General features: G+C 70.3%; 52 protein-coding genes and 1 pseudogene (2 of these 53 running past the window's edge). 16 read left to right on the forward strand and 37 right to left on the reverse strand.

What is annotated here, in order from left to right:
• The 3 genes from AB0C75_RS11000 to AB0C75_RS11010 all read right to left on the reverse strand — a co-directional run.
• Positions 1–815 carry the 5' portion of a cyclopropane-fatty-acyl-phospholipid synthase family protein gene (locus AB0C75_RS11000; RefSeq protein WP_362889616.1) on the reverse strand. It extends 382 nt beyond the left edge of the window, so 815 of the gene's 1,197 nt are visible here — the first part of the coding sequence; the start codon lies at positions 813–815; the stop codon falls past the left edge of the window.
• Between the two features lie 134 nt (positions 816–949).
• Positions 950–1,675: a DUF1365 domain-containing protein gene (locus AB0C75_RS11005; protein WP_362889618.1), complete on the reverse strand. Its 726-nt coding sequence runs from the start codon at positions 1,673–1,675 to the stop codon at positions 950–952.
• Positions 1,669–2,940, reverse strand: a complete 1,272-nt coding sequence (locus AB0C75_RS11010) for an FAD-dependent oxidoreductase (protein ID WP_362889263.1) — start codon at positions 2,938–2,940, stop codon at positions 1,669–1,671. Before AB0C75_RS11010 ends, AB0C75_RS11005 begins: the two co-directional genes overlap by 7 nt.
• A 252-nt stretch (positions 2,941–3,192) precedes the next feature.
• On the opposite strand from AB0C75_RS11010, the gene AB0C75_RS11015 reads away from it, so the two are divergent.
• The 3 genes from AB0C75_RS11015 to AB0C75_RS11025 all read left to right on the forward strand — a co-directional run bounded on the left by AB0C75_RS11015 (position 3,193) and on the right by AB0C75_RS11025 (position 6,116).
• On the forward strand, positions 3,193–4,758 hold the full coding sequence (locus AB0C75_RS11015; protein ID WP_362889620.1) for a molybdopterin-dependent oxidoreductase: 1,566 nt from the start codon (positions 3,193–3,195) through the stop codon (positions 4,756–4,758).
• Between the two features lie 72 nt (positions 4,759–4,830).
• Complete coding sequence (locus tag AB0C75_RS11020; RefSeq protein ID WP_362889265.1) at positions 4,831–5,475, forward strand: fasciclin domain-containing protein; 645 nt, start codon at positions 4,831–4,833, stop codon at positions 5,473–5,475.
• A gap of 167 nt (positions 5,476–5,642) precedes the next feature.
• Positions 5,643–6,116, forward strand: a complete 474-nt coding sequence (locus AB0C75_RS11025) for an SPW repeat protein (RefSeq protein ID WP_362889267.1) — start codon at positions 5,643–5,645, stop codon at positions 6,114–6,116.
• 98 nt (positions 6,117–6,214) lie between these two features.
• Here the strand turns inward: AB0C75_RS11025 and AB0C75_RS11030 are convergent, their stop codons facing one another.
• The 12 genes from AB0C75_RS11030 to AB0C75_RS11085 all read right to left on the reverse strand — a co-directional run bounded on the left by AB0C75_RS11030 (position 6,215) and on the right by AB0C75_RS11085 (position 18,223).
• Positions 6,215–9,043: a DEAD/DEAH box helicase gene (locus AB0C75_RS11030; RefSeq protein WP_362889269.1), complete on the reverse strand. Its 2,829-nt coding sequence runs from the start codon at positions 9,041–9,043 to the stop codon at positions 6,215–6,217.
• A gap of 50 nt (positions 9,044–9,093) precedes the next feature.
• Positions 9,094–9,984 (reverse strand): diacylglycerol kinase, encoded by an 891-nt coding sequence (locus AB0C75_RS11035; protein WP_362889271.1) that lies wholly within the window; start codon positions 9,982–9,984, stop codon positions 9,094–9,096.
• A gap of 37 nt (positions 9,985–10,021) precedes the next feature.
• Positions 10,022–10,981, reverse strand: a complete 960-nt coding sequence (gene tatC, locus AB0C75_RS11040) for a twin-arginine translocase subunit TatC (RefSeq protein WP_362889273.1) — start codon at positions 10,979–10,981, stop codon at positions 10,022–10,024.
• Positions 10,982–11,030: 49 nt separating this feature from the next.
• The gene (gene tatA / locus AB0C75_RS11045) at positions 11,031–11,324 is read right to left on the reverse strand and encodes a Sec-independent protein translocase subunit TatA (RefSeq protein WP_362889275.1); all 294 of its coding nucleotides are present in this window, start codon (positions 11,322–11,324) and stop codon (positions 11,031–11,033) included.
• A gap of 213 nt (positions 11,325–11,537) precedes the next feature.
• On the reverse strand, positions 11,538–11,735 hold the full coding sequence (locus AB0C75_RS11050) for a hypothetical protein (protein WP_362889277.1): 198 nt from the start codon (positions 11,733–11,735) through the stop codon (positions 11,538–11,540).
• 21 nt (positions 11,736–11,756) lie between these two features.
• Positions 11,757–12,032, reverse strand: a complete 276-nt coding sequence (locus AB0C75_RS11055) for a hypothetical protein (protein ID WP_362889279.1) — start codon at positions 12,030–12,032, stop codon at positions 11,757–11,759.
• Positions 12,033–12,067: 35 nt separating this feature from the next.
• Positions 12,068–13,024: a WYL domain-containing protein gene (locus tag AB0C75_RS11060; RefSeq protein ID WP_362889281.1), complete on the reverse strand. Its 957-nt coding sequence runs from the start codon at positions 13,022–13,024 to the stop codon at positions 12,068–12,070.
• A gap of 14 nt (positions 13,025–13,038) precedes the next feature.
• Entirely contained in the window at positions 13,039–13,992 is a 954-nt protein-coding gene (locus AB0C75_RS11065; RefSeq protein ID WP_362889283.1) for a WYL domain-containing protein, read from the reverse strand.
• A gap of 115 nt (positions 13,993–14,107) precedes the next feature.
• Complete coding sequence (locus AB0C75_RS11070) at positions 14,108–14,482, reverse strand: FKBP-type peptidyl-prolyl cis-trans isomerase (RefSeq protein WP_362889285.1); 375 nt, start codon at positions 14,480–14,482, stop codon at positions 14,108–14,110.
• Between the two features lie 44 nt (positions 14,483–14,526).
• Positions 14,527–15,462 carry an FKBP-type peptidyl-prolyl cis-trans isomerase gene (locus AB0C75_RS11075; protein ID WP_362889287.1) on the reverse strand — a complete coding sequence of 312 codons (936 nt, stop codon included), beginning with the start codon at positions 15,460–15,462 and terminating at the stop codon, positions 14,527–14,529.
• 130 nt (positions 15,463–15,592) lie between these two features.
• A complete protein-coding gene (gene pafA / locus AB0C75_RS11080) occupies positions 15,593–16,954 on the reverse strand; it encodes a Pup--protein ligase (protein ID WP_362889289.1) in 1,362 nt (453 codons plus the stop codon).
• A gap of 9 nt (positions 16,955–16,963) precedes the next feature.
• Positions 16,964–18,223, reverse strand: a complete 1,260-nt coding sequence (locus AB0C75_RS11085) for an MFS transporter (protein WP_362889290.1) — start codon at positions 18,221–18,223, stop codon at positions 16,964–16,966.
• A 142-nt stretch (positions 18,224–18,365) separates the two neighbouring features.
• Here AB0C75_RS11085 and AB0C75_RS11090 point away from each other — a divergent pair, with 142 nt between their 5' ends.
• Entirely contained in the window at positions 18,366–19,400 is a 1,035-nt protein-coding gene (locus AB0C75_RS11090; RefSeq protein ID WP_362889291.1) for a LacI family DNA-binding transcriptional regulator, read from the forward strand.
• Between the two features lie 67 nt (positions 19,401–19,467).
• Here AB0C75_RS11090 and prcA read toward each other — a convergent pair whose 3' ends face one another.
• The 6 genes from prcA to arc all read right to left on the reverse strand — a co-directional run bounded on the left by prcA (position 19,468) and on the right by arc (position 25,547).
• Positions 19,468–20,304 (reverse strand): proteasome subunit alpha, encoded by an 837-nt coding sequence (gene prcA, locus AB0C75_RS11095; protein ID WP_362889293.1) that lies wholly within the window; start codon positions 20,302–20,304, stop codon positions 19,468–19,470.
• Between the two features lie 55 nt (positions 20,305–20,359).
• Complete coding sequence (gene prcB / locus AB0C75_RS11100) at positions 20,360–21,205, reverse strand: proteasome subunit beta (RefSeq protein ID WP_362889295.1); 846 nt, start codon at positions 21,203–21,205, stop codon at positions 20,360–20,362.
• Positions 21,157–21,696, reverse strand: coding sequence for an endonuclease VII domain-containing protein (locus tag AB0C75_RS11105; RefSeq protein WP_362889297.1), 540 nt, complete (start codon positions 21,694–21,696; stop codon positions 21,157–21,159). The genes prcB and AB0C75_RS11105 overlap by 49 nt, the downstream gene beginning before the upstream one ends.
• 6 nt (positions 21,697–21,702) lie before the next feature.
• Positions 21,703–21,921, reverse strand: a complete 219-nt coding sequence (locus AB0C75_RS11110; protein ID WP_362889299.1) for a ubiquitin-like protein Pup — start codon at positions 21,919–21,921, stop codon at positions 21,703–21,705.
• Between the two features lie 120 nt (positions 21,922–22,041).
• The gene (gene dop, locus AB0C75_RS11115; protein ID WP_362889300.1) at positions 22,042–23,553 is read right to left on the reverse strand and encodes a depupylase/deamidase Dop; all 1,512 of its coding nucleotides are present in this window, start codon (positions 23,551–23,553) and stop codon (positions 22,042–22,044) included.
• Positions 23,554–23,780: 227 nt separating this feature from the next.
• Positions 23,781–25,547 (reverse strand): proteasome ATPase, encoded by a 1,767-nt coding sequence (arc, locus tag AB0C75_RS11120; protein ID WP_362889302.1) that lies wholly within the window; start codon positions 25,545–25,547, stop codon positions 23,781–23,783.
• 241 nt (positions 25,548–25,788) lie between these two features.
• On the opposite strand from arc, the gene AB0C75_RS11125 reads away from it, so the two are divergent.
• The gene (locus AB0C75_RS11125; protein WP_362889304.1) at positions 25,789–26,100 is read left to right on the forward strand and encodes a ferredoxin; all 312 of its coding nucleotides are present in this window, start codon (positions 25,789–25,791) and stop codon (positions 26,098–26,100) included.
• A 16-nt stretch (positions 26,101–26,116) separates the two neighbouring features.
• On the opposite strand, the gene AB0C75_RS11130 is transcribed toward AB0C75_RS11125, so the two are convergent.
• From AB0C75_RS11130 to AB0C75_RS11140, 3 genes are all read right to left on the reverse strand, one after another.
• On the reverse strand, positions 26,117–26,713 hold the full coding sequence (locus tag AB0C75_RS11130; RefSeq protein WP_362889622.1) for a hypothetical protein: 597 nt from the start codon (positions 26,711–26,713) through the stop codon (positions 26,117–26,119).
• Positions 26,714–26,911: 198 nt separating this feature from the next.
• Positions 26,912–27,817 (reverse strand): tRNA (adenine-N1)-methyltransferase, encoded by a 906-nt coding sequence (locus AB0C75_RS11135; RefSeq protein WP_362889306.1) that lies wholly within the window; start codon positions 27,815–27,817, stop codon positions 26,912–26,914.
• A gap of 41 nt (positions 27,818–27,858) precedes the next feature.
• Positions 27,859–29,109, reverse strand: coding sequence for a site-2 protease family protein (locus AB0C75_RS11140; RefSeq protein WP_362889308.1), 1,251 nt, complete (start codon positions 29,107–29,109; stop codon positions 27,859–27,861).
• A 172-nt stretch (positions 29,110–29,281) separates the two neighbouring features.
• Here AB0C75_RS11140 and AB0C75_RS11145 point away from each other — a divergent pair, with 172 nt between their 5' ends.
• A complete protein-coding gene (locus tag AB0C75_RS11145) occupies positions 29,282–30,127 on the forward strand; it encodes a PD-(D/E)XK nuclease family protein (protein WP_362889624.1) in 846 nt (281 codons plus the stop codon).
• 9 nt (positions 30,128–30,136) lie between these two features.
• Positions 30,137–30,808 (forward strand): response regulator transcription factor, encoded by a 672-nt coding sequence (locus AB0C75_RS11150; RefSeq protein WP_329421941.1) that lies wholly within the window; start codon positions 30,137–30,139, stop codon positions 30,806–30,808.
• Positions 30,809–30,886: 78 nt separating this feature from the next.
• Here the strand turns inward: AB0C75_RS11150 and AB0C75_RS11155 are convergent, their stop codons facing one another.
• From AB0C75_RS11155 to metH, 3 genes are all read right to left on the reverse strand, one after another.
• Positions 30,887–32,476 carry an ABC transporter substrate-binding protein gene (locus AB0C75_RS11155; protein ID WP_362889311.1) on the reverse strand — a complete coding sequence of 530 codons (1,590 nt, stop codon included), beginning with the start codon at positions 32,474–32,476 and terminating at the stop codon, positions 30,887–30,889.
• A gap of 366 nt (positions 32,477–32,842) precedes the next feature.
• Positions 32,843–33,541, reverse strand: coding sequence for an HAD family phosphatase (locus AB0C75_RS11160; protein ID WP_362889313.1), 699 nt, complete (start codon positions 33,539–33,541; stop codon positions 32,843–32,845).
• A 140-nt stretch (positions 33,542–33,681) separates the two neighbouring features.
• Entirely contained in the window at positions 33,682–37,194 is a 3,513-nt protein-coding gene (metH, locus tag AB0C75_RS11165) for a methionine synthase (protein WP_362889315.1), read from the reverse strand.
• Positions 37,195–37,435: 241 nt separating this feature from the next.
• Between metH and AB0C75_RS11170 the strand changes: the two genes are divergently transcribed.
• The 6 genes from AB0C75_RS11170 (at position 37,436) to AB0C75_RS11195 (ending at position 44,698) form a co-directional block, all read left to right on the forward strand.
• Positions 37,436–38,200, forward strand: coding sequence for an IclR family transcriptional regulator (locus AB0C75_RS11170; protein ID WP_362889317.1), 765 nt, complete (start codon positions 37,436–37,438; stop codon positions 38,198–38,200).
• 298 nt (positions 38,201–38,498) lie between these two features.
• On the forward strand, positions 38,499–39,290 hold the full coding sequence (locus AB0C75_RS11175) for an MIP/aquaporin family protein (protein WP_362889319.1): 792 nt from the start codon (positions 38,499–38,501) through the stop codon (positions 39,288–39,290).
• 40 nt (positions 39,291–39,330) lie between these two features.
• Positions 39,331–40,860, forward strand: coding sequence for a glycerol kinase GlpK (glpK, locus tag AB0C75_RS11180; protein WP_362889321.1), 1,530 nt, complete (start codon positions 39,331–39,333; stop codon positions 40,858–40,860).
• 12 nt (positions 40,861–40,872) lie between these two features.
• Positions 40,873–42,483 carry a glycerol-3-phosphate dehydrogenase/oxidase gene (locus AB0C75_RS11185; RefSeq protein ID WP_362889323.1) on the forward strand — a complete coding sequence of 537 codons (1,611 nt, stop codon included), beginning with the start codon at positions 40,873–40,875 and terminating at the stop codon, positions 42,481–42,483.
• Positions 42,484–42,632: 149 nt separating this feature from the next.
• On the forward strand, positions 42,633–43,598 hold the full coding sequence (locus AB0C75_RS11190) for an LLM class flavin-dependent oxidoreductase (protein WP_362889325.1): 966 nt from the start codon (positions 42,633–42,635) through the stop codon (positions 43,596–43,598).
• Between the two features lie 41 nt (positions 43,599–43,639).
• Complete coding sequence (locus AB0C75_RS11195; protein WP_362889327.1) at positions 43,640–44,698, forward strand: LLM class flavin-dependent oxidoreductase; 1,059 nt, start codon at positions 43,640–43,642, stop codon at positions 44,696–44,698.
• A gap of 19 nt (positions 44,699–44,717) precedes the next feature.
• On the opposite strand, the gene AB0C75_RS11200 is transcribed toward AB0C75_RS11195, so the two are convergent.
• The 6 genes and pseudogenes from AB0C75_RS11200 to AB0C75_RS11225 all read right to left on the reverse strand — a co-directional run bounded on the left by AB0C75_RS11200 (position 44,718) and on the right by AB0C75_RS11225 (position 49,443).
• Positions 44,718–45,899, reverse strand: a complete 1,182-nt coding sequence (locus AB0C75_RS11200) for an LLM class flavin-dependent oxidoreductase (RefSeq protein WP_362889329.1) — start codon at positions 45,897–45,899, stop codon at positions 44,718–44,720.
• 22 nt (positions 45,900–45,921) lie between these two features.
• Positions 45,922–47,103, reverse strand: coding sequence for an SfnB family sulfur acquisition oxidoreductase (locus tag AB0C75_RS11205; RefSeq protein WP_362889331.1), 1,182 nt, complete (start codon positions 47,101–47,103; stop codon positions 45,922–45,924).
• Positions 47,096–47,650, reverse strand: coding sequence for an NADPH-dependent FMN reductase (ssuE, locus tag AB0C75_RS11210; protein WP_362889333.1), 555 nt, complete (start codon positions 47,648–47,650; stop codon positions 47,096–47,098). Before ssuE ends, AB0C75_RS11205 begins: the two co-directional genes overlap by 8 nt.
• Positions 47,651–47,729: 79 nt before the next feature.
• Positions 47,730–47,879 (reverse strand): annotated as a pseudogene (locus AB0C75_RS11215) (monooxygenase); the annotation flags it as partial.
• Between the two features lie 105 nt (positions 47,880–47,984).
• Positions 47,985–49,106, reverse strand: a complete 1,122-nt coding sequence (sfnG, locus tag AB0C75_RS11220) for a dimethylsulfone monooxygenase SfnG (RefSeq protein WP_362889336.1) — start codon at positions 49,104–49,106, stop codon at positions 47,985–47,987.
• 253 nt (positions 49,107–49,359) lie between these two features.
• Positions 49,360–49,443 (reverse strand): putative leader peptide, encoded by an 84-nt coding sequence (locus AB0C75_RS11225; protein WP_362889626.1) that lies wholly within the window; start codon positions 49,441–49,443, stop codon positions 49,360–49,362.
• Positions 49,444–49,565: 122 nt separating this feature from the next.
• Here AB0C75_RS11225 and AB0C75_RS11230 point away from each other — a divergent pair, with 122 nt between their 5' ends.
• Together AB0C75_RS11230 and AB0C75_RS11235 are read left to right on the forward strand one after the other, a co-directional pair.
• Entirely contained in the window at positions 49,566–50,462 is an 897-nt protein-coding gene (locus tag AB0C75_RS11230) for a LysR family transcriptional regulator (RefSeq protein WP_362889338.1), read from the forward strand.
• 80 nt (positions 50,463–50,542) lie between these two features.
• The gene (locus AB0C75_RS11235) at positions 50,543–51,214 is read left to right on the forward strand and encodes a FadR/GntR family transcriptional regulator (protein WP_362889340.1); all 672 of its coding nucleotides are present in this window, start codon (positions 50,543–50,545) and stop codon (positions 51,212–51,214) included.
• On the opposite strand, the gene AB0C75_RS11240 is transcribed toward AB0C75_RS11235, so the two are convergent.
• The gene (locus tag AB0C75_RS11240) at positions 51,203–51,991 is read right to left on the reverse strand and encodes an SDR family oxidoreductase (protein WP_362889342.1); all 789 of its coding nucleotides are present in this window, start codon (positions 51,989–51,991) and stop codon (positions 51,203–51,205) included. The genes AB0C75_RS11235 and AB0C75_RS11240 overlap by 12 nt on opposite strands.
• Positions 51,988–53,310, reverse strand: a complete 1,323-nt coding sequence (locus AB0C75_RS11245; protein WP_362889344.1) for an L-fuconate dehydratase — start codon at positions 53,308–53,310, stop codon at positions 51,988–51,990. The genes AB0C75_RS11240 and AB0C75_RS11245 overlap by 4 nt, the downstream gene beginning before the upstream one ends.
• Positions 53,311–53,539: 229 nt before the next feature.
• Here AB0C75_RS11245 and AB0C75_RS11250 point away from each other — a divergent pair, with 229 nt between their 5' ends.
• Positions 53,540–54,580 (forward strand): PAC2 family protein, encoded by a 1,041-nt coding sequence (locus tag AB0C75_RS11250; protein ID WP_362889346.1) that lies wholly within the window; start codon positions 53,540–53,542, stop codon positions 54,578–54,580.
• A gap of 92 nt (positions 54,581–54,672) precedes the next feature.
• Here the strand turns inward: AB0C75_RS11250 and mshC are convergent, their stop codons facing one another.
• Positions 54,673–55,902 carry a cysteine--1-D-myo-inosityl 2-amino-2-deoxy-alpha-D-glucopyranoside ligase gene (mshC, locus tag AB0C75_RS11255; RefSeq protein ID WP_362889348.1) on the reverse strand — a complete coding sequence of 410 codons (1,230 nt, stop codon included), beginning with the start codon at positions 55,900–55,902 and terminating at the stop codon, positions 54,673–54,675.
• Positions 55,903–56,006: 104 nt separating this feature from the next.
• Positions 56,007–56,697, reverse strand: the 3' portion of a protein-coding gene (locus tag AB0C75_RS11260) for an SCO1664 family protein (protein ID WP_362889350.1). It continues 173 nt past the right edge of the window; 691 of the gene's 864 nt are visible here — the last part of the coding sequence; its start codon lies off the right edge, out of view — the gene reads right to left on this strand; its stop codon occupies positions 56,007–56,009.

The following is a 56,697-nucleotide window of genomic DNA, read 5'->3' on the forward strand; positions in this document are numbered from 1 at the left end:
AGGCAGCGCTCCAGGGTACGGAAGTACTCCGGCCAGAACTCCTCCCCGACCGCCTCGATCATCTCGACGCTGACGACCGCGTCGTACTCGCCGGTGACGTCCCGGTAGTCGCTGAGCCGGACGTCGACCCGGTCCTCGTGGCCCGCTTCGCGGATCCGGCCCCGGGCCAGCTCCCGCTGTTCCCTGGAGAGGGTCAGGGTGGTGACCCGCGCACCTCGCGCCGCCGCGCGTACGGCGAGTTCGCCCCAGCCGGTGCCGATCTCCAGCAGCTCGGTGCCGTCGCCCACACCGGCCAGGTCGAGGAGCCGGTCGATCTTGCGGTGCTGCGCGGCGGCCAGCAGGTCGCGCTCGGCGGGGAATCCGCGGAAGACGGCGGCGGAGTACGTGAGTGTGTCGTCGAGGAAGAGCGCGAAGAGGTCGTTCGACAGGTCGTAGTGGTGGCTGATGTTGTCGCGTGCGCCCTCGGGGGTGTTGGCCTGCGCGGCGGGCTTGCGCGGGGCCCACAGGCTCCGCAGCCTCTGCAGCGGTGCGGGGACGAGGCCGGCCGCGTTGGCCGCGAGGACGGTGAGGACGCCGACGAGGTCGGGAGAGTCCCACTCGCCCGCCATGTACGACTCGCCGAAGCCGATGAGCCCGCCCGCACCGATCCGCCGGAAGAAGGCGTCGGGGTCGCGGATCTCCATGAGCGGCCCGCCGAGACCGGTGCTTCCGCGGCCGGCGAGGCTCACGCGCAGCGGGAGCCGGGCGAGCGCGTGCCGTACGAGCCGCTCGGCCACCGCGGTCCTCGCTCCGGAGGCCCGTGGCAGCGAGGCCACGTCGGGCCGGCGCCCGGGATCGGGGGTGGCGCCCGAGGCGGCTGCGGGTCCGGCCCGGCCGGGTACGCCGAAGCCGGCGCCGGCCTGGGCGGGGGGACGGTGGGAGACGGGGCGACGAGGGGAGGTGGGCACCTTCACTGCATGCCTTCCTGGGTGCGATGACGGGGACGTGGCTGTACGGGGAGCCGGCGCAGGAACAGCCGGACCCCGTGCAGCCGGATCGCGGCGGATACCACCGCGGTGGAGAAGGGGTGGCGCAGGAACAGCCGGACCAGTTGGGCGGGCGTACCGGGACGGCGGGTGCCGCGTACGGTCGCCGTGAACGGGCGGGCGTCCTCGCGCTCCAGGTGGACCGTCAGGTTCAGCCGGGGGCCCGGTTCGGGCAGCCGCATCCGGTAGGCGCCGTCCACCGGGAAGAACGGCGAGACGTAGAAGTCCTTGGCGGTGGCCGCGCGGCCCGCCTCGTCCGTCCGCAGCAGATACGCGTGCCGCTCCCCGTAGGTGTTGTGGACCTCGGCGACGACGCAGAGCGGGGCGCCGTCCTGGCGGTGGCACCAGTAGACGGTCAGCGGGTTGAACACATGGCCGAGTACGCGGGCCTGGGTGAGCATGGTGACGGCCCCGCCGGCGAGTTCGACGCCCTGGGCCAGGAGGAAACGTTCGAGCCCGGCCCGGACGGTGGGCGCCGTGCCGCCGAAGTGGTCGCGGGCGTCGAACCGGGCCAGCGGGCGCAGGAGGTGCGGCAGCCGTGGCGGGCGGTCCGGGTCGATGAGCCACAGATAGGTACGGTGCCGCAGGGCGTATCTGCGCGGCGCGGTCCTTACGTGGGTGATGGTGCACGGGTAGAGGGCGTTCACCAGATCACTCCCAGCGCCTCGGCGGCCCGCGCACCCGACCGGCAGCCGTCCTCGTGGAACCCCCAGCCGTGGTAGGCCCCGGCGAAGGCGGTGACCGGCCCGGAGAGCGCGGGCAGCCGGGCCTGCGCGGCGACGGACTCCGGGGTGAAGACGGGGTGTTCGTAGAGCGCCCGGGCCAGGACACGGTCCGGGTCGACGCGGTCGGCGCCGTTCAGCGTGACGACGAAGCGCTCGGGCGCGTCCAGACGCTGGAGGCGGTTCATGTCGTAGCTGACGGTCACCCGGTCGGCGTCGGCGGCGCAGGACGGCAGCAGGTAGTTCCAGGAGGCCGCGGCGCCCCGGCTGCGCGGCAGCAGCGAGGTGTCGGTGTGCAGCAGTGTGGGGTTGCGGGAGTAACGGAAGGCCCCGAGGGTGCGCCGCTCCTCGTCGGTGGGGTCGGCGAGCAGCCGCAGCGCCTGGTCGGGGTGGGTGGCGACGACCACCGCGTCGTAGTCATCGGCGGCGCCGTCCTCGGTGACGATCTCCACGCCGCCGCTGTGCCGGCGCACCGCCCGGACCGGGGCGGCCGTGCGCACGGAGTGCACCCGCCCCGCGACGCGGTCGACGTACGCCCGTGAGCCGCCGGTGACGGTCCGCCAGACCGGCGAGTTCCCGACCGAGAGCATCCCGTGGTGCTCCAGAAACGTGAAGAGGTGGCGGGCCGGGTAGCGCATCGCCGTCGCCGGGTCGCAGGACCACACAGCGGAGACCATGGGTGTCAGGAAGTGGGCGCAGAAGTAGCGGGAGAACCGGCCGCGCGCCGCGAACTCGCCCAGGGTCATGGCCCCGGTGTCCTCGGGCAGCGCGAGCAACGCCCTGGCCGCGCGGTGGAACCGGGGCACCTCGGTCAGCATCCGCAGATACGGGCCCCTGAGCAGCGACCCCGGCCGGGCGAACAGCCCTGCGGCGCCGCGGGCGCCCGCGTACTCCAGTCCGCACCCCTCGCAGCGGACGGACATGCTCATGTCCGACTCCTGTGTGGCGACGCCGAGTTCGTCGAAGAGCCTGAGCAGGTGCGGGTACGTCCGCCGGTTGTGCACGATGAACCCCGAGTCGACGCGGTGGGTCCGGCCGTCCGACGACCTCAGGTCATGGGTGTGCGCGTGCCCGCCGAGCCGCTCGTCCGACTCCAGAAGCGTCACCTCGTGCGCCCTCCCCAGGATGTGCGCGGCGGTCAGTCCCGCCACCCCGCTGCCCACCACGGCTGTACGCCGTCGCTCCCGTGCCAATGCGGGCTCCTTCCGGTGTCGCGTGCCTGGCCGGGGCTCTGTCGGAGTGCCCCTCTGAGGTCATTCGGGGCGGCGGACGCGGCGGATTGGCCGATGAACGGATTTCCTTCATCGGGGTGAACGACCAATCCGCCGGGCGGTCGGCGCCGAACCCCCGGTGTGAGAACAGACCGAGACGTTTCGCAGAAGCACGGGGCCACCGGGTCCCGGCGGTCCCGCTGGGCGCGCGCCGCGTTCGCCGCGCTCAGCGGTCTGATCGCCGGGTTCACCGCCCTGTGCGTCGCAGAGCTCGTCGCCGCCGCCGTACGTCCTGAGGCGGGTCCGGTCTCGGCCGTGGGCGGGGCGGTCATCGACCGCACTCCCCCGGCCGTCAAGGACTTCGCCGTACGGAACTTCGGTACGGACGACAAGCTGGTGCTGCAACTCGGCATCCTCGTCCTGCTGGCGCTCTTCGCCATGGCGGTGGGGATCCTCGCGCTGCGCCACCGGCGGACCGGCGCCGCGGCCGTACTGGTCTTCGGTGCGGTCGGGGCGGTGTCCGCGGCCGGACGGCCGGAGGGCCGTCCGGGCGATGCGCTGCCCTCGGCCGTGGGCGCGCTGGTGGCCGCGGGGGTGCTGTATCTCCTGGCGGGCCGGCTGGTCCCTGCCGCCGTCCCGTCTCCCGCGGCGGGTGGGACGGGCGGCGGCGAGCCGGACAGCGGTGTGCGGGACAACACGGTGCAGGGCGCCTTCGACCGCCGCGGGTTCGTGATCGCGGCGACCGCGGCGGCGGCGGCCTCGGCCGGTGCGGGGGTCCTGGGCCGAGGGCTCCAGACGTCCCAGCTGGCCGGGGCAGCGGCCTCACGCGAGGACATCACCCTTCCGCCGCCCGCCTCACCCACGCGCCCCATCCCTTCAGGAGCGGGTCCTGACATCCGCGGTCTGAGTTCCTTCGTCACCCCGAACAAGGACTTCTACCGGGTGGACACCGCCCTGGTGGTACCGCGCGTCGACGCCGACCGGTGGCGGCTGCGGATCCACGGCAAGGGAGTGACGCGACCCGTCACCCTCAGCTTCCAGGACCTCCTGAAGCGTGAGCTCGTCGAGCGCGACATCACGCTGACCTGTGTGTCCAACCAGGTCGGGGGCCCCTATGTGGGCACGGCGCGGTGGATCGGCGTACGCCTGGCCACTCTGCTGAGCGAGGCCGGGGTCAGGCCACCGTCGAAGGGCGGGCCCGCGGATCAGGTCGTGGCGCGTTCCGTGGACGGGATGACGATCGGAACCCCGGTCGAGGAGGTCATGGACGGCCGTGACGCTCTGCTCGCGGTCGGTATGAACGGCGAACCACTGCCGTTCGACCACGGTTTCCCGGTCCGGATGGTCGTCCCCGGCCTGTACGGCTATGTCTCGGCGTGCAAGTGGATCCAGGACGTCGAACTCACGACGTTCGACGCCTACGACGCCTACTGGGTCAAGCGCGACTGGTCGCGCAGGGCTCCGGTCAAGACCCAGTCACGCATCGACACGCCCCGCCCCTTCGCCGCCCCGCGGGCGGGGACCGTGCCCGTCGCCGGTGTCGCCTGGGCCCAGCACCGGGGCATCGCCCGGGTCGAGGTCCGGGTCGACGGGGGTGAGTGGCACACCGCGCGGCTGGCCGCCGAGGCCGGCCGTGACACCTGGCGCCAGTGGGTGTGGGAGTGGCCCGCCACGACCGGCCACCACACCCTCCAGGTCCGTGCGACGGACCGCACCGGCGCCACACAGACCGACAAGCGGGTCGGCACCGTCCCCGACGGTGCGACCGGGTGGCACTCGGTGGTGGTCGACGTGCCCTGACCGCCCCATGTACACCCCGCCCCCCATATCCAGATCCAGCCCCATCAGTAACGATTCACCCAGGAGATCCTCATGAGCAACCGTCACCTTCGCCGCATCGCTGTCGCCGCCTCCGCGGCCGCCGTGCTGCCCCTCGCCCTGACCGCCTGCTCCAGCGACTCGGACACCTCCGCGTCCGGCTCCGGCTCCGGTGCGGACAAGGCCTCGTCGAGTGCGCCGGCCGAGGACACCCAGCCCATGGACGAGCCCTTCGGCCCGGGCTGTGCGACGGTCCCGAAGACGGGCGCGGGCTCGTTCGACGGCATGGCGCAGGACCCGGTCGCCACGGCCGCCTCGAACAACCCCGCGCTGTCCACGCTGGTGACGGCCGTCAAGCAGGCCGATCTCGTCGACACTCTGAACAGCGCCGAGAACATCACGGTGTTCGCCCCCACCAACGACGCGTTCGCCAAGATCCCGAAGGCCGACCTGGACAAGCTGCTCGCGGACAAGGCCGAGCTCTCCAAGGTGCTCACCTCGCACGTCGTGGGAGAGAAGCTCACGCCGAAGCAGCTGGAGAAGGGCTCCTTCGACACCTTGGCCAAGACGAAGCTGACGACGTCGGGGGCGAAGACGTCGTACACCGTGAACGACTCGTCGAAGGTCGTCTGCGGCAACGTCCCGACCGCCAACGCGACGGTCTACATCGTGGACACCGTTCTGATGCCGGCGAGCTGAGCTGACGCCTCCGTCGGGGCGGTGAGCCACCGCCCCGACGGAACCGCAGAATTCGACCGCCAAGAAAACTACACATAAGGGACATGTAAGAGCACACTGGTGTGGAGAGCTGATGGCCGTGTCATCTGACCGCGGTCGCCCCAGCAAGTGCGAAGGAGAACATCCTCATGAGTAACATCTCGCACACCGGAAGGGACGTTTCCGGACACACCGAGAAAGACCTCTCCGGACATCCCGACGCCGAAGAAATGCGAGCGCGCCACGACCGTGTCATGAGCGGCGGCCGCACCACGGCCGGCGCGGACGCCCCGCTGTTCCTGGCCGGTCTGTTCGCCGCCGTCTCACCGTGGGTGCTCCACTTCACCGCGAACCAGCCCTCCCTGGTGGTCCACAACGTCGTCATCGGTATCGCGATAGCCCTGCTGGCACTCTGCTTCACCGCCATGCCGGAGCGGATGACCGGGATGAGCATGGCCATCGTCGCGCTGGGCGCGTGGCTCATCGTGTCGCCCTGGGTCGTGGGCCAGAGCCCGGACATGGGCGTCGTCCTCACCAACGTGATCGTCGGTGGTCTGACGGTTGTGCTGGGTGCGACCTGCGCGGGACTCTCGATCATGAACAAGAAGAAGAGGAAGGCCTGACGGGAGAACCACACGGGTGGCCAGGGGCACGCACAGCCTGCCCCTGGCCACCCGTCGTCACGCCCGCGTCCCCCTCACATCCGCGCTCCGGACGGCGCTCAGCCCACCGAGCTGTACGCCACCACACCCCGCAGCACCGCGTCGACGGCCTTGTGGGCGTTCTTCGCGACGGAACTCCCGTCCCGGGGCGCGGCGGCCGCGATCTGGCCGAGTACGTCGATGACCTGCTTGCACCAGCGCACGAAGTCGCCCGCCGGCATCTCCGCCTCGCGCAGGACCTCGTCCAGCGTCCGCCCCGAGGCCCACATGTAGACCGCCCAGGCGAAGCCGAGGTCGGGTTCGCGCTGGCCGACCCCTTCCGTCTGGCTGATCTTGAAGTCCTCCTCCAGGGCGTCGAGACGGCCCCAGATACGGATCATCTCGCCCATCGCGGCCTTCGCAGGACCCGAGGGCAGCTTCGGCGCGACCGCGTCGTCCGCCTGCCGCGCCTCGTAGACCAGGGCGGACACGCACGCGGCGAGTTCGGCGGGATTGAGCCCCTCCCAGACGCCCTCCCGCAGGCATTCGCTGGCCAGCAGGTCGAGCTCCCCGTAGAGCCGTGCCAGCCGCCGGCCGTTGTCGGTGACCTTGCTGCCCCGGAGGTAGTCGAGCTCGGTCAGGAGCGCCACGATGCGGTCGAAGGTCCGGGCGATGGTGTTCGTCCGGCCCTCGATGCGGTGCTCCAGCTGCCGGGTGTCGCGCTGCAGCCGGTGGTAGCGCTCGGCCCAGCGGGCATGGTCCTCGCGCTCGTCGCATCCATGGCAGGGGTGCGCCCGCAGTTCCGTACGCAGCCGGGCGATCTCCCGGTCGTCGGCCGCCGCGGCCCGCTGCTTGCGGTGCCGGCCCGGGTCGACGTGGCCGGCCTTGCTCCGCAGCGCGGAGGCCAGATCCCGGCGGGACTGCGGTGAGCGCGGGTTGAACGACTTGGGCACCCGCATCCGCTCCAGCGCCTCGACCGGCACCGGGAAGTCGATCTGGGCCAGCCGCTTGACCTGCCGCTCGGCGGTCAGCACCAGGGGACGCGGTCCGTCGTGGTATTCGAGCCCGCGATGGCCGTTGGTCCGCCCGGCCGAGAGTCCCGGGTCGAGGACCAGGGCGAGCCCGGCGAACTTCCCGGTGGGGACATGGATGACGTCACCCGGCTTCAGCTTCTCCAGGGACGAGGCGGCGGCCGCCCGCCGCTGGGCAGCGCCCTGCTTGGCCAGCTCCGTCTCGCGGTCCTTGAGGTCGCGGCGCAGCCGTGCGTACTCCTCGAAGTCCCCCAGGTGGCAGGTCATGCCCTCCTTGTAGCCCTCGAGCCCTTCCTCGTTGCGCTGGACCTGGCGGGAGATCCCGACGACCGAGCGGTCGGCCTGGAACTGCGCGAAGGAGGTCTCCAGCAGCTCGCGCGAGCGGTGCCGCCCGAACTGCTGGACGAGGTTGACCGCCATGTTGTACGAGGGCCGGAAGCTGGAGCGCAGCGGATACGTACGGGTCCCCGCGAGCCCCGCCAGCGCGCCCGGGTCCATCCCCCTCTGCCACAGGACGACGGCGTGGCCCTCCACGTCGATACCGCGGCGCCCGGCCCGCCCGGTCAGCTGCGTGTACTCGCCGGGCGTGATGTCGGCGTGCTGCTCGCCGTTCCACTTGACCAGCTTCTCCAGCACCACGGAACGCGCGGGCATGTTGATGCCGAGCGCCAGCGTCTCGGTCGCGAAGACCGCCTTGACGAGGCCGCGGACGAACAGCTCCTCCACGACCTCCTTGAAGGTCGGCAGCATCCCTGCGTGGTGCGCGGCGATGCCACGCTCCAGGCCCTCGATCCACTCGTAGTACCCGAGGACATGGAGGTCCTCGGGGGGAATGGACGCGGTCCGCTCCTCGACGATCTCCCGCACCAGCTGCCGCTTGTCCTCGTCGTTCAGCCGGAGCCCGGCCTGCAGGCACTGCTGGACGGCCGCCTGGCAGCCTGCCCTGCTGAAGATGAACGTGATGGCGGGCAGGAGTCCCTCGGCGTCGAGGCGGTCGATGACCTCGGGCCTCGACGGGGTCCAGATCCGGCTGCGCTGGCGTCTCTCACGCTCCCGGTCCGCCTCGCGCACCATTTTCCCGCGCCTGCGCTCACGCGGGTTGTATCCGCGCTGGTTCTCCATCCGGGCGAGCCTGACGAGGTCCGGATTGACCTCGCGCCGACCGGTGCCCCGGCCGCCGTGGTCGGTCTCCTCCTCGAAGAGGTCGTACATCCGGCGGCCGGCCATGACGTGCTGCCACAGCGGCACGGGCCGGTGCTCGGAGACGATCACCTGGGTGTCGCCCCGGACGGTGTCCAGCCAGTCGCCGAACTCCTCGGCGTTGGAAACGGTCGCCGACAGTGACACCAGGGTCACGGACTCCGGCAGGTGGATGATCACTTCCTCCCACACGGCGCCCCGGAAGCGGTCGGAGAGGTAGTGCACCTCGTCCATGACCACGTAACCCAGGCCTGTGAGGGCCTGGGATCCCGCGTACAGCATGTTGCGCAGGACCTCGGTCGTCATGACGACGACGGGTGCGTCCGCGTTGACGCTGTTGTCACCGGTGAGCAGACCGACCTTGTCCGCGCCGTAACGCCGGACGAGATCGGTGAACTTCTGGTTGGACAGGGCCTTGATGGGCGTGGTGTAGAAGCACTTGCGGCCCTGTTCCAGGGCCAGGTGCACGGCGAATTCACCGACGATCGTCTTGCCCGATCCGGTGGGGGCCGCGACCAGCACTCCCTTGCCGGCCTCCAGGGCCTGGCAGGCCTCGATCTGGAACGGGTCCAGACCGAATTCGTACATCTCGCGAAAGGGCCCGAAGGCCGTGGCCAGCTCGGCCGCACGGACGCGGGACGCCTGGTATCGCTCAGCTGGTGAGAGGTCCTCTGTCATCGTGATACGAGCCTACCCGCCCCGTATGACAGTCAGCCCGATCTTTGTTTTCACGGTGCGAGGACCCGGACCGCACCGGGTACGCAGGTGGCGCGGACGGGCAGCGCGCCCAGCGGCTCACCGTCCGCGTAGGCGGTGACACCGGCCGCGACCAGCTCTATCGATGACACCCGGTGCACGGTGACCTTCGGATGCCCGATGTGCGTGCCCCGGTACACCTTCGGGAAGACCTTGAGCAGGGTGGCCCGGCTGCAGTCGCCGACCACCGTCACGTCGAAGAGCCCGTCGTCCATGACCGCGTCGGCGCAGATCCGCATGCCGCCGCCGTACGTCGTCCCGTTGCCCACGGCGATCAGCGTCGCCTCGATCTCCGTCACGGGACCTCCGTCGAACCTCACCCGGTACGGGACCGGACGGAAGGAGGCCAGCTCGGCGAGGATCGCCAGGTCGTACTTGAAGCGCCCGCCCACCCAGCGCATCCGGTTCCCCCGGTCGTTGACCCGCGAGTCGAAGCCCGAGGCCAGGACGGACCCGAACCAGCGCTCCTCCGTCCGGCCCAGGTCGATCGCGCGCGCCGCCTCGGCCTTGAGCACCTCGGCGGCCACCCGCCCGGCGGCGGCCGGATCACGGATCGGCAGCCTGAGGGCGCGGGCGAAGTCGTTCCCGGTGCCTACGGCCACGGCACCGAGCGGCGTCGAGGTCCCGGCGACGGCCTGCAGGGCGAGGGACATCATGCCGTCCCCGCCCACGGCTATCAGGGCCCCGGTTCCGTCCGCCACCGCCTCCCTGGCGCGGCGCAGCGCGTCATCGGCGTCCTCGCCCAGAACGGTGCGTACGGAGAAGCCTGCGTCCCGCAAGGCGGAAGCGGCCGGCTGCGCGGCACGCGCGCCCCGGCCGCTCCCGGCGGTGGGATTGACGAAGAGGGTGATCTCGCTGGTCACCAGCGGACCCTACAAGGTCAGATGATGTCGTCCAAGGTCAGGTGATGTCGTCGTAGCCGTTGAGCCGGTGCGACCGTCCGCCGTCCGCCTCACCGTCCGCCTGCTCGGGCAGGGCGGGCCTCGACACCGGTTCGATCGCGCCGACCGACTCGGGCGTGAGGTCCAGACTCGATGCCTCGTCGTCGTCGAGCTCGGCATCGGGATTGGCACGCCGCCTGCGCTTGTCGTTGAGGAGCGAGACACCGACCGCGATGAAGTAGAGCACCGCGAGCGGGCCCGCGAGCAGCAGCATCGAGATGGGCTCGCCACCGGGCGTGGCGATGGCCGCGAAAGCGGTGAGCCCGACGATCATGCCGCGCCACCAGCGCAGCATGCGGGCGCCGGAGAGCACTCCTGTCATGTTGAGGAGGATGAGCAGCAGCGGCAGTTCGAAGGCCAGGCCGAAAACGATCACCATGCGGGTGATCAGGTCCAGGAAGTCATCGAGGGGCAGCAGGTTCTTCACGTTGTCGGGGGTGAACCCGAGCATGATGTCCGCGGTCTGCGGCAGGATCGTGTACGCCAGGTAGGCCCCGGCGACGAAGAGCGGTACGCCGGCCGCCACGAAGGCGATCGAGTAGCGCTTCTCCTTCTGGTGCAGGCCGGGGGCGACGAATCCCCACAGCTGGTACAGCCACACCGGGGTGGCCACCAGCACGCCTGTCATCAAGGACACCTTCAGCGCGATGGTGAACGGCGACAGCAGACCGTTGGTGGTCATCTCCGCGCACGGCCGGCCATTGATCATGGTCACGGCGCCGTTCCTGCAGCCGACCGAGTCCAGGATCGGCTTCATCAGGAACTCGAAGATTTCCTTCTGGAAGAACGCTGCCACGATCACGGCGACGATGATCGCCAGGACCGACTTCAGCAGCCGGTTGCGCAGCTCACGCAGGTGATCGAGGAGGGGCATCCGCCCCTCGTCGTCCTTATCCTGCTTGCGGGCAGACTTGAGCAACCCACTTCCCTCGTCTCGTACGACAGCTTCCGGCGGTGCGGATCAGCTGTCAGCTCTGGGTGGTGGGCTTGGGCTCACTGACCGGGCGGGAGCTCGTGACGTCTCCCGGAGCGGCCTGGATGGTGCGCGCGGTGGCGTCGGCCGCGGTGGTGTCCGCGACGTTCTCCGTGGTGGGCGCCGCGGGCTCCGGGTCGTCCTTCTTCATGGCCTTGGCCTCGCTCTTGAGGATGCGGGCCGACTTGCCGAGCGAACGCGCCATGTCGGGAAGCTTCTTGGCACCGAAGAGCAGCAGGACGACAGCGATGATCAGAACGATCTCTAGGGGCTTCAGATTGCCGATCATGTGCGACTTCCTTCTCACTGAGGCGTCTGGAGGGTGGGCTCGCTACCCGTTCGACCGGACAGTTGTCCGACCTGGCGCTGGCAGCGATCGTAACCCGCGGGGGTAAACGTGAGGCAATGCCTGTGCGTACTCCCGCTTGCGGCCCACACCTCCCTGCCTGGGCCGCTCAAGAAGCGTACCCTCCGAGGCCGTGAATCTGGAGGCCGCGACCGGCTATCGCAGGGCCTCTCCCGTGTCGGCGAGAGTGGTGGCCGCTCGTTCGAGATCCTCCGACGCTCGGTTGATCCGCCGCGTGGTCGTGGCGACCTGTCCGGCGAGCCGCTGGGCCTCGACGAAGACCTTGACGGCCAGCACGCCGAGCACGGCCAGGCCGGCGAATCCCAGAGCGATGGCGAGCATGGGCCAGAACATGGACGGAACCTCTGTCTCTCGTCACCGCAGGGCGGTGTGCAGGCGCAGTGTCCGTACCCCGCCACCGCTGAGAAGCTCGACGATGCGCTCCCCGGCCGGCTTGCGGACCGCGGAACCGCACGCGGGACACGTGAAGGAGTAGAAGGTCGTACGGCGGCTGGCGCCTATGGCCAGCCGCAGCGCACCCGCCGCGAGCTCGAACCGCTCACGGCAGTCGGGACAGGCGGCCCTGAAGCGCACGGCGTCGGGCACCGCGACCGGAACCGGTCCGCTCTGCGTGCTCGATATCACGGTCATACGCCCTTCGTCCCGTCGATGCACCGGTGCCCCCCTCAGAGCGCGCCGTCGTAGGCGGCCAGTGCGTCACGCGCCGCCAGCCGGGCGCTCTCGGCCAGCTCCGGAGGCGAGGTGATACGGCCTTCGCCGCCGAGCCGCAGGGCGAGCCTGCGCAGGGAGGCCGGGTCGGGGGTGCGCAGAGTGATCCGCAGGCCACCGTCGGGCAGTTCGTCGGCACTGTCGTGCGGGTAGTACTCGGCCACCCACCGGCCACCGGGGCCGACCTCGATCACGACCTCCGGGTCCTCGGCGGCGGGCTGAACAAGACCCTCGGAGAGATCGCGCAGTTCAAGCTCGGGCGGTGCGGAAGGCGCGTCGAGCAGTCTGATCTCGGCGACCCGGTCGAGCCGGAACGTACGCCGTGCCTCGGTGAGCCGGCACCAGCCCTCCATATAGGTGTGGCCGACGGCGAACAGCCGGATCGGGTCCACCTCGCGCTCGGTCAGCTCGTCGCGTGCGGGCGAGTAGTAGCGCAGCCAGAGACGGCGCCGCTCGGAGATCGCCCGGTCGACGTCGGCGAAGACACCGCCCTCGGACTCGAAGGTGACCGAGAGCCGCGAGCTGGCGGCCCCCACCTCACCGGCCGCCGTCTCCAGCTTCGCCGTCGCGCGCACCAGCGCCTGCCGGTCGCTCTCCCGCAGGCCCGGGAGCGTCGCGACGGCACGGGCCGCGACGAGGAGCGCGGTCGCCTCGTCGGCGGCGAGCCGCAGCGGCGCCGCGACGTCGTCCGGGTTGTGCCACCAGATCCGGTCGCCGTCGGTGTCGATGTCCAGCAGGTCGCCGCCGCGGAAGCTGGTCCCGCACATGGGAAGCACGTCGAGGTCGGAGATCAGCTCGTCCTCGGTGATCCCGAAGGCCCGGGCCACGTCCTGGACGTGAGCGCCGGGGCGCTCACGCAGGTAGGTGACGAGGGAGAGCATCCGCCGGGTCTGGTCGATCGCGTTCGTGGCCACGAGTACGGGTCCCCTCAGTCCTTGGCCACGGCGCGCAGCCGGTCCATCACGTCGGCCCGCAGATCGGCGGGTTCGCTCACGATCACGTCGGGCCCGAACTCCACGAGCCAGGCGTCGAGCCCGTGTCCGTACGGGATCTCCAACTCGTCCCAGCCGTCACCGCACTCCCGTACGGAAACGGCGCGGGAGCGCAGGGGGTAGCCGGAGCCGCTGCGCAGCCTGATGCGGGCGGTCCTGGTCGCGGTCTCCCCCGCCCAGCTCTCCACGGTCTCTCGGACGGTCACCGCGTCGGGAACCCGGGCGGTGAAGGCCCCGGCACGGGAGCGGACCCGGCCCGAGATCCGGGACAGCCTGAAGACCCGCTCGGCGCCACGGTCGCGGTCCCAGCCGGCCAGATACCAGTGGCCGCGCCAGCATTCCAGCGTCCAGGGCTCGACCTGGCGCTGCTCCGGGCGGGCGGCGTTGCCCTTGCGGTAGTCGAAGGTGACCGGGCGGCGGTCACGGCAGGCGAGCATCAGCGGCTCGAAGGCGGCCTCGTGCACCGGGATACGGGGTTCGAGGGCGCTGTGCACCTCGTAAGCGTCCTCGGCCTCCGGCATGCCGGCGGCCCGCAGCTTCTGCAGGGCGCCGCTGGCGGCGCCCGCGAGGCGGGCCTGCTGCCAGACCTTGGCGGCGAGCCCGAGGGCGGCGGCCTCCTCGGCGTCCAGGGTGATGGGGGGCAGCCGGTTGCTGTCGCGGCGCGCGAGATAGCCGGTGTCGCCGTCCAGGTTCTCCACGGTCTCGATGATCAGGCCGAGTTCACGCAGATCGTCCTTGTCGCGCTCGAACATCCGGTTGAAGGACTCGTCGGAGCCCGCCTCCAGGTAGGCCTCGATGGAGCCGCGGAGCTCACGCTTGCTGAGCGGGCGCCGGGTACCCAGCAGACACAGTGCCAGGTTCATCAGCCGTTCGGCCTTGGCAATCGCCATCGACGCCCTTTCTCGACGTGCTCTGAGACCGTCGACCGTACCGCTCCGGGGTGTCCGGACCAAAGCGAGGGCCCGTGCCTCCCGGCACGGGCCCCTGCTGCTGTGAACGGACGGATCAGACGCCGACGAGGTCACAGACGAAGATCAGCGTCTCGCCCGGGGCGATGGCGCCGCCGCCCGCGCCACGGTCGCCGTAGGCGAGGTGCGCGGGGATCGTCAGCTGGCGACGGCCGCCGACCTTCATGCCCTGGACGCCCTTGTCCCAGCCGGCGATGACCTGGCCGGCACCGAGCTGGAACTGCAGCGGGGTGCCGCGGTTCCACGAGGCGTCGAACTCCTCGCCGCTGGAGAAGGACACACCGACGTAGTGCACGGAGACGGTCTGGCCCGCCTGAGCCACCGGGCCGTCGCCCTCCCAGATTTCCTTGATCTCCAGGTCGGCCGGCGGCTCGCCACCCGGGAAGTCGATCTCGGGCTTCTCGATGCTCACTTGAACTGCTCCTCTTGACTGTGAACTGGGCAACCGGGACAGTCTTACATCTTTGTCAGGATGTCCACGGACCACACGAGCGTCGACTTGGCGGGGATGGTCTGCTGCGCCTGGTCACCGAAACCCTGGTCCGGCGGCATGACGAGCAGGACACGACTGCCGACCTTCTTGCCGACGAGGCCGGACTTCAGTCCCTTGACCGTGATCTGCGCCAGCGGGAAGCTCGCGACCTGGCCCGAGTCGTAGGTGCTGTCGAACTTCTTCGCACCCTTCCACACATAGGCCTCGTAGTTCACGACGACCGTGTCGCTCTCCTTCACGGCTTCCCCGTCGGACTCGATGACGTACTTGGAGACGAGCTTCTTGGGCGGGTCACTCTTGGGGATCGTGACCTTGGGAGCCTTGCCGTCGGTGTTGTCGCCGACCTTCGGCAGGTCGATGTTGTCCTGGGCGACCGTGCTGCCCTTGGGGGTCTTCGGGACCGCCTTGCCGCTCAGCACGTCCACGACGAAGACGAGCGTGGCGTTGGGCGGGATGTCCTCGCCCTGGCCCTGCTCCCCGTACGCGAGATCCGGCGGGATGGTGAGCTTCACGCGGCTGCCGGCCTTCTGGCCGACGAGCCCCTGCTCCCAGCCCGGGATGACCTGACCGGCGCCGAGGATGAGACCGAACGGCTGCTTGCGGTCGAAGCTGTTGTCGAACGGCTTGTCCGAGTCCCACGCCTGACCGAGGTAGTTCACCTCGGCCGCGTCGCCGTTCTTCAGCTTCGCGCCATCACCCTCACTGATGACTTCGGTCTTCAGCTTCTTGGGTGGATCACCCGCACCCTTGGACAGAGTGGGCTTCTCCCCGAACTTCGTCCCCGCGGTGATCGCGGGAACCTCGCTCTTGGAGGCGGAGTCGGAGGCCTTGTCGTCGCCGCATGCCGCCGTGGACAGCAGCAGTAGGGGGACGACGAGAAGGCCGGCAAGTCGGCGCACTGGTTCCTCAGATCTCAGACGGCACGTGATTGGTCCCCGACACTCTAGGCCGTGTCCGGCCGACGGAAAGGCCCCGTACGAGAGACGTACGGGGCCCTGTCTCAAACGGGCGGGGCATTCCTGTCCCGCGTCACATACCCGCGATCAGCTTCTCCACCCGGTCGTCGACGGAACGGAAGGGGTCCTTGCACAGCACGGTGCGCTGCGCCTGGTCGTTGAGCTTGAGGTGGACCCAGTCGACGGTGAAGTCCCGCCGCTGTTCCTGGGCCCGCCGGATGAAGTCGCCGCGCAGCCGCGCCCTGGTCGTCTGCGGGGGCACCGATTTGCCCTCGAAGATCTTCAGGTCGTTGCAGATACGCGCGGCCTGGCCCTTGCGCTCCAGGAGGTAGTAGAGCCCGCGCCGGCGGTGGATGTCGTGGTAGGCGAGGTCTATCTGCGCGACCCGCGGATTCGACATGGTCATGTTGTGCTTCGCCCGGTACCGCTCGAGGAGCTTGTACTTCATGACCCAGTCGATCTCGGTGTCGATCCGGTCGAGGTCCTCGGCCTCGATGGCGTCCAGCGTGCGGCCCCAGAGCTCCAGGACCTGGTCCACGGTGCCGGTGCGGATGCCGCGGCGCTCGACGAAGTCGACGGCCTTCTCGTAGTACTCGCGCTGGACCTCGATGGCCGAGGCCTCACGGCCGCTGGCCAGGCGCACCTTGCGCTGTCCCGTGATGTCGTGGCTGACCTCGCGGATGGCCCGGATCGGGTTCTCCAGGGTCAGGTCACGCATCACCGTGCCCGCCTCGATCATGCGCAGCACGAGGTCGGTGGCACCGACCTTGAGGAGCATGGTCGTCTCGGACATGTTGGAGTCACCGACGATGACGTGGAGGCGGCGGTACCGCTCCGCGTCGGCGTGCGGTTCGTCCCTGGTGTTGATGATCGGGCGGGAGCGCGTCGTCGCGGAACTGACGCCCTCCCAGATGTGCTCGGCCCGCTGACTCACGCAGTAGACGGCTCCGCGCGGCGTCTGCAGCACCTTGCCGGCACCACAGATCAGCTGACGGGTGACGAGGAACGGAATGAGGATGTCCGCGAGCCGGGAGAATTCTCCGTGCCGGGCCACGAGGTAGTTCTCGTGGCACCCGTAGGAGTTTCCTGCCGAGTCGGTGTTGTTCTTGAAGAGATAGACGTCGCCCGCGATTCCCTCCTCGTGCAGGCGGCGTTCGGCGTCGACGAGCAGGCCTTCGAGAATGCGCTCGCCCGCCTTGTCGTGCGTGACCAGTTCGGTCACGTTGTCGCATTCGGGTGTCGCGTATTCCGGATGCGATCCCACGTCGAGGTAGAGGCGGGCGCCGTTCCGCAGGAAGACATTGCTGCTGCGGCCCCATGACACAACACGGCGGAAGAGGTAGCGCGCCACTTCGTCAGGTGACAGTCGGCGCTGTCCCCTGAACGTGCACGTGACGCCGTACTCGTTCTCCAGCCCGAAAATGCGGCGGTCCATGACTGAACATTACGCCTTACGGCCTGAGCTGAAACCGGGTTCGGCAGCACCGTTTCGATCATTTTCCGAACCGGCCACGACCTCGGGCGTACGCCCGGGAGCTGCGAGGACCCTTCCGGTCGCCAGCAGAACCAGCAGCGCCGCCACTCCACCGGCCCCGGCGACGGCGAAACTCCACGCCGTCCCACCGAGCTCGACGGCCGGGCCCGCCACCGCTGTTCCGGCCGCGGCACCCACCCCGAAGGTCGTCACGAGCCACGAGAACGCCTCGGTCACCGTGCCCCGTGGGGCGTGCCGGTCCACGACGATGAACGAGCAGGCGATCGCGGGTGCCAGGAACACCCCGGCGAGCGCCGCCAGTGCGGTCATGGCGGGCACACCGGGCGTCAGCGTCAGCGGCAGATAGCCCAGGGCGAGCAGCCCGACGACGACCCGCAGCCTGCGCTCGGGCGCTCCGGCCCACTGCCGCGCCCCGTACACAGATCCGCCGACCAGCGCGCCGAGGCCGAGCGCTGCCATCAGCCAGCCGTACACGGACTCCCGGCCGTGGTCGTCGGCGTAGGCGACACCGGCCACCGTGATCGAGCCGAGCGCGAGCCCGACGAAGAAGAACGCGCCCAGCAGGGCGAGCAGCCCCGGCGAGCGCAGGGCGCCGAGCCAGTGCGCCTCGCGGGGCGCCGAGCGCCACGTCCTGGAGGGCTCGGACAGGACGACGGACAGCGCGCCAAGCACCCCGATGGCGTTGATGACCAGGAGTGCGGCGGCCGGCGACCAGAGCGACACCAGGACCGTCACGAGGAGGGGCCCCACGGTGAACATGACCTCCTGGGCCACCGCGTCCATGGCGTACGCCCGGTGGACCCGGTCCTCCCGGCCGAGCACCGTCGGCCACAGGGCGCGCAGGCCGCCCTCCAGCGGGGGTGTGAACACACCGGCGACGACGACGGCCGCGTACGCCGCCGGGAGCGGGCCGAGGCCGATCAGGGCGAGCGCGGCCATGCCGAGGGCGGAGACGACCGCCGCGGGGAGCTGGACGCGCGGCTGGCCGTACAGGTCGACGGCCCGGCCCAGCAGGGGCTGCCCCACCGCCGTGGCGAGTCCGTACGCCGCCCCGAGGGCGCCGGCCAGCGTGTAGCTGCCGCCCTCCGCACGGGTGAACAGGACGATCGCGATGGGGGCGGTGCCGTTCGGCAGCCGTCCCACCAGGGTGCCCGTCAGCAGCCGGGCGGCGTGCCGCGTCCGGAGGATGTCCAGATAGCCCGCGGCCATGTGCGCCCCTCTCCCCCGACGGTTTCACGGCCTCGGGGTTTTACGTATAACGTCGAGGCCCATACGTACCATGTGGGCAACCACGCGGTCCATCCCGCCGCGACCCACGGCCGCACCCGACCGGCTCAGCACGGAGGCACGAGTGAGCAGCACGCGGCAGCCCGCCCCACCCCGGCCCACCAGCCGTGACGTGGCACGGACCGCGGGCGTGTCACAGGCGACGGTCTCGCTCGTGCTCGGCGACAAGTGGCGTGGCCGGGTGTCGGCCGCGACCGCCGAGCGGGTCCGCGACAGCGCCAGGGCCCTCGGCTACCGGCCGAATCTCGCCGCCCGCAGTCTCCGGCTCGGCCGCACCCGCACCGCCCTCCTCGTCGTCCCCGCCCTCACCAACGAATTCTTCGCCCGCGTGTACACGGGCGCGGCGGCCGTCGCGGCCGAGCACGACTTCGGCGTGGTCCTCTACCCCTCACCCGACGGCACCGGGCCCGCAAGGGACCCGTTCGCCTCGGCACGCGCGGCGCTCGACGGGGTGATCGCCTCGTCGATGGCGGCACAGGCCGTGGGGGCGCTGCGGGGCGTGGACCTGCCGCTGGTGATGCTGGACAGCGACCCGGACGAGCACGGCGCGGCCGCTCGCGTGAATCTCGACATCGCGGACGGGATGCGCCAGGTCACCGGCCATCTGCTGGGCCTCGGCCACCGCCGGATCGTGCATCTCGCCTCCGCCGTGGACACCTGGACCTTCGCGGTGCGCGCCCGGGCGCTGCGGGAGGCCGTGCGGGACACCCCGGGGGCCGTCCTGCGTACGGTGACCGCGCCGCTGGACGTACGGGCGGGGCGCGAGGCCGCCGAGGCCGTCCTGGCGTCATCGGCCCCAGGACCGCTGCCCACCGCCATCGTCTGCGACGACGACATCCTGGCCGCCGGCGCCTGCAAGGCGGTGCGCAGACTCGGGCTGCGGGTGCCCGACGACATCTCGGTGACGGGTTTCGACGACCTGGCGCTCGCCACCGCGGTGGAGCCGGAGCTCACCACCGTGCGCCTTCCGGCCGAACAGGTGGGCGAGCGCGGCATGACGGCTCTGCTGGCGGTCCTGGAGGGCCGCCCCGTGGAGCACGGCGACCTGCCCGTCCGGCTGGTGGTGCGGGGCTCGACCGCACCCCCGCCCACCGCATGACGGAGCCCTCCGACCGTCGCGTGCGACGGCCGGAGGGCTCCGTACGGCGGCCATCCGGAGCCGGCTGCTACTCCTCGGGGGCCTCGGGGGTCTCACCCTTGGCGGGGGCATCCTTGGCGGGGGTGTCGGCATCGGCGGCCGGGGCGCTGCCGCCCTCGGGCTCCTCCGTGTCGGACGGAGCGTCCGTCGGGGTCGCCCCCGCGCCGTCCGCGTCCAGCAGCCTGGTCAGCTGGCGTCCGACGATCCGCTTGAACTTGCGCTGCTGAGGCCTGGTGCGGTCCAGGACCGCGACCTCAAGCCGCTCGGAGGGGATCTCCCGCTCATTGCCGTTGGCCTCACGGGACAGCGCCTGCACGGCCAGCTTCAGCGCCTCGGCGAGCGACATCCCGTCACGATGGCGCTGGTCGAGGAAGCTGCTGATCTGCTCGGCGTTCCCGCCGACCGCGACCGAGCCGTGCTCGTCCACGATCGAGCCGTCGTGCGGCAGCCGGTAGATCTGGTCACCGTCGGGCCCGGCGCCGACCTCGGCGACCACCAGCTCCACCTCGTACGGCTTCTCGGCCGCGCTGGAGAAGATCGTGCCGAGCGTCTGTGCGTAGACGTTGGCGAGCCCACGGGCCGTCACGTCGTCACGGTCGTAGGTGTATCCGCGCAGATCGGCGTAGCGGACCCCGCCGATACGGAGGTTCTCGTACTCGTTGTACTTGCCGGCGGCCGCGAAGCCGATCCGGTCGTAGATCTCGCTGAACTTGTGCAGCGCACGGGACGGGTTCTCGCCGACGAACACAATGCCGTCGGCGAACTGCAGCACAACCAGGCTGCGACCACGGGCGATGCCCTTCCGGGCGTATTCCGCCCGGTCGGCCATGGCCTGCTGAGGTGAGACATAGAACGGCGTCGACACCGGCTATCCGTCCCTTTCTGTCAGTGACGAGTGCGTCGGAGAAGCATCGGTCGGGTCAGAGCAGCGCGGCGCGGGGTCCGTCGGGCTGCTCGAGCCGGCGCTCCAGGATCGCTCGCGCGATCTCCGAGGAATCCGTGTCGTCCAGCCTGCGGAAGCCCTCGTCGGTGATGACGGTGACGATCGGATAGATCCGGCGGGCCACATCGGGGCCACCGGTCGCCGAGTCGTCGTCGGCCGCGTCGTACAGGGCCTGCACGACCAGGGTGAGCGTCTGCTCCTCCGTCAGGTCCTCGCGGTACAGCTTCTTCATCGACCCGCGCGCGAAGACGGAACCCGAGCCGGTGGCCGCGTAGCCGCGCTCCTCGGAGCGGCCGCCGGTGACGTCGTACGAGAAGATCCGGCCCTTCTCGCGGTCGACGTCGTACCCGGCGAACAGCGGGACGACCGCCAGGCCCTGCATGGCCATCGCCAGATTGCTGCGGATCATCGTGGAGAGGCGGTTGGCCTTGCCCTCCAGGGAGAGCGTGGCGCCCTCGACCTTCTCGAAGTGCTCCAGCTCCAGCTGGAACAGCTTGACCATCTCCACGGCGAGACCCGCCGTGCCCGCGATCCCCACCGCCGAGTACTCGTCGGCCGGGAACACCTTCTCGATGTCGCGCTGCGCGATCATGTTCCCCATGGTCGCCCGCCGGTCACCGGCGAGGACGACTCCGCCGGGGAACGAGGCCGCGACGATGGTGGTGCCGTGCGGCGCCTCGATGGCGCCCTGCAACGGCGGCAGACTGCGGTTGCCGGGAAGGATCTCGGGTGAGTGGTCGGACAGGAAGTCCATGAACGAGGACGAACCCGGCGTCAGGAAGGCAGCTGGTAGACGCCCGGTGCTACGAGTGTTGGCTTCCACGCGTTTCCCTCCAGGTATGCGATGGCCCTGCGCAAGGAGTCAGGATCATCCCCCAACTTGCCGATGGCCGAATTGCAGTTGAAGCACACTACGCCTCGGACCCTACCCGTCTTGTGGCAGTGATCCACATGCAAGGCGGAAGCAACTGGACAGATGGTGCAGACGCCCGACTGCGACGAGAGCATGTCGTCGCGCTGAGCCTCGGTCATGCCGTATCGGCGCTTCAGACGACCTGCGCGCCCCTGGATGGCCTTGCACGCTTTACAGCGCGTCGCCAAGCCGTCGGTGGCAGTCGAGTTACGGTGCCACTCACCGTGCGGCTCGCCTTCAGCGGCCCGGCGGCGCCGGTGGTGCGCGGCCCCGTAAGCAGCCACGCACTCCCGACACCGCGGTTGAAGTCCATCGCGTCGGTTCCTGTCCGATGCGAAGGAGGTAAGCGGTGAATCCCTCTTACAGCCGGAGCGCAATTTCTCTTCAGCCGATTCGGACATTTGTGCTTACTGTCCGCCTTTTTGAACAAAACTTCGAACAAAGTCCTCGGCATTGGACTCGAGCACGTCGTCGATCTCGTCGAGGACGTCGTCCACGTCGTCGCTGAGCTTCTCCTGTCGCTCCGCGAGGTCCTCGGAGGCCTGCGCGTCCTGCGCCTGCTCCTCGGTCCCCTCGGTGGAGCGTGTCGCCTTCTGCTGTCCGCCGCCGGTGTCCTTGGTCGCCATCTAGCTCACCCCGCTCGGTTCGAAGCACTTGATCAGACCCTACCTACGGGGTCCGACATTGGCCCGGTACTTTCCACAACGTCCGGAGGTCATCTGATTGATTCCCAGCCGGGACGCCTTTCAGCCCCCCGTCAGCGTCCGGACCAGCTCTTCCGCCGTGCGGCAGCGGTCCAGGAGGTCCTTGACGTGGGCACGTGTACCCCGCAACGGTTCCATCGTGGGGACCCGCTGCAGCGAGTCACGGTCGGGCAGATCGAAGATGACCGAGTCCCAGGAGGCCGCGGCGACGTCGTCCGCGTACTGCTCCAGGCAGCGGCCCCGGAAATAGGCCCTGGTGTCCTCGGGAGGCTGCGTACGGGCGCGCTCGACGTCGTTCTCGTCGAGGAGGCGCTTGATCCTCCCGCGTGCGGCCAGACGGTTGTACAGGCCCTTGTCGGGCCGTACGTCGGCGTACTGGAGGTCGACCAGGTGCAGGCGCGGGGCGTCCCAGTCCAGGCCGTCACGGCGCCGGTAGCCCTCCATGAGCTCCCGCTTGGCGATCCAGTCCAGCTCGCCCGACAGGCTCATCGGGTCGCTCTCCAGGCGGTTCAGGGTGTCCTCCCAGCGGGCCAGGACATCCTTGGTCTGCTCGTCGGCGTCCGCCCCGTACTTCTCCTCGACGTACTTCCTGCCCAGCTCGAAGTACTCCATCTGGAGCTGTACCGCGGTGAGCGTCCGGCCGCTACGGAGCGTGACCAGCTGTTTCAGTGTCGGGTCGTGCGAGACCTGGTGGAGCGTACGGACCGGCTGGTCGACGGCCAGGTCGACGTTGATGAAGCCGTCCTCGATCATGGCCAGGACCAGTGAGGTGGTGCCGAGCTTCAGATAGGTCGAGATCTCGGAGAGGTTCGCGTCGCCGATGATCACGTGCAGCCTGCGGTACTTCTCGGCGTCGGAGTGCGGCTCGTCGCGGGTGTTGATGATGGGGCGCTTGAGGGTCGTCTCCAGGCCGACCTCGACCTCGAAGTAGTCGGCGCGCTGACTGATCTGGAATCCGTGCTCATGCCCGTCCTGGCCGATGCCGACCCGGCCGGCGCCGGTGACGACCTGGCGGGAGACGAAGAACGGGGTCAGGTGGCGCACGATGTCCGAGAAGGGGGTCTCCCTCTTCATCAGGTAGTTCTCGTGCGTGCCGTAGGACGCGCCCTTGTTGTCGGTGTTGTTCTTGTACAGATGGATCGGCTGGGCGCCGGGGATCGCGGCGGCCCGCTCGGCCGCCTCGGCCATCACCCGCTCACCGGCCTTGTCCCAGAGCACCGCGTCCAGCGGATTGGTGATCTCGGGTGAGCTGTACTCGGGGTGCGCGTGGTCGACGTACAGCCGCGCACCGTTGGTGAGGATCACATTGGCCAGGCCGATGTCCTCGTCCGTGAGCTGGCTGGAGTCCGCGGTCTCACGGGCGAGGTCGAAGCCTCGCGCGTCACGCAGCGGGTTCTCCTCCTCGAAATCCCAGCGGGCGCGGCGCGCCCGGTGCATCGCCGCCGCGTAGGCGTTGACGATCTGGGACGAGGTGAGCATGGCATTGGCGTTGGGTTGACCGGCGACGGAGATCCCGTACTCCGTCTCGATGCCCATCACTCGCCGTACGGTCATGCGGCCCTCCTTGCCCGGCGTCGCTCCCGTCCGGGAGCGGCGCTCAAGTACCGCTGCTGGTCCGCGGTGCCCGTCCCCGCACTGCGCGACTCGGCGGTACGGCAGAGCCTAGAGCGCCTCTGCGCCGGTGGGGAGATCAATTGCGTCATTGTTCGAGTGTGGCCGGAGCCGCCGGGAAAACGGCCGGCTGCGGATACCCTGCCGGGCATCCGCAGCCGGTCTGCGTTTTACAGGTACTGTCCGGTATTTGCCACCGTGTCGATGGAGCGACCGGTGTCTGCGCCCTGCTTTCCGGTGACGAGTGTGCGGATGAACACGATCCGCTCGCCCTTCTTTCCGGAAATCCTGGCCCAGTCGTCCGGGTTGGTGGTGTTGGGCAGGTCCTCGTTCTCCTTGAACTCGTCCACGCATGCCTGGAGGAGATGGGAGACGCGCAGGCCCTTCTGGCCCTGCTCGAGGAATGCCTTGATGGCCATTTTCTTTGCCCGGTCCACGATGTTCTGAATCATCGCTCCGGAGTTGAAGTCCTTGAAGTACAGGACTTCCTTGTCGCCGTTGGCGTAGGTGACCTCGAGGAAGCGGTTCTCCTCGGATTCCGTGTACATCCGCTCCACGACGGACTGGATCATCGCGTGGGCGGCGGCCTCCCTGGAGCCGGTGTGCTCGGTCAGGTCGTCCGAGTGCAGCGGCAGCGAGGGCGTGAGGTACTTCGCGAAGATGTCCTTCGCCGCCTCCGCGTCCGGACGCTCGATCTTGATCTTCACATCGAGACGGCCGGGCCGCAGGATCGCCGGGTCGATCATGTCCTCACGGTTGGAGGCACCGATGACGATGACGTTCTCCAGGCCCTCCACACCGTCGATCTCGGCGAGCAGCTGGGGGACGATGGTGTTCTCCACGTCCGAGCTGACACCGGAACCACGGGTGCGGAAGAGGGATTCCATCTCGTCGAAGAAGACGATGACGGGTGTGCCCTCGCTCGCCTTCTCCCGGGCACGCTGGAAGACGAGGCGGATGTGCCGCTCGGTCTCACCGACGTACTTGTTGAGGAGCTCGGGGCCCTTGATATTGAGGAAGTAGCTCTTCCCCGCGGGCTGTCCGGTGACCTCGGCGACCTTCTTGGCCAGCGAGTTGGCGACGGCCTTGGCGATGAGTGTCTTGCCGCAGCCAGGAGGACCGTAGAGCAGGATGCCCTTCGGCGGGCGCAGCTCGTGCTCCTTGAAGAGGTCGGGGTGGAGATACGGAAGCTCGACCGCGTCGCGGATCAGTTCGATCTGGTCGCCCAGGCCGCCGATCTTGTCGTAGTCGATGTCCGGGACCTCTTCGAGGACGAGCTCCTCGACCTCGCTCTTGGGGACCACCTCGTAGACGTAGCCGGACCTGGGTTCGAGCAGCAGGGCGTCGCCGGGGCGGATGGTGATGTCCAGCAGGGGCTCGGCGAGCCTCACCACCCGTTCCTCGTCGGTGTGCCCGATGACCAGGGCGCGCTCGCCGTCCTCGAGGATCTCCTTGAGGGTGACGATGTCCCCGGCCCGCTCGAATTCCATGGCCTCGACCACGTTGAGCGCCTCGTTGAGCATGACTTCCTGGCCTCGCCTGAGGCCTTCGAGCTCGACACTTGGGCTGACGTTCACCCGGAGCTTGCGGCCCCCGGTGAAGATGTCACAGGTGTCGTCCTCGTTGGCCTGCAGGAAGACACCGAAGCCGGCCGGCGGCTGCGCGAGCCGGTCGACCTCCTCCTTGAGGGCCACGATCTGGTCGCGGGCCTCCCGGAGTGTGTTGGCGAGCCGCTCGTTCTGTGCGGACACGCCTGCCAGGTTGGTCTGCAAATCGACGATCCGCTCTTCGAGAATCCTCGTATGACGCGGAGAGTCGGCGAGCTTACGTCGCAGGACGGCGATTTCCTGCTCGAGATAGGCGACCTGGCCGGCTGGGTCTTCCGACCCTCGCCCGGGCCGGATGCCGCGGTTGATGTCGTCGTCGTGGGCTGCCACGGTCCTCACCTCCTCCAAGGGGAGCTGGACGCTTCCTGACCCTACCTGGGTGGGTGGTGATTGAAACCCCTAGATCACAAAGACCCGGCGGTGTGTCCGATCTTCACCCTTGCGCTCTCCCTCACGCCAAGGGAATACCCACCCTTCGCCACCGGAAAGCAGGCGGTTGTATCGTCGAAGCGTTCAACACCCGTCAGGGCTGGCTTCAATTGGTGCAGATACGCAGGGAACGGCAGGACATATGACCGTGCAGCAGGATGCTCCGGGCGGCAGTGACGCGCAGGATCTCGAGGTCTGGATCGACCAGGACCTCTGTACGGGCGACGGTATCTGCGTGCAGTACGCACCTGAGGTGTTCGAGCTGGACATCGACGGTCTCGCGTACGTCAAGAGCGACGAGGACGAGCTCCTCCAGGACAAGGGCGCCACCACACCGGTGCCGCTGCCGCTGCTCCGGGACGTGGTGGATTCGGCGAAGGAGTGTCCGGGCGACTGCATCCATGTGCGTCGTGTTTCGGACAACGTGGAAGTCTTCGGTCCCGACGCGGAGTGAGGGCGCGGGCGACGGCTCAGGTGCTGCGCGTGGTGCTGCCGGCCGGGCCCGCGGTCTTGATGAAGGCGTTGCCCTGCCACCGCCAGGAGGCGTTCTCCAGCTCGTCGGGGCAGCAGCGCGGCACGTCGCCCGATGAGTAGCCGAGCAGGGTCGCCGACACCCGGCCGTCGCTGACGGTGAAGTCGGTGACGGTCAGTTTCCGAGCGGGGTCCACCAGGGTCGCCACGACCCGGGGTGCGGCCCCGCTCGGCTGTGTGACGACGTAGACGCCGCTGGGCGGGGTGCCCGACCCGGCGGTGCAGTGCACGACGGCGACGGTCTCGGGCCCGCCGTCCCCGTCGAGGTCTCCGGGGGCGCTGTCGGCCACGGTGTGCCCTGCCGTGCCGCAGTCGAGGGGGAAGGTGACCTCGGCCGGGTCGGGCGCCGTCGCCGCGGGTGCGCTCCCGTGCTGCGTGCTGACGCCGTGCTCGGACGCCGACGCCGTCGCGGTGCCCGCGTCGGGCTGGAGCAGTCCAGCGGCGGCGACGACCGCGGCCATCACTGTCGCCGTGGCGAGCCAGTGCACCGGCCTGGCGTCGGTGTGCGCGAGGTCCGGGAGCGCGGAGGTCTGCACGCGGTATGTCTCCTGTGGTTCCTGGAGGCCTGGGTAGGCGGTGCCGAACGTATGTCGGCGGGCGGGGGTGGCCAGCATCGTGCCACACCTCACACTCCAGGGGAACGGCGGGGTCGTCGCCGCGCACGGAAAGGCGCCGCCGCCGGGCTCCCGGGTCGGTCCGGGAACTCGGCGGCGGCGCCGGTGCGTTGTACGCGGTCAGTCGGTGGCGGAGCCGCTCCGGCTGCCGGGACCGCTGTAGTCCTCGCCGTAGGCGCCCTTGGAGGGGCGGCGGCGGCGCAGGGGCGGCTCCACGCCGTCCGCGAGACGGCGGGCGGTGACGAGGAAGCCGGTGTGGCCGATCATCCGGTGGTCGGGGCGGACGGCCAGGCCCTCGACGTGCCAGTTGCGGATCATCGACTCCCAGGGCTGCGGTTCCGCGAAGCAGCCGATCTCGCGGATGGACTCGACGGTCCGCGAGAGCTGGGTCGTGGTCGCGACGTACGCGCAGAGGATGCCGCCGGGCACCAGGGCCTTGGAGACGGCCTCCAGGCACTCCCACGGGGCGAGCATGTCGAGGACGACACGGTCGACGTCGGTGTCCGAGAGGTTGTCCTGGAGGTCGCCGACGGTGAGCTCCCAGGCCGGGTGCGGCGAGCCGAAGTAGCGCTCGACGTTCTGCTGGGCGATCTCGGCGAAGTCCTCGCGGCGCTCGTAGGAGTGCAGCATGCCCTGCTCGCCGATGGCGCGCAGCAGGAAGGTGCTCAGCGCACCCGAGCCGACGCCGGCTTCGACGACGCGCGCACCGGGGAAGATGTCACCGAAGGCGAGGACCTGGCCCGCGTCCTTCGGGTAGACCACGGCGGCACCGCGGGGCATGGACAGGACGTAGTCGGGGAGCAGGGGGCGCAGCGCGAGATAGGCGACGTTTCCCGTGGTACGGACAACACTGCCCTCGGGAGCACCGATCAGCTCGTCGTGCGGGAAAGAACCCTTGTGGGTGTGGAAGTTCTTTCCGGCTTCGAGCGTGAAGGTGTAGTGGCGTCCCTTGGGGTCGGTGAGCTGGACCTGGTCCCCGACTTTGAATGGGCCGCGACGGCGGGCGGCACCGGTCGGTTCGGACATGTGAACAGCGTACCGGTATTTCGGGCGCCGCCTTCCGGGCGTCAGGCCGAGGGCCTGGCCATGGCCTTGACGAAGGCGCGCTCGACGTCGGCGGTGGAGAGTACGCCGTAGATCTCGCCGGTCTCCTCGACCACCAGGTACTCGGTGGCCGGGGTGGCCTTGAGCCGGTCCAGGAGTGCCTCGCCGGCCAGTTCGGCGGGGACCTTCATGCCGTCGGTGATGTCCTGGGAGAGGCCACTGACGGCCACCCAGGGCCGGCGGTGTTCGGGGACGCCGACGATGGCAGCCTCCCGGACGACGCCCTTGGGGCTGCCCTGTCCGTCGACGACGACGAGGGCGCGGGCGCCGGCCTCGTTGGCGCGGCGCAGCGCCTCGGAGAGCGGGGTGGCGGACTCGACGGGCACGGCCCGCCGGGTGAGGGTGCGGGCCCGCAGGTCGGGGAGGTGCTCCCGCAGGCGGGCCATGCGCAGGCTGTTGCCCGCGCCGGTCCAGATGATGCCGGCGAGGATCGCGGCGAGCAGCGCGTCGGTGACGGTCTCCATGCCGCTGATGTCGCTGGTGGAGTTGCCGAGGGCGCCGGTGTGGGTGAGCAGGGGCAGGCCGACGAGGACGATGACGGCCAGGCCCCGGCCGACCCACGCGGCGGCGACGGTGCCGCTCATCGGCTTGCCCGTGATCTTCCACACGACGGCGCGGAGCATGCGTCCGCCGTCCAGGGGCAGCCCGGGCAGCAGGTTGAAGGCGGCGACGATGAGGTTGGAGATCATCAGCCCGGCGAGGAGCACGCCGGGGACGGTGCCGGCCTCGACGAACTGGAGCGGGACGTAGAAGACGCCGCCGAGCACGAGGGAGAGCAGGGGGCCCACGAAGGCGAGGACGAACTCGCGGCCGGGGGTCTCGGACTCCTTCTCGATCTCGGAGACACCGCCGAAGAACTGGAGCTGGATGCGGCGCACCGGCAGTTTGTAGCGCAGCGCGGCGACGGTGTGGGCGAGCTCGTGGACGAGCACGGAAGCGTAGAACGCGATCGCGAAGAAGAGCGCGACCAGATAGCGGAGGCCGCCGAGCTCGGGCAGCACACGGTCGAGCTGTCCGCCGAACACCCAGGTGATCAGGGCGGCGACGACGAACCAGCTGGGAGCCACATACACGGGCACGCCGAAGGGGCGGCCCATGAGCAGGCCGCCGCCGGGCTCCGCCGGTCGTCGCTGCTTGCCCTTGTCAGGGCCGGTGCCGGGGTCCTTGCCCCCTGCGCCGGGCCGCGGGCGCCCGCTGTCGCCGCTCTCGTCCACGGGGTCCCTCCGGTCGGTGGCTGTTCTGCCACGATCATGCTGTGCGCGGGCTCTGCCGTCGATGGTATGCCGCCGGGTGTCAGTGGCGGGCCGTAGGGTCTGCGACATGACGTCCCTGCCGCGCCCGCCTCAGCCACCCTCGTCCCTGTCGCCGTCGCGCGCGAACGATTTCATGCAGTGCCCCCTGCTGTACCGCTTCCGCGTCATCGACAAGCTCCCCGAGAAGCCCAGTGAGGCAGCTACCCGCGGCACGCTGGTGCATGCGGTGCTCGAGCGCCTCTTCGACGCCCCGGCGACGGACCGTACGGCGCCGCGGGCCAAGGCGCTGATCCCCGGGCAGTGGGACCGGCTGCTGGAGTCGAAGCCCGAGCTGACGGAGCTCTTCGACGGGGATCCGGGTGGTGAGCGGCTCGCGGGATGGCTGAGCGAGGCGGAGCGGCTCGTGGAGCGGTGGTTCTCGCTGGAGGACCCGACCCGCCTGGAGCCTGCCGAGCGGGAGCTGTTCGTCGAGACGGAGCTGGATTCGGGTCTGCGGCTGCGCGGGGTGATCGACCGCGTCGATGTGGCTCCGACGGGTGACGTGCGCATCGTGGACTACAAGACGGGCAAGGCACCGCGGCCGGAGTACGCGGAGAGCGCGCTGTTCCAGATGAAGTTCTACGCCCTGGTGGTGTGGCGCCTGAAGAACGTGGTGCCGCGCCGGCTCCAGCTCGTCTATCTCGGCAGTGGCGACGTCCTGACGTACGACCCGGTCCCGGCCGATCTGGAGCGGGTCGAGCGCAAGCTGCTGGCGCTGTGGGAGGCGATCCGGCTGGCCACCGAGACGGGCGAGTGGCGGCCGAGGCCGACGAAGCTGTGCGGCTGGTGCGACCACCAGGCGGTCTGCCCCGAATTCGGTGGGACTCCCCCGGTCTATCCGCTGTCCGTGCGCCCGCCCGAATCGGTGGAGGCTGTCCAGGGCAGAATGGAGCCGGCCAGGGCCGAGGCCGGCCCGTCCGTGGCCCTCGAAGGCCCCTAAGGAGATTACGTGGCTATCCGCGTCCTGCTCGTCGATGACCAACCACTGCTGCGCACCGGTTTCCGGATGATCCTGGAGGCGGAGGGCGATCTGGCGGTGGTCGGTGAGGCCGGGGACGGTCTGCAGGCCATCGAGCAGGTGCGGGCCCTGCAGCCCGATGTCGTGCTCATGGACATCCGGATGCCGAGGATGGACGGGGTCGAGGCGACCCGCCAGATCACGGGCCCCGGGCGGGACGGCCCGGCGAAGGTCCTGGTGCTGACGACGTTCGATCTCGACGAGTACGTGGTGGAGGCGCTGCGCGCCGGCGCCAGCGGCTTCCTGCTGAAGGACGCCCCGGCCAACGAGCTGGTGCAGGCCATCCGGGTGGTGGCCGCCGGAGAGGCGATGCTGGCGCCGAGCATCACGCGCCGGCTGCTCGACAAGTACGCCGACCATCTGCCCTCGGGCGAGGACCCCGTCCCCGACGCCCTGCACACCCTCACCGAGCGCGAGGTGGAGGTGCTGAAGCTGGTGGCCCGCGGCCTGTCCAACGCGGAGATCGCCGCCGACCTGTTCGTCAGCGAGACGACGGTCAAGACACATGTGGGCCATGTGCTGACGAAGCTGAGCCTGCGCGACCGTGTGCAGGCCGCCGTCTACGCGTACGAGAGCGGACTGGTGCGTCCCGGCGCCCAGTGAGGCGGGGCGGAGACGAGAACCGGCGCGGTCCGGGGCCGATGGGGCCCCGGACCGCGCCGGTTCGTATGAGACGCCGCGTCAGGACCCGCTCTGCTCGAGCTCCCAGAGCTGGAGGTCGGCCGAGGAGGTGACCGCGTACTCCACACCGGTCAGCTCGTCGAGGGAGGCGACGTACTGCTTGCCCTGCCAGACGGGGAGCACGGGGACGTCTTCGGCGACGATGTTCTGGAGCTTCTCGAAGGTCGGCGCCGCGGCGCTGCGGTCGGCCTCGCGGCGGGACTGCGGGATGAGCGTGTCCGCCTGGGCCGACCGGTAGGGCGCGTTGAGGAAGTTGCCCTTGTCGATGAACGGCGCGATGTAGGTGTCCGGGTCCGGGAAGTCGGGGAACCAGCCCATGCCGTAGACGGCGTAGTCACCCTTCCTCTGGTGGGGCCGGAACTTGTCCCAGGGCGCGCCCTGCACGTCGACGTCGAACAGCTTCGTTTCGTTGAGCTGCTTCGCCAGTGTCTCGTACTCCGCCTTGGCGGCGGGGCCGTAGTGGTCGGTCGTGTAGTGCAGCGTGAACTTCACCGGTGTGCTGATGCCGGCCTTGTCCAGGGTCTCGGCCGCCGCGTCCGCGTCGGGCTCGCCGTACTTGTTGTAGAACGAGTTGGTGTGGTTGGTGATGCCGGACGGGATCAGCGAGTAGAGCGGCTCGGCGGTGCTGCCGTACACCTTGCTGGCGACGGCCCCGCGGTCGATGATCTGGGCCATGGCTTGGCGGACGGCCTTGTTCTTCACCGCGGGGGCCTCGGTGTTGAACGCGACGTAGCTGATGGCGAAGCCGGGCATCTCGGTGAGCTTCACGCCCTCCTTCGGCTCCTCCAGCATCTTCTGGGACTGCTCGGGCGACATGGTGCGCGTCATCATGTCGATCTTCTCGGCGTCGAGAGCCTTGCCCATCGCCGCCGCGTCGGGGAAGAGGTCCATCTCGACCTTCTCGTTCCTGACCTTCAGATCGCCCTTGTACTTCGGGTTCTTGGTGAAGACCACCTTGACGACCTTGTCGCCCTTGACCTCGGGCTCCATCGTGTACGGGCCGGATCCGTCGATCTGGAAGCCCTCACGGGCCTCCTTCGCCGGGTACTTGTTCTTCTGCACGATCCCGGCGGGCGGCGTGGCGAGCTTGTAGGGGAAGGTCGCGTCCGAGGACTTCAGATGGAAGACGATCTCGTTCTCGCCCTTGGTCTCCATCGTGTCGATGTTGGTGAGGAGGCCGACGGGACCGCTGCCGTAATTGATGTCGAGGACCCGCTGGAAGGAGTACTTGACGTCGTCCGGGGTGACGGGCGTGCCGTCGGCGAAGGTGAGCCCGTCGCGCAGCGTGCAGCGGTAGCTCTCGTTCGCCGTGTCGGTGAAGGCGCAGCTCTTGGCCGCCTCGGGCACGGGCTCGCCGCCGCCGCGCGGGATGTGGGTCAGGGTCTGCACGGTCTGGCGCAGCAGGTTCCATATGCCGGCGTCGTAGCCGATGGCCGGGTCGAGGGGAGCCGGGTTGTCCTTCGAGGCGATGAACTGGTCCGTTGTCCCGACAACGATGGCATCGCCCCCGTCGTCCGACCCGCCGCAGGCGGCGAGCACGGGTACCAGCAGGCCCACTACGGCCGGCAGCACCAGCGTCTTGCGGTTCATCTGGACGTTCTCCCTCATTCCGGCATGTGAGAAAACCGAGATTAGTAGGCGCCGCAGGGGGACTTGACCGGTGCGGATCGGGCCCGTATTCGCTCGGTGATCACCGATGACGGGTTGTCCATGTCATGCTCAGGAATGTTTCGTACACGCCTTCATGAATACGGACGTAAGGGGGTCTCGAACCAGCCGACCTGGCTGAATTCAAGACCCCCGGAGCGTTACATCGAGTGACGAACATCACCCCGTCGACGCATCGGACGCATTGACATGGACCTGATTTAAACGGCGCGCGAAAGCGGGGAACGAACAGAATTCGGAGGCGAATTGTTGTCGGCCTCCGACGAAATACGCTCGGTATGCCGGCTGTCACTCACCGGCGACAAAGTCCCGGAGAAATGCGAGATCAACCTGCTCCAGAGAGGCGACGACCGCCCTGCCGGGCGCGGCGGCGATCGGCGCCACGGAGGGTACGGCGACGACCCGGCAGCCCGCGGCCTCGGCCGCGGCGACTCCCGTGGCGGTGTCCTCGATGACCGCGCAGCGCCCGGGATCCGCCCCGAAGCCCGCCGCCGCCGTGAGATAGGGCTCGGGGTGGGGCTTCGTGCGGGTCACCTCGTCCCCGGCGACCGTGAGCGCGAAGTGGTGGCGGCCCACGGAGTCCAGGACCCGGTCGATGATGCGCCGGTGCGAGGCGGAGACCAGGGCGGTGGGCACCTCGTGCGCGGCGAGCTCGGCGAGCAGCCGGGCGGCGCCCGGCATCAGCGGGACACCGCGTCCGATGCGCTTCTCGAAGCGGTCGTTGAGCAGCACCGTGAGCTCTTCCATGGCGATGTCGGCGCCGGTGACCTCGATGAGATAGCCGGCGCTGCGGGTCATCGGCCCGCCGACCACCACCTCGCGCCAGGCCGTCTCCAGCCGGTGACCGAGGTCGGCGAAGACCTCGACCTCCACGTCCCACCAGAACCCCTCGGTGTCGACCAGTGTGCCGTCCATGTCGAGCAGGACGGCTTGCAGCGCCGACCCTTCGGTCGTACGGGTCAGGGACGCGGGGACCGTACTGGTCATCCGGCACACCTCCATGAGGGACGAGAAGGCCGGCCGCCTTCCCGGTGGGAACGGCGACCGGCCTGCACTGGACCGACAATTCTACGACTCGTGTCTCCACGGCGCGCGGAGCAGTGCCTTACCGCGCGTTGAACAGTGCCCTACCGTGCGTTGAAGTACTTCGCCTCCGGGTGGTGGATGACGATCGCGTCCGTGGACTGCTCGGGGTGCAGCTGGAACTCCTCGGAGAGCTTCACCCCGATCCGCTCGGGCTCCAGGAGCCCTGCGATCTTCGCCCGGTCCTCCAGGTCGGGGCAGGCCCCGTAGCCCAGCGAGAAGCGCGCCCCGCGGTACTTCAGCGCGAACATGTCCTCGACGCCTGACGGGTCCTCGCCGGCGAAGCCGAGCTCGCTGCGGACGCGTGCGTGCCAGTACTCGGCGAGTGCCTCGGCCAGCTGCACGGACAGCCCGTGCAGCTCCAGGTAGTCGCGGTAGGAGTTCGCCTCGAACAGCTCGGCGGTGGCCCCGCCGATCTTCGAGCCGACGGTGACGACCTGGAGGCCGATCACGTCCGTCTCCCCCGACTCCTCGGGACGGAAGAAGTCCGCGATGCACAGGCGGCGGCCGCGGCGCTGGCGCGGGAAGGTGAAGCGGGTGCGCTCCGACCCGTCCTCGTGCAGCAGGATGACGTCGTCACCCTTGGAGACGCAGGGGAAGTAGCCGTAGACGACGGCGGCTTCCAGCAGGTTCTCGGTGTGCAGCTTGTCGAGCCAGCCGCGCAGATGCGGCCTGCCCTCCCGCTCCACGAGCTCCTCGTACGTCGGCCCGTCACCGGCGCGGGCCTGCTTGAGGCCCCACTGGCCCTTGAAGAGCGCGCCCTCGTCGAGCCAGGAGGCGTACTCCTTGAGCTGGATGCCCTTGACGACCCTGGTCCCCCAGAAGGGCGGCTCGGGCACCGGGTTGGTGACCGAGACGTCGGACCGTACCCCTTCCTCGGGCTCCACCACCTCGACCACGGGAGTGTCCCGCTTGGGCACCCGGCGCTGCTTCAGCTCGGGCAGGCTGGCGCCCGGGACGCCGCGCTTGACGGCGATGAGGGCGTCCATCAGCCGCAGGCCCTCGAACGCGTCGCGGGCGTAGCGGACTTCGCCCTCATAGATCTCGTGCAGGTCCTGTTCGACGTAGGCCCTGGTCAGGGCGGCACCGCCGAGGATCACCGGGTAGTCCGCCGCCAGCCTGCGCTGGTTCAGCTCCTGAAGGTTCTCCTTCATGATCACGGTGGACTTCACCAGCAGGCCCGACATGCCGATGACGTCGGCGCGGTGTTCCTCCGCGGCCTCCAGGATCGCCGAGACGGGCTGCTTGATGCCCAGGTTGACCACGTTGAAGCCGTTGTTGGACAGGATGATGTCGACGAGGTTCTTGCCGATGTCGTGGACGTCACCGCGGACCGTGGCCAGCACGATGGTGCCCTTGCCGTCGTCATCGGTCTTCTCCATGTGCGGTTCGAGATGCGCCACCGCGGTCTTCATGACCTCGGCGGACTGCAGCACGAACGGCAGCTGCATCTGGCCGGAGCCGAAGAGCTCGCCCACGACCTTCATGCCCGCCAGCAGCGTGTCGTTGACGATCTCCAGCGCGGGCCTGGTCAGCAGCGCCTCGTCGAGGTCGGCCTCCAGGCCGTTCTTCTCACCGTCGATGATGCGGCGCTGGAGCCGCTCGTCCAGCGGCAGGGCGAGGAGCTCCTCGGCCTTCCCCTGCTTCATCGACTTCATGTTGACGCCCTCGAAGAGCTCCATGAGCCGCTGCAGCGGGTCGTAGCCCTCCTCCCGGCGGTCGTGGATGAGGTCGAGGGCGACCTTGACCTGCTCCTCCTCCAGTCGGGCGATCGGCAGGATCTTGGAGGCGTGCACGATCGCCGAGTCCAGACCGGCCTTGACGCACTCGTCCAGGAACACGGAGTTCAGGATGACGCGGGCGGCCGGGTTCAGGCCGAAGGAGATGTTGGACAGGCCGAGGGTGGTCTGCACCTCGGGGTGGCGCCGCTTCAGCTCGCGGATGGCCCCGATCGTGGCGATCCCGTCCTTGCGGGACTCCTCCTGGCCCGTGCAGATCGTGAAGGTCAGGCAGTCGATGAGGATGTCGGACTCGTGGATGCCCCAGTTGGTGGTGAGGTCCTCGATGAGCCGTTCGGCGATGGCGACCTTGTGCTCGACGGTGCGGGCCTGGCCCTCCTCGTCGATGGTCAGCGCGATCAGCGCGGCGCCGTGCTCGGAGGCCAGGGCGCTGACCTTGGCGAAGCGGGACTCGGGGCCGTCACCGTCCTCGTAGTTGACGGAGTTCAGTACGGCCCGGCCGCCGAGCTTCTCCAGGCCGGCGCGCAGCACGGGCAGCTCGGTGGAGTCCAGGACGATCGGCAGGGTGGAGGCGGTGGCGAAGCGGCCGGCCAGCTCCTCCATGTCGGCGACGCCGTCGCGCCCCACGTAGTCGACGCACAGGTCGAGCATGTGCGCGCCCTCGCGGATCTGGTCGCGGGCCATCTCCACGCAGTCGTCCCAGCGTGCGTCGAGCATGGCCTCGCGGAACTTCTTGGATCCGTTGGCGTTCGTACGCTCACCGATCGCCAGGTACGAGGTGTCCTGGCGGAAGGGGACGGTCTGGTAGAGCGAGGCCGCGCCGGGCTCGGGGTGCGGATCCCTGGAGGTGATGTCGGAGCCGCGGACACGGTCGACGAGCCGGCGCAGGTGCTCGGGTGTGGTGCCGCAGCAGCCGCCGACGAGCGAGAGGCCGTACTCCTGGACGAAGGTCTCCTGGGCGTCGGCCAGGCCCTCCGCGTCGAGCGGGAAGTGCGCGCCGTCCTTGGTGAGCACGGGCAGCCCGGCGTTCGGCATGCAGAGCAGCGGGATGCGGGAGTGGCGCGTGAGGTAGCGCAGGTGCTCGCTCATCTCGGCGGGGCCGGTCGAGCAGTTCAGGCCGATCATGTCGACACCGAGCGGTTCGAGCGCGGTCAGCGCGGCCCCGATCTCGGACCCGAGCAGCATGGTGCCGGTGGTCTCGAAGGCCAGGGAACACAGCACCAGCAGGTCGCTGCCCATGGCCTCCAGGGCGCGTCGCGCACCCAGCACGGCGGCCTTGGTCTGGAGGAGGTCCTGGGTGGTCTCGATGATGAGCGCGTCCGCGCCGCCGGCGATCAGCCCTTCGGCGTTCTGCTGGAAGCCGTCACGCAGCACCGTGTAGGGGGCGTGGCCCAGCGTCGGCAGCTTGGTGCCGGGGCCGATGGAGCCGAGCACCCAGCGCTGCTGTCCGGTCGATTCGGTGAACCGGTCGGCGACCTCGCGGGCGATGGCGGCGCCGGACTCGGAGAGCTCGTGGATCCTGCCGGGGATGTCGTACTCCCCCAGGGCGGAGGCGTTGGCTCCGAAGGTGTTCGTCTCGACGCAGTCCACGCCGACCGCGAAGTACTCCTCGTGCACCGAGCGGACGATGTCGGGCCGGGTGACGTTCAGGATCTCGTTGCAGCCTTCGAGGTTCTCGAAGTCGTCGAGCGTGGGTTCCTGGGCCTGGAGCATGGTGCCCATGGCACCGTCGGCCACCACCACCCGGGTGGCGAGCGCCTCACGGAGCGCTGCGGCTCGGTTACGGCTGTCAGCGGAGGGGGTCGGCAACGAGGCCATGGATGTTCTCCCTGGGATGCGACGGCTGTCGGCTTTGCGCCCTTCTGCCGAAGAGGCACGCGGCCAGCGTAGCGGGGAGGCGGCCGGGCCGGTCCTCGCGTCCCACGAGGCGGACTGCATGCTGTGCGGGTGACGGGCCCTCCCAGCGGGATGACGGATAATCGTCGCGCCACCGGACAGAGGTCGGCATGGACCGATAGTGTTCAGCATTGTCGAACCGAGGTGGAGGAGTTACGGCGCGATGGCGAAGAACATCCAGTCGCTCGAGCGGGCAGCCGCGATGCTGCGCCTGCTGGCCGGTGGCGAGCGCCGCCTCGGCCTGTCCGACATCTCGTCCTCGCTCGGCCTGGCCAAGGGTACTGCGCACGGCATCCTGCGCACCCTCCAGCACGAGGGCTTCGTCGAGCAGGACGCGGCGTCCGGCCGCTATCAGCTGGGCGCCGAGCTGCTGCGCCTGGGCAACAGCTATCTCGATGTGCACGAGCTGCGGGCCCGCGCACTGGTGTGGACCGACGACCTGGCCCGTTCCAGCGGCGAGAGCGTCCACCTGGGCGTGCTGCACCAGCACGGGGTGCTGATCGTCCACCATGTCTTCCGGCCCGACGACAGCCGCCAGGTGCTGGAGGTCGGAGCCATGCAGCCGCTGCACTCCACGGCCCTGGGCAAGGTCCTCGCCGCCTACGACCCGGTCGCGCACAGCGAGGCCACCGAGGTGGAGCGCCGGTCGTTCACACCACGGACCGTCACGGGCGACGAGGAGTTCGAGTCGCTGCTCGCCCTGACCCGCGCGCAGGGCTGGGCGGCCGATGTCGAGGAGACCTGGGAGGGCGTGGCGGCGGCGGCCGCCCCCATCCACGACCGGCGCAGGATGCCGGTCGGCGCCGTCGCTCTGACCGGCGCTGTGGAGCGCGTCTGCTCCGGCGGCGAGCTGCGGCCCGAGCTCGTCGCGGCCGTGCGCGACTGCGCCCGGGCCGTCTCCCGGGATCTGGGCGCCGGGCGCTTCTGAGGCCGCCGGACGGTCCGAGCCGTCCGCGACACCGGTAACGCCGTCCGCGGCACCGGTAACGATCGAGTCGCACGTCACAGACCTCTTGACGCACCCACCCTCGGGGAGAAACATTGCCGTTCACCGGTCGGCATTGCCGAACACTTAACGGCAATACGCGTTAGGGTGTGACAGTGCCGAGGGCCGGTCAAGCCCTACAGGTGATGTGCCCGTACTCAGCGGGTACGCACCTGGGGGCGCGATCACCGGAGGGACCCGGTGTTTCGCCTTCCCCTGGACGAAGGACAAAGGAGTCGCGGTGTCCAGCTCCGACATCTTCATCGGCGAGACCATCGGTACCGCCGTTCTCGTACTGCTCGGCGGCGGTGTCTGTGCCGCCGTCACACTCAAGCGCTCCAAGGCGCACAACGCAGGCTGGCTCGCCATCACCTTCGGGTGGGGCTTCGCCGTACTGACCGGTGCTTACATAGCCTCGGGCGTGTCCGGCGCCCACCTCAATCCGGCCGTCACGATCGGTCTCGCGATCGAGGGGGGCACCGCGTGGAGCGATGTGCCCCTGTATCTCGCCTCCGAGCTGCTCGGCGCGATCATCGGTGCCGTGCTCGTCTGGGCCGTCTACTACGGCCAGTTCCACGCGCACCTCACCGATCCCGAGATCCTGAAGGACCAGCCGTCCGAGGACGGCATGGTCGACCAGGTGGCGGCGCCGAAGGCCGGCCCCGTGCTCGGCATCTTCACCACGGGCCCGGAGATCCGGCACGCGGTGCAGAACGTCGTCACGGAGATCATCGCCACCTTCGTGCTGATCCTGGCGATCCTGACCCAGGGCCTGAACGACGAGGGCAACGGCCTCGGCGCGCTCGGCGCCCTGATCACCGCCCTGGTGGTCGTCAGCATAGGTCTGTCGCTCGGCGGCCCGACCGGCTACGCGATCAACCCGGTGCGCGACCTCGGTCCGCGGATCGTGCACGCGCTGCTGCCTCTGCCGAACAAGGGCGGATCCGACTGGGGCTACGCCTGGGTACCTGTCGTAGGACCGCTCGTCGGGGGCGCGCTGGCCGGCGGGCTCTACAACGTCGCCTTCGCCTGAGACCCCACCTCACCACCACACAGACTTCCGGGAGCCAACCGTGACCGACGCACACACCACCGGGCCGTTCATCGCGGCCATCGACCAGGGCACCACGTCCAGCCGATGCATCGTCTTCGACAAGGACGGCCGGATCGTCTCCGTCGACCAGAAGGAACACGAGCAGATCTTCCCCAAGCCGGGCTGGGTCGAGCACGACGCGAAAGAGATCTGGGAGAACGTCCAGGAGGTCGTCGCCGGGGCCGTCGTCAAGGCGGGCATCACCTCCGCCGACGTCAAGGCCATCGGCATCACCAACCAGCGCGAGACCACCCTGCTCTGGGACAAGCACACCGGTGAGCCGGTGTACAACGCCCTCGTCTGGCAGGACACCCGCACCGACGCGCTCTGCAAGGAGCTCGGCCGCAACGTGGGCCAGGACCGCTTCCGCCGCGAGACGGGCCTGCCCCTCGCGTCGTACTTCGCGGGACCGAAGGTCCGCTGGCTGCTCGACAACGTCGAGGGGCTGCGCGAGCGGGCCGAGCGGGGCGACATCCTCTTCGGCACCATGGACTCCTGGGTCATCTGGAATCTGACCGGCGGCACCGACGGCGGCGTCCATGTCACCGACGTCACCAACGCCTCCCGCACCCTCCTGATGAACCTGCACAGGATGGAGTGGGACGACAAGATCGTCCAGTCGCTGGAGATCCCGGCGGCCGTCCTGCCGGAGATCCGGTCCTCCGCCGAGGTGTACGGCACCGCCAAGGGCGGCGTACTCGACGGCGTGCCGGTGGCCTCCGCGCTCGGCGACCAGCAGGCCGCGCTGTTCGGGCAGACCTGTTTCGCCGAGGGCGAGGCCAAGTCCACGTACGGCACGGGCACCTTCATGCTCATGAACACCGGCGACACTCCGGTCAACTCGTACAACGGACTGCTGACGACCGTCGGTTACCAGATCGGCGACCAGAAGCCGGTCTACGCCCTCGAGGGATCCATCGCCGTCACCGGTTCGCTGGTGCAGTGGATGCGCGACCAGATGGGCCTGATCAAGTCCGCGGCCGAGATCGAGACGCTCGCCTCCTCCGTCGAGGACAACGGCGGCGCCTACTTCGTGCCCGCGTTCTCCGGCCTGTTCGCCCCGTACTGGCGCCCCGACGCCCGCGGTGTCATCGCGGGTCTCACCCGCTACGTCACCAAGGCGCACATCGCCCGGGCCGTTCTCGAGGCCACCGCCTGGCAGACCCGCGAGATCAGCGACGCCATGACCAAGGACTCCGGCGTCGAGCTGACCGCGCTCAAGGTCGACGGCGGCATGACCTCCAACAACCTGCTGATGCAGACGCTCTCGGACTTCCTGGACGCACCCGTGGTGCGCCCCATGGTCGCCGAGACCACCTGCCTCGGCGCCGCCTACGCCGCCGGCCTCGCCGTCGGCTTCTGGCCGGACACCGACGCGCTGCGCGCCAACTGGCGCCGTGCCGCCGAGTGGACACCCCGCATGGACGCGGCCGCCCGTGACCGCGAGTACAAGAGCTGGCTCAAGGCCGTCGAACGGACCATGAGCTGGATCGACGACGAAGAGAGCTGAGGAGCACACGACATGACCACCCTGCAGAGCGTCCCCGCCCTCGGGACGCATCCGGCCTCCGGCTCCCTCCCGAGCCGTGCCGAGACCCGGGAGCAGCTTTCCAAGGCGACGTACGACCTCCTGGTGATCGGCGGCGGCATCCTGGGCATCTCCACCGCCTGGCACGCCGCGCAGTCCGGACTGCGGGTGGCCCTGGTGGACGCCGGTGACTTCGCCGGCGCCACCTCCTCGGCCTCCTCCAAGCTGCTCCACGGCGGTCTGCGCTACCTCCAGACCGGCGCGGTGAAGCTAGTCGCCGAGAACCACTTCGAGCGGCGCGCGGTCTCCCGCCAGGTCGCCCCGCACCTGGCCAACCCGCTCACCTTCTACCTGCCCGTCTACAAGGGCGGGCCGCACGGCGCCGCCAAGCTCGGCGCGGGTGTCTTCGCCTACTCGGCGCTGTCCGCGTTCGGCGACGGCGTCGGCCATGTGATCAGCCCGGCCCGTGCCCAGCGCGACGTGCCCGAGCTGCGCACGGACAACCTCAAGGCCGTCGCGGTCTACGGCGACGACCAGATGAACGACGCCCGGATGGCGCTGATGACGGTCCGCGCGGCCGTCGACGCGGGCGCCGTCGTCCTCAACCACGCCGCGGTGACCGGGCTGCGGTTCACCAAGGGCCGGGTCACCGGCGCCGACCTGGAGGACCGCCAGGACGGTACGGAGTTCGGCGTGAACGCCCGTCTCGTACTGAACGCCACCGGCCCGTGGGTCGACCACCTGCGGAAGCTGGAGGACCCGAACTCGGCGCCCTCCATACGTCTGTCCAAGGGCGCCCACCTCGTCCTCAAGCGCACCCGCCCGTGGAAGGCCGCGCTGGCGACGCCGATCGACAAGTACCGGATCACGTTCGCCCTGCCGTGGGAGGACATGCTGCTGCTCGGTACGACCGACGAGGAGTACGAGGGCGACCCGGCCGATGTCGCCGTCACCGAGAAGGACACGGCGCAGATCCTCGACGAGGCGGCGTTCTCCGTCCGGGACCAGCAGCTGTCCCGCGATCTGATCACCTACTCCTTCGCGGGGCTGCGCGTGCTCCCCGGCGGTCCCGGCAACACCTCCAAGGCCAAGCGCGAGACGGTCGTGACCGAGGGACGCGGCGGGATGCTGTCGGTCGCCGGCGGCAAGTGGACGACGTTCCGCCACATCGGCCGTACGGTCATGAACAAGCTGGCCGAACTGCCCGGGCACCCCCTCGCCGAGGACATGGAGCCGATGGCACGGCTGCCGAAGAAGGTGCCGCTGCCCGGTATCGCCAACCCGAACGCGGTCGCGCACCGGCTGCTGGTCGACGGCGGTACGCCGGGGCCGCGGATGTCCGCCGACACGGCCCGGCACCTCGCGACCCACTACGGCTCGCTCTCCTTCGACGTCGTACGGATGGCGAACGAGAACCCGGCACTGGCCGAGCGCATCCACCCCGACGCCCCGGAGATCTGGGCGCAGGTGGCGTACGCGCGCGACCGCGAGTGGGCCGAGACGGCGGACGACGTGCTGCGCCGCCGGACGACGCTGACGATCCGGGGCCTGGCCACGGACGACATCAGGTCCTCGGTCGAGGACATGCTGGCCGAGGGGCGCTGACAGCGCCCGCACACGGAAGCAGGGGCGGTCTCCCGGTCGGGAGGCCGCCCCTGCGGCCGTCCCGGTGAAGGTGCCCTGCGGGACGCCCTCCGTCGGACGTGCCATGTGACCGCCATACGGGTGCAATGTGACGCGGGGACAGTGGAGGGATGTCCGAACACCAGGGATTCCATCTGTCAGCGGCGCTGAACGGCGCCGGTTCGCATCCGGCCGCGCCCGCCGGGCCCTTCACCCCCGACGCGTACGCCCGGCTGGTACGCGGCGCCGAGGCCGGACTGCTCGACTTCATCACTGTGGAGGACGGCCCCGGGCGCCTCGACTCGGGGCTGCTGCTCGGCCTCGCGGCACAGGTCACCGAGCGGATCGGGCTCGTCCCGCTCGGTCCGGCGACGGGCGACCCCCTCGCCTGGGCGACGCGGATCGCGACGCTCGACCAGCTGAGCGCGGGGCGGGCGGGAGTACGGCCCCGGGCCACGACAAGCGGTCCCGAGCACGCCGCGCTCGTGGCGGTGGCCGGCACCCCCGAGGGGGACCGGCGGGTGGCCGAACTCTTCGCGCGGGCGGGCGAGTTCCTGACCGAGGCGACCGGGGCGTGGGACACCGAGGTGACCCCGCCGCAGGGCAGGCCGCCGCTGGCGCTGCTCGCGCACTCCACGGTCCCCTACCGGCTGGCGGCCGCACACGGCGACGTCGTGTTCGTGACCCCCGCCGACACCGCCGGTCTTGTCGCCATCCGCGAGGAGGTCGAGTCGCTGCGGGAGGCGGCGGGCCGCCCCGCCGGGGCGCTGCGGGTGTTCGCCGACGTCGATGTCGTACTGGGCGCGGGCCAGGAGGCGGCCGACGCCCGGCTGGCCGCCCTGGAGGAGGCCGCGGGCGAGCCGTTCACCTCGGACGCCGCCGTGTTCACCGGCACGCCCGAGGGCCTGGCCGACCTGCTCCAGGAGTGGTTCCAGGAGGGTGGCGCCGACGGGTTCCGGCTGCGGCCCGCGGTGCTTCCCGACGACCTGGACACGATCGTCGCGGGCCTCGTGCCCGTCCTTCAGCGGCGCGGGCTCTTCCGTACCGCCTACTCCGCCAGGACCCTGCGCGGCCACCTCGGCCTCGCCGCCCTCTGACTCCTCCCCGCCGCACCGCACCACACGGAAGGAACGCCCCCTTGAAGTTCTCCGTACTCTCCCTCGTCGGCCATGCCCCGCATCCGCTGACGGGCGAACTCCCCTCGGCCGCGGAGCGGTTCCACGAAGTGATCGAGACCGGCGTGGCCGCTGAGCGGCTCGGCTTCGACGCGTACGCGATCGGGGAACGGCACGCCGGGCCGTTCCTCTCGTCGAGCCCCGGCGTGGTCCTGGGCGCGCTGGCCGCCAGGACCTCCACCATCCGGCTGCTGACCGGGGTCACGGTCGTCGCGATCCTCGACCCCGTGCGGGTGGCCGAGGAGTTCGCGACGGTCGGCCAGATCGCGCGGGGCAGGCTCGAACTCGTCGTGGGCAAGGGCGCGGAGGCCGGTCACTTCAGCCTGTTCGGGCTCGACGAGGAGCGGCAGTGGGATCTGCAGAAGGAGAAGTACGAGCTGCTGCGGCGGCTGTGGACCGAGGAGGGGGTCGACTGGGAGGGCGAGTTCCGTCCGCCGCTGAAGAACGTGACGACCGTGCCGCGTCCGTACGCCGGCCCCCCGCGCGTCTGGCACGGCTCGGCGACCAGCCTCAACTCCCCCGAGCTCGCGGCGAAGCACGGTGATCCACTCTTCACGGCCAACGCGATCCAGCCCAGGGAGGCGTACGCCCGGCTGATCGCCCACTACCGCGAGCGGTTCGAGGCGTACGGACACGACCCGGCCGGCGCCCGGGTGGCGGCGGGGTCCGGCGGTCTGCTGATCGCGGACACCACGCAGAAGGCCGTCGCACGCTACAAGGGCCTGTACGAGGCCAAGGTCGCCCAGTCCTTCAAGCCGCATCTGGAGGGCAAGGCCGGCTACAACACACCGTTCCGCACGATCGAGGACGCGATAGCCGACGGGCCCCAGCTCATCGGGTCCCCGCAGCAGATCATCGACAAGATCCTCGGCTACCACGCGGTGTACCGCCACGATCTCCAGTCGATCACCGTGGACGGCTACGGCCTGCCCTACGGCGAACAGCTGGAGACGCTCCAGCGGTTCGCCGAGGAGATCGCCCCGGTCATCCGGCGTGAGGCACCCTCGACGCTCTGGGAGTGACCGGGGCCGCGGGGGCTGCTCAGGCCCCTGCACGGGGCGCGGGGCTCACACCCCGGCCCGGGGCGGCGAAGGGCACCTGGGCGGGGCCGGGCTCGGCCGGCCCGTCGGGGTGAGCCCAGAGGCCGCGGGCCGCGAGCCGGGGCAGGACGCCCTCGCCGAACCAGTACGCCTCCTCCAGGTGCGGGTAGCCGGACAGGACGAACTCCTCGATGCCCAGCCGGTGGTACTCCTCGATGCGCTCGGCGACCTCCTCGTGGCTCCCGACGAGCGCGGTCCCCGCGCCGCCGCGGACCAGGCCGATGCCCGCCCACAGGTTGGGGTGGATCTCCAGGCCGTCGCGGCCGCCGCCGTGCAGGGCGAGCATCCGCTTCTGCCCGTCGGACTCGCTGCGGGCCAGTCCCTCCTGCACGGAGCGGACGGTGGCGGGGTCGAAGCCCGCCAGGAGGCGGTCCGCCTCGGCCCAGGCCTGCTCGGAAGTGTCCCGGGCGATCACGTGCAGGCGGATGCCGAAGCGCACGGTACGGCCCTCGCGCTCGGCGAGCCCACGTACCCAGGCGATCTTCTCCGCGACCTGGGCGGGCGGCTCGCCCCAGGTGAGGTAGACGTCCGCGTGCCGGGCCGCGACCACGCCGGCGGCGGGCGACGAACCGCCGAAGTACACCTCGGGCACCGGGTCGGGGACCCGGGCGAGCCTGGCGTCCTCGACGGTGAGGTGCTCGCCCTTCAGATTCACCGTCCTGCCGTCCCACAGCTCCCGGACGATCTCCAGGAACTCTCCGGTGCGGGCGTAGCGCGCGTCCTTGTCGAGGAAGTCCCCGTAGGCGCGCTGCTCGTGGCTCTCCCCGCCGGTCACCACGTTCAGGAGGAGCCGTCCTCCGGTCTGGCGCTGATAGGTGGCGGCCATCTGCGCGGCGAGCGTGGGCGAGACGAAGCCGGGCCTGAAGGCGACCAGGAACTTCAGCCGTTCGGTGTGCTGGCTGACCATGGCCGTGGTCAGCCAGGCGTCCTCGCACCAGGCACCGGTCGGCGTCAGGACCCCCTCGAAGCCGAGGTCCTCGGCGGCGCGGGCGATCTGGGCGAGGTAGCGGACGGTGGGCGGACGGTCGCCGCCGGCCGCGGTGACGGGGGTGCCGTGGCCGCCTCCGACGACATGGCGGCTGTCGCCGTTGGTGGGCAGGAACCAGTGGAAGGTGAGGGTCACCGGTGGTCTCCGATCTGGGGCGTCACAGCAGGCCGTGGCGGGGTGGGCGGGTGCCGTTGAGGGCGTGGCGGCCGAGGTGCTGGATCTTCCAGCGGGCCGGGTCGTGCAGGGTGTGGGTACGGGCGTCGCGCCAGTGCCGGTGCAGGTTGAGCGAGTCGAGCGCGGAGCGGGTGCCGGCCACCTCGAAGAGGGCTCCGGCGACCTCGACGGCTGCGCCCGCCGCGTACACCTTGGCGGCGGCGACGGCGAGGGACGCCTCGGCCGCGGTCTCCTCGGTCAGGGTGGCCTGCGCGGTGTCGACGACGCGGGCCGCGGTGTCCAGGAGCGCGTCGGCGGCCCGTACCCGCAGGTCGAGTTCGCCGAACCGCTGGATGAGCAGCGGTTCGTCGGCCGCGGTGTCGTACCCGCTCTCGAACCAGGGGCGGCTCTTCGTCCGGACGAACTCCGCCGCCTCGGCCAGCGCCCCTGCCGCGATCCCGGCGTCGATCGCGGCGTGGAGCAACTGCGCGACCGCGCCGTGCAGCTGGGGTCCTTCGAAGGTCAGGTGGTGGGCGAACACCTGGTCGGCCGGCACCCGTACCCCCTCCAGCCGCACCGTGCCGCTGGCGGTGGTGCGCTGGCCCATGCCGTCCCAGTCGTCGACGACGGTGAGGCCCGGCGCGCCGGCCGGGACGTAGGCGGCGTACGGCTTCTCGTCGGCGCCGACGGCGAGCACGGGGATCCAGTCGGCGAAGAGGGCGCCGGTGGCGTAGTTCTTCACACCGGTCAGCAGGTACGAGCCGTCGGCTGCGGGTTCCAGCCGGGTGCGGATGTCCTGGATGTGCTTGGTCCCGGCCTCCGACTGGGCGTTGCCGAGCCGCTTGCCGGCCAGCAGCTCTCCGTAGAAGAAGGCCTGTTGCTCCGGTGTGCCCTGTCTGCGGATCACGTTGACGTACGCGAAGTGGCTCTGCGGGATCTGCGCGATGCTGGCGTCGGCCGAGGCCAGCAGCCGGAAGATGCGGGCGAGGGTGACCGCGCCGACGTCCGCGCCGCCGTGGTCGGCGGGGACGGTCACGGCCAGCAGGCCCGACGCGGAGAGCTTGTCGAGTTCGGCGCGGGGCAGCAGGCGTCCGGCGTCGCGCCGCGGGGCTCCCGCGCGGAACTCCGCGGCCAGTTCGGCGGCCTTCTTCAGTGCCTGGGCGTCGTCGCGGATGACCTCAGCCATGGACGGCCACCGGTGCGCGGCTCTCCAGCGCGGTCGCGAAGCCGTCGACGATCGCGCCGAGCGCCTCGGCGGCGGCGGGGTCGACGGTGAGGGTCCCGTCGGCGGACACCGTGATGTGCCGGTCCAGGACGAACCAGCCCTGGGTGATGTGGGTGGCGCCCATCGAGCTGAGCACGGGGCGCAGTGCGTAGTCGATGGCCAGGACGTGCGCGGTGCTGCCGCCGGTGGCCAGCGGCAGGACCGTCTTCCCGGTGAGGGCGTACTGCGGCAGCAGGTCCAGGAGGGACTTCAGGAGCCCCGAGTAGGCGGCCTTGTAGACGGGAGTGCCGATGACGACGCCGTCGGCCTGGGCGAACAGGTCGAGGGCTCCGGCCACCGCCGGGTGTCCGAAGTCGGCGCGCAGCAGGGCGTCGGCGGGCAGGGTGCGGACGTCGAGCGGTACGACGGTGTGGCCCCGGTCGGCGAGCTGGATGTCGAGGTGCCGCAGCAGCCGGGCGGTGCGGGAGGTGGCGGAGGGACTTCCCGAGACGGACAGGACGGTGGCCATGGGCTCTCTTTTCGTGGTGGCGGTCGAAAGACCCCGGGGCCCGGCGTGCCCGCGCGGTACCGGCACGCCGGGCGGGCGGTCAGGAGTACCAGGTGGGCTGGGGCAGTTCTCCGGTCAGGACGTGCCGGCCGACCTCGCGCCGCTTGTAGGCGACCGGGTCGTGCAGGGTGTGGGTGCGGACGTTGCGCCAGAACCGGTCGAAGCCCTCGGCTGAGGCGGTGGCGCGGGCGATCCAGCCCTCGGCGTCGTGGGGGGTGGGGAGGGTCTGCCAGTCGGCGGGTGCGACGGTGCTCATCGTGGACCTCTTCCGTGGTGGGGTGGGGGTGGGGGGGGGTCAGGAGCGGGCGGGTTCGGGAACGGGCTGCCGCGCCTCCAGTTCGCGGACGAGGGGCAGCACCTTCTTGCCGAAGTACTCGACCTCTTCCAGGTAGTGCAGGAAACCCAGGAGGAGGAGGTCGACGCCGAGCCGCTTGTAGGCGACGATCCGCTCGGCGATCTGTTCCGGGGTGCCGATCAGGCCCGTACGGAAGCCGTCGTTGTACTGGATCAGGTCCTCGAAGGAGGAGTCCTGCCACATGCCCTTGCCGTCGGCGGCGGACCGCCCGGCCTGCTTGACGGCGGAGCCGAAGCCCTCGACCGCCTCGGAGTCGGCCTTGGCGACGATCTCCCGGAGGGTCTCGCGGGCCTCGGCCTCGGTGTCACGGGCGATGAGGAAGCCGTTGAGCCCGAATTTCGGCGCGGTGCGGCCCGCGGCGGCGGCGGATCGGGCCACGTCCTGGATCTGTTCGGTGACGCCGTCGAAGTCCTTGCCGTTGCTGAAGTACCAGTCGGAGACCCGACCCGCCATGGCGCGGGCGGCCGTGGAGTTGCCGCCCTGGAAGATCTCCGGGTGCGGGCGCTCCGCGGTGTTGAGCGGCTTGGGCTTGAGGGAGAAGTCCCGGATCCGGTAGAAGTCCCCGGCCAGCTCGGCGTGGTCCTCGGTCCAGACGGAGCGCAGGGCCCGGATGAACTCCTCGGAGCGGCGGTAGCGTTCGTCGTGCTCCAGCCAGGGTTCGCCGAGTGCGGTGAACTCGTCCTTGAACCAGCCGCTGACGACGTTGACCGCGAACCGTCCCTCGGACAGGTGGTCGGCGGTAGCGCCGAGCTTGGCCAGCACTCCCGGATGCCACAGACCCGGATGGACGGCGGCGATGACCTTGAGCCGCTCGGTGGCCAGCAGCAGGGCGAGGCTGAAGGAGGTCGACTCGTGCTGGTACTCGGCGCCGTAACTCGCCATGTAGCGGACCTGGCTGAGCGCGTAGTCGAAGCCGTTGTTCTCGGCGAGCACGGCGAGCTCGCGGTTGTAGTCGTAACCCCAGTCGGTGCGCTGTTCGATCCGGCTGGTGACCAGGCCGCCGCTGACGTTGGGCACCCAGTACGCGAAGCGCACGGGGTCGGCGGACGGTGGAAGGGACATGAGGACTCCCGGAGACGGGGGAAGCGGGCAGGGGTGGGGAGCGTCCGGCGGTCCTGGGCCCAGGACGGCACGGCGCGGCGCGCGGCGGCGCGACGGCCCCGGAGCAGCACCGAGCCGCACACGGCGCCGGGGTGGCGCGTGGCGGAGCGGGCGCGGGTGGGGAGAGCCGGGTCACCGGCGGGGAGAGGGCCCGGGATCGGGCGAGCCCGTCCTGGTCAGGACGGCATGGGACAGCGCGCGAAGGAGGGGTCCCTCAGACTTCGCGACAACAGAACGCGCTGGCGACACGTGCGAGGTCGATATGACGTCGCTGCGTGAGATTCCGTCGTTCCTTCATGCCCGTCACAGTAGCCACCTCCGGCGCCGGCAGTCGAGTAGGCAATCACGAGGCGTTGATAGGGTTTCCCTTCAACCGGGGCCCTGCCGGTCAGTCTGTCCCGCTCCAGGGGGTACGTGGTCATGCGCGTGGAACAGCTCGAGTACATCGAGGCGGTGACACGGCTGGGCTCGCTGCGGCGGGCCGCCGAGGAGCTCCACCTCTCCCAGCCGGCGCTGAGCGAGACCGTGCGCAACCTCGAACGCGAGCTCGGGGTGGATCTCCTGGACCGCAGACGCTCCGGGGCGAAGATCAGCGACGAGGGCCGGGAGCTGCTGCCGCACATCATCGGCGTGATCGACGCGGTCGACCGGCTGCGGCGGGCCGCCGACCATCAGCACCAGATCAGCCGGATGATCCGGCTCGGGACGGTCAACGCGGCGACGGTCCCCCTGCTCGTGCCGGCCGTACGCGAGTTCCGTGCGAGCCACCCCATGACCCAGGTGGAGGTCGTCGGGGCTCAGCAGGCCGAGATCCACCGCTCGCTCCTCGAAGGCAGCTTCGACCTCGGGCTCGTCAACTACCTCCAGGGCGACGACCTGCCACCCGACTTCCAGACGACGGAGCTGCTGCGCGGACGGGCCGTGGTCTGCATGCGCCCCGACAGCCCCCTGGCGGCCAGGGAGACGGTCCGGGTGAGCGATCTTCTCGCGGAGCCGCTGATCGTGATGCGCTCCGGATATGTCATGCACCGCTTCATGCACCGGCTGCTCGCGGGCCGCGCCCCCGCGTTCTCGTACTCCACGGATGGCGCGGAGATGGGCAAGCTGATGGTGGCCGAGGGGCTCGGCGCGACCGTGCTGCCCGACTTCAGCGTCGTCGGCGACCCCCTGGAGCGCAGCGGCACACTGGTGTGGCGGCCACTCGATGACGACGGCGCCGCCGTTCTCCTGGTGCTGCAGCGCCGCAGGTCGGGCTCCGTCCCGCGCGCGGCACACGACCTGCACCGCCTCCTGGTGGAGCGGGCGCGGGGCCTGTGACCCCGCGGGGGAACGACGTCGCCCGAGGGCGCGCATAATGAAGTCCATACATCGGATGTATTGCGCGCGAGGAGGCCCGTATGGCCGTCACCGACGAAGCGATCGAGAAGATCAAGGGAATGATCGTCTCGGGTGCGCTGGCGCCCGGGGACCGGCTTCCCAAGGAGAGTGAACTCGCGGCCGAGCTGGGTCTTTCGCGCAACTCGCTGCGCGAGGCGGTGCGCGCACTGTCGCTGATCCGGATCCTAGACGTCCGTCAGGGCGACGGCACCTACGTCACCAGTCTGGACCCGCAGCTACTTCTGGAGGCACTCAGCTTCGTGGTGGACTTCCACCGCGACGACACGGTGCTGGAGTTCCTCGCGGTGCGCCGGATCCTGGAGCCGGCGGCCACGGCGATGGCCGCGCTGCGCATCGGGGAGGAACAGCTGGACGCGCTGGGCGCCCAGCTGGACGCGCTGGGCCCTGACCCGTCCGTGGAGGCGCTGGTCGCGGGCGATCTGGAGTTCCACCGCAGCATCGTCCAGCACTCCGGCAACTCGGTGCTCTGCTCCCTGCTGGACGGCCTGTCAGGACCGACCACCCGCGCCAGGGTGTGGCGCGGGCTGACCCAGGAGGACGCGGTCAGCCGCACCCTGCACGAGCACCGGGCGATCCTGGCCGCGCTGCGGGACCGGGACCCGGAGGCGGCCAGGTCCTGGGCGACGGTGCACGTGGCGAGCGTGGAGCAGTGGCTGCGTTCAACCCTGTGAGGAGGCGGCGGGGCGCAGGCGCAGGCCCTGCATTCCGCCGTCGACGGCCAGTGCGGTGCCGGTGACGGACGCGGCCGCCGGGCTCGCCAGATAGACCACGGCCGCGGCCACCTCGTCGGCGGAGACCAGCCTGCCCAGCGGCTGGCGGGCGTCGAGGGCGGCGCGTTCGGCGACCGGGTCCTCGGCCTGGCCGAGCAGCCGGCCGATCCACGGGGTGTCCGCGGTCCCCGGGTTGACGCAGTTGACCCTGATCCCCTCGCGGACGTGGTCGGCGGCCATCGCCAGGGTGAGGGAGAGCACGGCACCCTTGCTGGCGCTGTAGAGCGCACGCTGCGGCAGACCGGCGGTCGCCGCGATCGAACAGGTCTGGGTGATCGAGACGGCGCCGGGCCGCTCGGCCGCGGCCCGCCGCAGATGGGGCAGCGCGTGGCGGGCGGCGCGGACCATGCCGAGCACGTTGATGTCCAGTACGCGCGTCCACTCGGCGTCGGGGTTGTCCTCCACGGTGCCGATCGAGCCGATGCCCGCGTTGGACACCAGGGTGTGCAGGCCGCCCAGTTCAGCGGCGGCCCGGTCGACGGCCTCGCGTACGGCGTCGTCGTCCGTGACGTCGGCCTCCAGGGCGAGTGAACCCTCGGGGACTCCCTGGGGCTCACGGTCGAGCACCGCGACGCGTGCGCCCCGGGCGAGCAGCAGGGCCGTCACGGCGGCCCCGATGCCGGACGCACCGCCCGTCACCAGGGCGGACAGTCCGTCGAAATCCTGTGCAGCGGTCATCGGTCGGTCTCCTCGGGTGTGCGGCGGGCCTGTCGGACGGGGCCCCGCGGGTAGCGGTGTCCGGCGATCGATTCGGGGAGCATCCGGGCCGAGAAGCCCGGTCGGCGTGGGGTGACGTAGCGGCCGTTCTCGACCACGGCCGGGTCGGCGAAGTGCTCGTGGAGGTGGTCGACGTACTCGATGACCCGGTCCTCCCAGCTGCCCGAGACCGCGACGTAGTCGAACATCGCGAGGTGCTGGACCAGTTCGCACAGTCCGACGCCTCCGGCGTGGGGGCACACCGGGACGCCGTACTTGGCGGCGAGCAGCAGGACGGCGAGGTTCTCGTTGACCCCGGCGACGCGTGCGGCGTCGATCTGGACGAAGTCGACCGCGCCTGCCTGGAGCAGCTGCTTGAACACCACCCGGTTGGCGATGTGTTCGCCGGTGGCGACCTTGACGGGCTGGCCCGCGCGCACGGCGGCGTGCCCGAGGATGTCGTCGGGGCTGGTGGGTTCCTCGATCCAGTACGGGTCGTACGGGGCCAGCGCCGTCATCCACTCCACCGCCCCGGCCACGTCCCAGCGCTGGTTGGCGTCGACGGCGATCCGGATGCCGGGGCCGACGGCCCGTCTGGCGAGCGCGAGTCTGCGGATGTCGTCGTCCAGATCGGCGCCGACCTTCAGCTTGATCTGGGTGAAACCGTCCGCGACGGCCTCCTCGGCCAGCCGCACGAGCTTGTCGTCGTCGTATCCGAGCCAGCCGGGCGACGTCGTGTACGCCGGGTAGCCCTCGGCCAGCAGCCGCTCGGTGCGCTCGGCGCGTCCCGGCTCCGCGGCGCGCAGGATGCCGAGCGCCTCCTGCGGGGTGACGGCGTCCGTGAGATAGCGGAAGTCGACGAGGGAGACGAGCTCCTCGGGCGTCATCTCCGCGAGGAAGCGCCACACGGGCTTCCCCGCCAGTCGCGCCGCGAGGTCCCAGGCCGCGTTGACGACCGCTCCGGCCGCCATGTGCATCACGCCCTTCTCGGGACCGAGCCAGCGCAGCTGGGAATCGTGCGTGAGCGTCCGGTACAGGGCGGCCAGGTCCGCGGCGGTGCGCGGGGCGGGGCGCCCCACCACATGGGACCTGAGCGCCTCGATGGCCGCGGCCATGACGTCGTTGCCGCGGCCGATGGTGAAGCAGAAGCCGTGCCCCTCCGCGCCCGCGCCGTCCGTACGCAGGACGACATAGGCGGCGGAGTAGTCGGGGTCGGGATTCATGGCGTCCGAGCCGTCCAGCTGTTCCGAGGTGGGGAACCGGATGTCGTCGACCTCGACATCCACGACGGTCAGACTCATGTGCGCCCCCAGGGGAATAACATCGGATCTCTGCGTGGTCATCCGATGTATAGCCTCCCGGAGGCCTCGGAGTCCAGGGTCCGGACGAATCAGGGATGGTTTCGCTCGGTACAGCTCGGATGAATCATGAGGTGGCACGCTTCATCTCCGCATGCAAACGGCTGGGGCTGGACAGGACGGAAGCCGTAAGGTTGATCCGTACACAAGGGAACTTCGGAAGGAGGCCTGGGTGATCGAGCTCGAGGGGGTACCCGAGCTGATCGACCCGGTCATGGTGGCCGCGTTCGAGGGCTGGAACGACGCCGGTGACGCCGCCTCCACAGCGGTCGCGCATCTGGACCGGGAGTGGAAGGGCGAGGTCTTCGCGGCGCTCGACGCCGAGGACTACTACGACTTCCAGGTCAATCGGCCCACGGTGTGGCTGGACGGTGGGACACGCAGGATCACCTGGCCCACCACGCGGCTCTCGGTGGTCAGGGTCGGCGGCGACAAGCCCCGTGACCTGGTGCTGATCCGTGGCATCGAACCCTCCATGCGCTGGCGTTCGTACTGCAACGAGATCCTGGGCTTCGCCCATGAGCTGGGCGTGGAGATGGTCGTCGTCCTGGGGGCGCTGCTCGGCGACACCCCGCACACCAGGCCGGTGCCGGTCAGCGGGGTCACCTCGGATCCGGACCTCGCGAGGACCATGGATCTGGAGGAGACCCGTTACGAGGGGCCGACCGGCATCGTGGGCATCCTCCAGGAGGCCTGTACGCATGCGGGGGTGCCCGCGGTGAGCCTGTGGGCGGCGGTGCCGCACTATGTCTCGCAGCCGCCGAACCCGAAGGCGACGCTGGCGCTGCTGAACCGGCTGGAGGATCTGCTCTCGCTGCGGATCCCGCTGGGCGAGCTGCCCGAGGACGCCCGGGCCTGGCAGCTGGGGGTCGATCAGCTGGCCGCGGAGGACAGCGAGGTCGCGGAGTACGTCCAGACGCTGGAGGAGGCACGGGACACCGCCGAGCTGCCCGAGGCGTCCGGCGAGGCCATCGCCCGTGAGTTCGAGCGATATCTGCGCCGCAGGGACGTCGGAGGCCCCGGCCAGCCGCCGGGCGGTCATGCCACGGAGAGCGGCGGTGACCTGCCCTTCCTGCGGGACACCTCCAGCGACCGTACGAGGCCGCCGAAGCCGAAGCGGCCGGACAAGGACAGGCCGAAGGGCTCCGACGGCGGCCCGCCGCCCGAGGATCCGCCGGCCTCGGGACCGGACGAGGACTCCTCGGACGACTGAACCCCGCCTCCGGCACGTGACACAGGACGGCCCCGGACTTCGCAGGTCTCTCGCGAAGTCCGGGGCCGTCCTGCGCTGTCAGGGGGTGCGGGTCAGAGCGCGACGCCCAGGAGGGCGTCGACGGTGCGCGAGACCAGTCCGGGCGCGCCCTCGTCCGTACCTCCGGCGGCGGTCTGCCGCTCGGCCCAGCGGTCCACGGCGACGAGTGCGGCCGGGGTGTCCAGATCGTCGGCCAGGGCCTCGCGCACCTCCTCGACCAGGGCGTCGGCGGAGAGTCCGTCAGGCCGGGAGACGGCGGCACGCCACCGGGCGAGACGCTCGACGGCATCGGCCAGCACCTGGTCGGTCCACTCCCAGTCGGACCTGTAGTGGTTCGCGAGCAGGGCGAGCCTGATCGCCGCGGGGTCCACGTCGTCGCGGCGCAGTGCCGACACGAAGACGAGGTTGCCCTTGGACTTGGACATCTTCTCGCCGTCCAGGGCGACCATGCCGGCGTGCACATAGGCACGGGCGAAGGGGTACTCGCCGGTCAGCGCCTGGGCGTGCGAGGCGCCCATCTCGTGGTGCGGGAAGGCGAGGTCGGAGCCGCCGCCCTGCACGTCGAAGGTCATCCCGAGGTGGTCGAGCGCGATGGCCACACACTCGATGTGCCAGCCGGGCCGGCCGCGGCCGAGGGTGCCGCCGTCCCAGCTCGGCTCGCCCTCACGGGCGGCCATCCAGAGCATCGGGTCGAGCGGGTTCTTCTTGCCCGGACGCTCCGGGTCACCGCCCCGCTCGGCGGAGAGCACCCGCATGGTCCCGGCGTCGAGACCGGCGACCTCACCGAAGTGCGGGTCGCAGTCGACGGAGAAGTACACATCGCCGTCGAGTTCGTAGGCGGCGCCCGCGTCACGGAGACGTTCGACGAGCGGGACGATGCCGGGTATCGCCTCGACGGCCCCGATGTAGTGCTTCGGGGGGAGCATGCGCAGGGCGGTCATGTCCTCCCGGAAGAGAGCTGTCTCGCGCTCCGCGAGCGCGGTCCAGTCCTCGCCGTCGCGCACGGCCCGCTCCAGCAGAGGATCATCCACGTCGGTCACGTTCTGGACGTAGTGAACCTGCCGCTTGGTGTCGAGCCACACGCGCTGAACGAGGTCGAACGCGTTGTAGGTCGCCGCATGACCCATGTGGGTCGCGTCGTACGGCGTGATGCCGCAGACGTATATGCGGGCGACGGGACCGGGGTCAAGGGTGATCCGTCCGCCGGTCGCGGTGTCGTGGATCCGAAGGTCGCGGCCCTTGCCAGGCAGGGCGGGGACCTCAGAAGCGGGCCAGGCATGCATGTCATGAGCGTAACCGGACGACGCATCCGGATACGAACCGGATGCCGGATCATGACCGAAGAGGCGGTCTTGCGCTCCGGGCGGTCATCCTCTAGGGCGGGTCCTCATACGGGCGGCCACGGGATCGCCGGCCAGTCGCCGCTCGGCTGGGGATGACGGCCGGACGTGCGCAGGCTCTCCACCCGGCCGCGCAGGGCCTCGGTCTCCGCGGTGGTGATCAGTTCCGCCAGCCGGGTGACGAGCGCCGCTCCCGGCTCCAGGGCGGCGGACAGCCGGTCGAGCACCTCGGTGGCCTCCGGCGTCAGCGGCTCTCCCGCCCATCCCCACAGCAGCGTCCGCAGCTTGTCGTCCGCGTTGAAGGTGACCCCGTGGTCGATGCCGTACAGCCGCCCGCCGGGTGCGGGCAGCAGGTGCCCGCCCTTGCGGTCCCCGTTGTTGATCACCGCGTCCAGCACAGCGAGCCTGCGCAGCCGGGGATCGTCGGCGTGCACCAGCAGGGCCGTCCTGCCCTCCCCCACATCGGCGAAGCCGACGGCCTTCCAGCCCTCGCCGGGCTCCTCGTCCTCGACGAGCGCGAGCAGGGGCGGCAGACCGTTGGAGGGTGCGGCGGTGGTCTCGTCGCCCTCGGGCTCCGCCTCGATCCACAGCTGGCACATCCCCTCGCCGTAGGGGCCCTTGCGCAGAACCGTCGGCGGCACGATTCCCCAGCCGGTGGCCTCGGAGATCTCGTACGCGGCGACCTCGCGCTGGGCGAGTGTGCCGTCCGGGAAGTCCCACAGCGGCTGCTCGCCGGCG

Origin of the sequence: Streptomyces sp. NPDC048565, from assembly GCF_040650935.1 — a bacterium.
Taxonomy (GTDB): Bacteria; Actinomycetota; Actinomycetes; order Streptomycetales; family Streptomycetaceae; genus Streptomyces.

What these genes read in the sequence shown, in the direction of transcription:
- AB0C75_RS11240 (WP_362889342.1), bottom strand. Translation starts at nt 51,991, where the DNA reads ATGACCGCTGCACAGGATTTCGACGGACTGTCCGCCCTGGTGACGGGC.
- AB0C75_RS11155 (WP_362889311.1), bottom strand. Translation starts at nt 32,476, where the DNA reads ATGAACCGCAAGACGCTGGTGCTGCCGGCCGTAGTGGGCCTGCTGGTA.
- AB0C75_RS11235 (WP_362889340.1), top strand. Translation starts at nt 50,543, where the DNA reads ATGGCCGTCACCGACGAAGCGATCGAGAAGATCAAGGGAATGATCGTC.
- AB0C75_RS11205 (WP_362889331.1), bottom strand. Translation starts at nt 47,103, where the DNA reads ATGGCTGAGGTCATCCGCGACGACGCCCAGGCACTGAAGAAGGCCGCC.
- metH (WP_362889315.1), bottom strand. Translation starts at nt 37,194, where the DNA reads ATGGCCTCGTTGCCGACCCCCTCCGCTGACAGCCGTAACCGAGCCGCA.
- mshC (WP_362889348.1), bottom strand. Translation starts at nt 55,902, where the DNA reads ATGCATGCCTGGCCCGCTTCTGAGGTCCCCGCCCTGCCTGGCAAGGGC.
- AB0C75_RS11230 (WP_362889338.1), top strand. Translation starts at nt 49,566, where the DNA reads ATGCGCGTGGAACAGCTCGAGTACATCGAGGCGGTGACACGGCTGGGC.
- ssuE (WP_362889333.1), bottom strand. Translation starts at nt 47,650, where the DNA reads ATGGCCACCGTCCTGTCCGTCTCGGGAAGTCCCTCCGCCACCTCCCGC.
- AB0C75_RS11160 (WP_362889313.1), bottom strand. Translation starts at nt 33,541, where the DNA reads ATGACCAGTACGGTCCCCGCGTCCCTGACCCGTACGACCGAAGGGTCG.
- AB0C75_RS11085 (WP_362889290.1), bottom strand. Translation starts at nt 18,223, where the DNA reads ATGGCCGCGGGCTATCTGGACATCCTCCGGACGCGGCACGCCGCCCGG.
- AB0C75_RS11145 (WP_362889624.1), top strand. Translation starts at nt 29,282, where the DNA reads ATGCAGTGCCCCCTGCTGTACCGCTTCCGCGTCATCGACAAGCTCCCC.
- tatA (WP_362889275.1), bottom strand. Translation starts at nt 11,324, where the DNA reads ATGATCGGCAATCTGAAGCCCCTAGAGATCGTTCTGATCATCGCTGTC.
- AB0C75_RS11245 (WP_362889344.1), bottom strand. Translation starts at nt 53,310, where the DNA reads ATGAGTCTGACCGTCGTGGATGTCGAGGTCGACGACATCCGGTTCCCC.
- AB0C75_RS11135 (WP_362889306.1), bottom strand. Translation starts at nt 27,817, where the DNA reads ATGTCCGAACCGACCGGTGCCGCCCGCCGTCGCGGCCCATTCAAAGTC.
- AB0C75_RS11030 (WP_362889269.1), bottom strand. Translation starts at nt 9,043, where the DNA reads ATGACAGAGGACCTCTCACCAGCTGAGCGATACCAGGCGTCCCGCGTC.
- AB0C75_RS11190 (WP_362889325.1), top strand. Translation starts at nt 42,633, where the DNA reads ATGTCCGAACACCAGGGATTCCATCTGTCAGCGGCGCTGAACGGCGCC.
- AB0C75_RS11050 (WP_362889277.1), bottom strand. Translation starts at nt 11,735, where the DNA reads ATGTTCTGGCCCATGCTCGCCATCGCTCTGGGATTCGCCGGCCTGGCC.
- AB0C75_RS11225 (WP_362889626.1), bottom strand. Translation starts at nt 49,443, where the DNA reads ATGAAGGAACGACGGAATCTCACGCAGCGACGTCATATCGACCTCGCA.
- AB0C75_RS11185 (WP_362889323.1), top strand. Translation starts at nt 40,873, where the DNA reads ATGACCACCCTGCAGAGCGTCCCCGCCCTCGGGACGCATCCGGCCTCC.
- AB0C75_RS11170 (WP_362889317.1), top strand. Translation starts at nt 37,436, where the DNA reads ATGGCGAAGAACATCCAGTCGCTCGAGCGGGCAGCCGCGATGCTGCGC.
- pafA (WP_362889289.1), bottom strand. Translation starts at nt 16,954, where the DNA reads ATGGACCGCCGCATTTTCGGGCTGGAGAACGAGTACGGCGTCACGTGC.
- AB0C75_RS11125 (WP_362889304.1), top strand. Translation starts at nt 25,789, where the DNA reads ATGACCGTGCAGCAGGATGCTCCGGGCGGCAGTGACGCGCAGGATCTC.
- sfnG (WP_362889336.1), bottom strand. Translation starts at nt 49,106, where the DNA reads ATGTCCCTTCCACCGTCCGCCGACCCCGTGCGCTTCGCGTACTGGGTG.
- AB0C75_RS11020 (WP_362889265.1), top strand. Translation starts at nt 4,831, where the DNA reads ATGAGCAACCGTCACCTTCGCCGCATCGCTGTCGCCGCCTCCGCGGCC.
- AB0C75_RS11105 (WP_362889297.1), bottom strand. Translation starts at nt 21,696, where the DNA reads ATGTCCGAATCGGCTGAAGAGAAATTGCGCTCCGGCTGTAAGAGGGAT.
- AB0C75_RS11065 (WP_362889283.1), bottom strand. Translation starts at nt 13,992, where the DNA reads ATGGCGATTGCCAAGGCCGAACGGCTGATGAACCTGGCACTGTGTCTG.
- dop (WP_362889300.1), bottom strand. Translation starts at nt 23,553, where the DNA reads ATGACCGTACGGCGAGTGATGGGCATCGAGACGGAGTACGGGATCTCC.
- AB0C75_RS11055 (WP_362889279.1), bottom strand. Translation starts at nt 12,032, where the DNA reads ATGACCGTGATATCGAGCACGCAGAGCGGACCGGTTCCGGTCGCGGTG.
- AB0C75_RS11110 (WP_362889299.1), bottom strand. Translation starts at nt 21,921, where the DNA reads ATGGCGACCAAGGACACCGGCGGCGGACAGCAGAAGGCGACACGCTCC.
- AB0C75_RS11025 (WP_362889267.1), top strand. Translation starts at nt 5,643, where the DNA reads ATGAGTAACATCTCGCACACCGGAAGGGACGTTTCCGGACACACCGAG.